Origin of the sequence: Mycobacterium sp. (genome assembly GCF_035633495.1) — a bacterium.
Lineage (GTDB): Bacteria > Actinomycetota > Actinomycetes > Mycobacteriales > Mycobacteriaceae > Mycobacterium.
In genome coordinates, this window is sequence record NZ_DASQEU010000016.1 from 1 (window position 1) to 57,671 (window position 57,671).

Annotated in this window: 49 protein-coding genes and 2 pseudogenes (1 of these 51 running past the window's edge); 20 read left to right on the forward strand and 31 right to left on the reverse strand. The window is 67.7% G+C overall.

Annotated features, from left to right (window positions below; translation table 11 throughout):
- Positions 1–40 precede the first annotated feature (40 nt).
- The 3 genes from VET27_RS02790 to VET27_RS02800 all read left to right on the forward strand — a co-directional run bounded on the left by VET27_RS02790 (position 41) and on the right by VET27_RS02800 (position 2,804).
- Entirely contained in the window at positions 41–1,489 is a 1,449-nt protein-coding gene (locus VET27_RS02790) for an AAA family ATPase (protein WP_526514919.1), read from the forward strand.
- Positions 1,486–1,740 (forward strand): hypothetical protein, encoded by a 255-nt coding sequence (locus VET27_RS02795; protein WP_526514921.1) that lies wholly within the window; start codon positions 1,486–1,488, stop codon positions 1,738–1,740. The genes VET27_RS02790 and VET27_RS02795 overlap by 4 nt, the downstream gene beginning before the upstream one ends.
- 167 nt (positions 1,741–1,907) lie before the next feature.
- Positions 1,908–2,804, forward strand: a complete 897-nt coding sequence (locus VET27_RS02800) for a helix-turn-helix transcriptional regulator (RefSeq protein ID WP_526514923.1) — start codon at positions 1,908–1,910, stop codon at positions 2,802–2,804.
- A gap of 123 nt (positions 2,805–2,927) precedes the next feature.
- Here the strand turns inward: VET27_RS02800 and VET27_RS02805 are convergent, their stop codons facing one another.
- Positions 2,928–6,230 carry a DNA polymerase III subunit alpha gene (locus VET27_RS02805; protein WP_526514925.1) on the reverse strand — a complete coding sequence of 1,101 codons (3,303 nt, stop codon included), beginning with the start codon at positions 6,228–6,230 and terminating at the stop codon, positions 2,928–2,930.
- 456 nt (positions 6,231–6,686) lie between these two features.
- On the opposite strand from VET27_RS02805, the gene VET27_RS02810 reads away from it, so the two are divergent.
- Complete coding sequence (locus tag VET27_RS02810; protein WP_526514927.1) at positions 6,687–7,379, forward strand: DUF899 domain-containing protein; 693 nt, start codon at positions 6,687–6,689, stop codon at positions 7,377–7,379.
- Here VET27_RS02810 and VET27_RS02815 read toward each other — a convergent pair.
- Positions 7,376–7,867 carry a DUF1348 family protein gene (locus tag VET27_RS02815; protein WP_526515137.1) on the reverse strand — a complete coding sequence of 164 codons (492 nt, stop codon included), beginning with the start codon at positions 7,865–7,867 and terminating at the stop codon, positions 7,376–7,378. The two genes, VET27_RS02810 and VET27_RS02815, sit on opposite strands and share 4 nt — an antisense overlap.
- 24 nt (positions 7,868–7,891) lie before the next feature.
- Between VET27_RS02815 and VET27_RS02820 the strand changes: the two genes are divergently transcribed.
- Positions 7,892–8,593, forward strand: coding sequence for a histidine phosphatase family protein (locus VET27_RS02820; RefSeq protein ID WP_526514929.1), 702 nt, complete (start codon positions 7,892–7,894; stop codon positions 8,591–8,593).
- Here the strand turns inward: VET27_RS02820 and VET27_RS02825 are convergent.
- Positions 8,590–9,459: a MaoC family dehydratase gene (locus VET27_RS02825; RefSeq protein WP_526514931.1), complete on the reverse strand. Its 870-nt coding sequence runs from the start codon at positions 9,457–9,459 to the stop codon at positions 8,590–8,592. The two genes, VET27_RS02820 and VET27_RS02825, sit on opposite strands and share 4 nt — an antisense overlap.
- 117 nt (positions 9,460–9,576) lie before the next feature.
- Here VET27_RS02825 and VET27_RS02830 point away from each other — a divergent pair, with 117 nt between their 5' ends.
- On the forward strand, positions 9,577–11,595 hold the full coding sequence (locus VET27_RS02830) for an SDR family oxidoreductase (protein ID WP_526514933.1): 2,019 nt from the start codon (positions 9,577–9,579) through the stop codon (positions 11,593–11,595).
- A gap of 108 nt (positions 11,596–11,703) precedes the next feature.
- Positions 11,704–12,693, forward strand: coding sequence for a nucleoside hydrolase (locus VET27_RS02835; protein ID WP_526515139.1), 990 nt, complete (start codon positions 11,704–11,706; stop codon positions 12,691–12,693).
- 5 nt (positions 12,694–12,698) lie between these two features.
- Here VET27_RS02835 and VET27_RS02840 read toward each other — a convergent pair.
- The 4 genes and pseudogenes from VET27_RS02840 to imuA' form a co-directional block, all read right to left on the reverse strand.
- Positions 12,699–13,118, reverse strand: a pseudogene (locus tag VET27_RS02840) (organic hydroperoxide resistance protein); the annotation flags it as partial.
- On the reverse strand, positions 13,115–13,561 hold the full coding sequence (locus tag VET27_RS02845) for a MarR family winged helix-turn-helix transcriptional regulator (RefSeq protein WP_526514935.1): 447 nt from the start codon (positions 13,559–13,561) through the stop codon (positions 13,115–13,117). The pseudogene VET27_RS02840 and the gene VET27_RS02845, both read right to left, overlap by 4 nt.
- Positions 13,562–13,601: 40 nt before the next feature.
- Positions 13,602–15,191, reverse strand: coding sequence for a DNA polymerase Y family protein (locus tag VET27_RS02850; protein WP_526514937.1), 1,590 nt, complete (start codon positions 15,189–15,191; stop codon positions 13,602–13,604).
- Position 15,192: 1 nt separating this feature from the next.
- Positions 15,193–15,900 (reverse strand): DnaE2-dependent mutagenesis accessory factor ImuA', encoded by a 708-nt coding sequence (gene imuA' / locus VET27_RS02855; RefSeq protein WP_526514939.1) that lies wholly within the window; start codon positions 15,898–15,900, stop codon positions 15,193–15,195.
- A gap of 306 nt (positions 15,901–16,206) precedes the next feature.
- On the opposite strand from imuA', the gene VET27_RS02860 reads away from it, so the two are divergent.
- From VET27_RS02860 to VET27_RS02900, 9 genes and pseudogenes are all read left to right on the forward strand, one after another.
- On the forward strand, positions 16,207–16,455 hold the full coding sequence (locus VET27_RS02860; protein WP_526514941.1) for a hypothetical protein: 249 nt from the start codon (positions 16,207–16,209) through the stop codon (positions 16,453–16,455).
- A 48-nt stretch (positions 16,456–16,503) separates the two neighbouring features.
- On the forward strand, positions 16,504–18,141 hold the full coding sequence (locus tag VET27_RS02865) for a S53 family peptidase (protein ID WP_526514943.1): 1,638 nt from the start codon (positions 16,504–16,506) through the stop codon (positions 18,139–18,141).
- Complete coding sequence (locus tag VET27_RS02870) at positions 18,138–19,367, forward strand: zinc ribbon domain-containing protein (RefSeq protein ID WP_526514945.1); 1,230 nt, start codon at positions 18,138–18,140, stop codon at positions 19,365–19,367. The genes VET27_RS02865 and VET27_RS02870 overlap by 4 nt, the downstream gene beginning before the upstream one ends.
- Positions 19,364–20,083, forward strand: a complete 720-nt coding sequence (locus VET27_RS02875; protein ID WP_526514947.1) for a hypothetical protein — start codon at positions 19,364–19,366, stop codon at positions 20,081–20,083. The genes VET27_RS02870 and VET27_RS02875 overlap by 4 nt, the downstream gene beginning before the upstream one ends.
- A 116-nt stretch (positions 20,084–20,199) precedes the next feature.
- Positions 20,200–21,164: pseudogene (locus tag VET27_RS02880) on the forward strand (alpha/beta hydrolase).
- Entirely contained in the window at positions 21,161–21,994 is an 834-nt protein-coding gene (locus tag VET27_RS02885; protein ID WP_526514949.1) for an SDR family NAD(P)-dependent oxidoreductase, read from the forward strand. Before VET27_RS02880 ends, VET27_RS02885 begins: the two are co-directional and overlap by 4 nt.
- A gap of 9 nt (positions 21,995–22,003) precedes the next feature.
- A complete protein-coding gene (locus VET27_RS02890) occupies positions 22,004–22,936 on the forward strand; it encodes a ferritin-like domain-containing protein (protein WP_526514951.1) in 933 nt (310 codons plus the stop codon).
- A gap of 1 nt (position 22,937) precedes the next feature.
- The gene (locus VET27_RS02895) at positions 22,938–24,437 is read left to right on the forward strand and encodes a flavin-containing monooxygenase (protein WP_526514953.1); all 1,500 of its coding nucleotides are present in this window, start codon (positions 22,938–22,940) and stop codon (positions 24,435–24,437) included.
- 1 nt (position 24,438) lies between these two features.
- A complete protein-coding gene (locus VET27_RS02900; RefSeq protein WP_526514955.1) occupies positions 24,439–25,365 on the forward strand; it encodes a MerR family transcriptional regulator in 927 nt (308 codons plus the stop codon).
- A 1-nt stretch (position 25,366) separates the two neighbouring features.
- Here the strand turns inward: VET27_RS02900 and guaA are convergent, their stop codons facing one another.
- The 5 genes from guaA to guaB form a co-directional block, all read right to left on the reverse strand.
- Complete coding sequence (gene guaA, locus VET27_RS02905) at positions 25,367–26,926, reverse strand: glutamine-hydrolyzing GMP synthase (protein ID WP_526514958.1); 1,560 nt, start codon at positions 26,924–26,926, stop codon at positions 25,367–25,369.
- A 93-nt stretch (positions 26,927–27,019) separates the two neighbouring features.
- Positions 27,020–28,756 carry a GMC oxidoreductase gene (locus VET27_RS02910; RefSeq protein WP_526514960.1) on the reverse strand — a complete coding sequence of 579 codons (1,737 nt, stop codon included), beginning with the start codon at positions 28,754–28,756 and terminating at the stop codon, positions 27,020–27,022.
- A gap of 47 nt (positions 28,757–28,803) precedes the next feature.
- Positions 28,804–31,881, reverse strand: a complete 3,078-nt coding sequence (locus VET27_RS02915; RefSeq protein WP_526514962.1) for a hypothetical protein — start codon at positions 31,879–31,881, stop codon at positions 28,804–28,806.
- A 96-nt stretch (positions 31,882–31,977) separates the two neighbouring features.
- The gene (locus VET27_RS02920) at positions 31,978–33,105 is read right to left on the reverse strand and encodes a GuaB3 family IMP dehydrogenase-related protein (RefSeq protein ID WP_526515141.1); all 1,128 of its coding nucleotides are present in this window, start codon (positions 33,103–33,105) and stop codon (positions 31,978–31,980) included.
- A gap of 23 nt (positions 33,106–33,128) precedes the next feature.
- Positions 33,129–34,670, reverse strand: a complete 1,542-nt coding sequence (guaB, locus tag VET27_RS02925; RefSeq protein WP_526514964.1) for an IMP dehydrogenase — start codon at positions 34,668–34,670, stop codon at positions 33,129–33,131.
- Positions 34,671–34,837: 167 nt separating this feature from the next.
- Here guaB and VET27_RS02930 point away from each other — a divergent pair, with 167 nt between their 5' ends.
- Positions 34,838–35,242: a DUF5319 family protein gene (locus VET27_RS02930; RefSeq protein ID WP_526514966.1), complete on the forward strand. Its 405-nt coding sequence runs from the start codon at positions 34,838–34,840 to the stop codon at positions 35,240–35,242.
- A gap of 149 nt (positions 35,243–35,391) precedes the next feature.
- Here VET27_RS02930 and VET27_RS02935 read toward each other — a convergent pair whose 3' ends face one another.
- From VET27_RS02935 to VET27_RS02945, 3 genes are all read right to left on the reverse strand, one after another.
- Positions 35,392–36,540 (reverse strand): anti-sigma-D factor RsdA, encoded by a 1,149-nt coding sequence (locus tag VET27_RS02935; RefSeq protein WP_526514968.1) that lies wholly within the window; start codon positions 36,538–36,540, stop codon positions 35,392–35,394.
- On the reverse strand, positions 36,533–37,111 hold the full coding sequence (locus tag VET27_RS02940) for an RNA polymerase sigma factor (protein WP_526514970.1): 579 nt from the start codon (positions 37,109–37,111) through the stop codon (positions 36,533–36,535). Before VET27_RS02940 ends, VET27_RS02935 begins: the two co-directional genes overlap by 8 nt.
- A gap of 95 nt (positions 37,112–37,206) precedes the next feature.
- On the reverse strand, positions 37,207–37,986 hold the full coding sequence (locus VET27_RS02945; protein ID WP_526514972.1) for a hypothetical protein: 780 nt from the start codon (positions 37,984–37,986) through the stop codon (positions 37,207–37,209).
- A gap of 439 nt (positions 37,987–38,425) precedes the next feature.
- On the opposite strand from VET27_RS02945, the gene VET27_RS02950 reads away from it, so the two are divergent.
- Positions 38,426–38,716 carry a WhiB family transcriptional regulator gene (locus VET27_RS02950; protein WP_526514974.1) on the forward strand — a complete coding sequence of 97 codons (291 nt, stop codon included), beginning with the start codon at positions 38,426–38,428 and terminating at the stop codon, positions 38,714–38,716.
- Between the two features lie 549 nt (positions 38,717–39,265).
- Here VET27_RS02950 and VET27_RS02955 read toward each other — a convergent pair.
- From VET27_RS02955 to glmS, 13 genes are all read right to left on the reverse strand, one after another.
- The gene (locus VET27_RS02955; protein WP_526514976.1) at positions 39,266–40,423 is read right to left on the reverse strand and encodes a threonine/serine exporter family protein; all 1,158 of its coding nucleotides are present in this window, start codon (positions 40,421–40,423) and stop codon (positions 39,266–39,268) included.
- A 224-nt stretch (positions 40,424–40,647) separates the two neighbouring features.
- Positions 40,648–42,267: a chaperonin GroEL gene (gene groL / locus VET27_RS02960; protein WP_526514978.1), complete on the reverse strand. Its 1,620-nt coding sequence runs from the start codon at positions 42,265–42,267 to the stop codon at positions 40,648–40,650.
- 94 nt (positions 42,268–42,361) lie between these two features.
- The gene (gene groES / locus VET27_RS02965; RefSeq protein WP_029116754.1) at positions 42,362–42,664 is read right to left on the reverse strand and encodes a co-chaperone GroES; all 303 of its coding nucleotides are present in this window, start codon (positions 42,662–42,664) and stop codon (positions 42,362–42,364) included.
- Between the two features lie 245 nt (positions 42,665–42,909).
- On the reverse strand, positions 42,910–43,932 hold the full coding sequence (tsaD, locus tag VET27_RS02970) for a tRNA (adenosine(37)-N6)-threonylcarbamoyltransferase complex transferase subunit TsaD (protein WP_526514980.1): 1,023 nt from the start codon (positions 43,930–43,932) through the stop codon (positions 42,910–42,912).
- Positions 43,929–44,393 carry a ribosomal protein S18-alanine N-acetyltransferase gene (gene rimI / locus VET27_RS02975; RefSeq protein WP_526514982.1) on the reverse strand — a complete coding sequence of 155 codons (465 nt, stop codon included), beginning with the start codon at positions 44,391–44,393 and terminating at the stop codon, positions 43,929–43,931. The genes tsaD and rimI overlap by 4 nt, the downstream gene beginning before the upstream one ends.
- Positions 44,390–45,016: a tRNA (adenosine(37)-N6)-threonylcarbamoyltransferase complex dimerization subunit type 1 TsaB gene (gene tsaB, locus VET27_RS02980; protein WP_526514984.1), complete on the reverse strand. Its 627-nt coding sequence runs from the start codon at positions 45,014–45,016 to the stop codon at positions 44,390–44,392. The genes rimI and tsaB overlap by 4 nt, the downstream gene beginning before the upstream one ends.
- Positions 45,013–45,480 (reverse strand): tRNA (adenosine(37)-N6)-threonylcarbamoyltransferase complex ATPase subunit type 1 TsaE, encoded by a 468-nt coding sequence (gene tsaE, locus VET27_RS02985; protein ID WP_526514986.1) that lies wholly within the window; start codon positions 45,478–45,480, stop codon positions 45,013–45,015. The genes tsaB and tsaE overlap by 4 nt, the downstream gene beginning before the upstream one ends.
- On the reverse strand, positions 45,473–46,594 hold the full coding sequence (locus VET27_RS02990) for an alpha/beta fold hydrolase (protein ID WP_526514988.1): 1,122 nt from the start codon (positions 46,592–46,594) through the stop codon (positions 45,473–45,475). The genes tsaE and VET27_RS02990 overlap by 8 nt, the downstream gene beginning before the upstream one ends.
- Positions 46,591–47,760 carry an alanine racemase gene (gene alr / locus VET27_RS02995; RefSeq protein ID WP_526514990.1) on the reverse strand — a complete coding sequence of 390 codons (1,170 nt, stop codon included), beginning with the start codon at positions 47,758–47,760 and terminating at the stop codon, positions 46,591–46,593. Before alr ends, VET27_RS02990 begins: the two co-directional genes overlap by 4 nt.
- A gap of 48 nt (positions 47,761–47,808) precedes the next feature.
- Positions 47,809–49,191: a glutamate decarboxylase gene (gene gad, locus VET27_RS03000; RefSeq protein ID WP_526514992.1), complete on the reverse strand. Its 1,383-nt coding sequence runs from the start codon at positions 49,189–49,191 to the stop codon at positions 47,809–47,811.
- A 12-nt stretch (positions 49,192–49,203) separates the two neighbouring features.
- Positions 49,204–50,625, reverse strand: coding sequence for an NAD(P)H-hydrate dehydratase (locus VET27_RS03005; RefSeq protein ID WP_526514994.1), 1,422 nt, complete (start codon positions 50,623–50,625; stop codon positions 49,204–49,206).
- 154 nt (positions 50,626–50,779) lie between these two features.
- Positions 50,780–51,010: a CGNR zinc finger domain-containing protein gene (locus tag VET27_RS03010; protein ID WP_526514996.1), complete on the reverse strand. Its 231-nt coding sequence runs from the start codon at positions 51,008–51,010 to the stop codon at positions 50,780–50,782.
- A 131-nt stretch (positions 51,011–51,141) separates the two neighbouring features.
- Positions 51,142–53,010, reverse strand: a complete 1,869-nt coding sequence (glmS, locus tag VET27_RS03015; RefSeq protein WP_526514998.1) for a glutamine--fructose-6-phosphate transaminase (isomerizing) — start codon at positions 53,008–53,010, stop codon at positions 51,142–51,144.
- 56 nt (positions 53,011–53,066) lie between these two features.
- Between glmS and VET27_RS03020 the strand changes: the two genes are divergently transcribed.
- Both VET27_RS03020 and VET27_RS03025 read left to right on the forward strand, forming a co-directional pair.
- Entirely contained in the window at positions 53,067–53,912 is an 846-nt protein-coding gene (locus tag VET27_RS03020) for a dienelactone hydrolase family protein (protein ID WP_526515000.1), read from the forward strand.
- 43 nt (positions 53,913–53,955) lie between these two features.
- Complete coding sequence (locus tag VET27_RS03025; RefSeq protein ID WP_526515002.1) at positions 53,956–54,996, forward strand: LLM class F420-dependent oxidoreductase; 1,041 nt, start codon at positions 53,956–53,958, stop codon at positions 54,994–54,996.
- A gap of 46 nt (positions 54,997–55,042) precedes the next feature.
- Here VET27_RS03025 and VET27_RS03030 read toward each other — a convergent pair whose 3' ends face one another.
- The 3 genes in view from VET27_RS03030 to glpK are tightly spaced (at most 53 nt apart) and all read right to left on the reverse strand, a layout consistent with a single transcriptional unit that may run on beyond the window.
- Entirely contained in the window at positions 55,043–56,443 is a 1,401-nt protein-coding gene (locus VET27_RS03030; RefSeq protein ID WP_526515004.1) for a hypothetical protein, read from the reverse strand.
- A gap of 2 nt (positions 56,444–56,445) precedes the next feature.
- Positions 56,446–56,751, reverse strand: a complete 306-nt coding sequence (locus VET27_RS03035) for a DUF7162 family protein (RefSeq protein WP_526515006.1) — start codon at positions 56,749–56,751, stop codon at positions 56,446–56,448.
- A gap of 53 nt (positions 56,752–56,804) precedes the next feature.
- Positions 56,805–57,671, reverse strand: partial view of a glycerol kinase GlpK gene (gene glpK, locus VET27_RS03040; RefSeq protein WP_526515143.1) — the 3' portion only. Its footprint extends 669 nt past the window's final position; 867 of the gene's 1,536 nt are visible here — the last part of the coding sequence; its start codon lies off the right edge, out of view — the gene reads right to left on this strand; its stop codon occupies positions 56,805–56,807.

A 57,671-nucleotide genomic window follows, 5' to 3' on the forward strand; every position in this document is an offset into this window, starting at 1 on the left:
TGTTGTGGACAGCCTTGCAGAAGGCTGACATCGTTTGCTCATGACGGACGTCGAGGACACATCGGCGGCATCTGGTGCCGTGACGGATTTCCTCGCCTCGGCGGCCATCGACCCGTCGGCGTTGCTGGTGGACGGCGAACCGGGTATCGGGAAGACCAACCTGTGGCTGGCGGCGGTGCAAGAGGCTCGTCGTCGAGGATTTCACGTGATGTCCGCACGCCCAGCCGCCTCGGAATCGGTTCTTGCCTACGCCGCGTTGGCTGACCTACTCGCCGGAGTGGGCCAGGCTGCGGGGACAGACCTTCCGACTCCTCAGCGTTTAGCCCTGGACCGGGTTCTGCTGCGGGCGGATGCCGACCGAGAAGCGACCAACCCCCGTGCCGTCGCGGCGGCCTATCTGTCAGTCCTGGAACGGTTGGCCGAAGACACGCCGGTGCTCATCGCGATCGACGATCTGCAATGGCTGGATGCGTCGAGCAAGATGGCCCTGGCTTTCGCCGCACGCCGACTGTCGGCCCCGGTGAAGATACTGGGTACGATGCGCACCGATCGGCGCGCATCGTCGGCGGTGTCGTGGCTGCAGTTGGCGAGCCCCGCCGCGGTCCGTCGTCTCACGATGGGACCACTGAGCTTGGGCGGCTTGCATGCGGTCGTGGTGCAGCGGCTGGGCCGGTCCTTCTCCCGGCCAGTGATGCTACGGATACACGAGATCTCGGGGGGAAACCCGTTCTACGCGTTGGAATTGGCTCGGGCGATCGTCCCGGGAACGTCACACACAGACGTAGCCTTGCCGAACACGCTGGCCGAAGTAGTCCGCACCCGGATCGGCAACCTCGACCCGGCGGTCAAAGATGCCTTGCTCACCGCTGCCTGCCTGCCCGCACCGACCGTAGAGCTGGTCTCAGCCGCCATCGGAACGGACGCCGATCTGGTCGCGGGGTTGCTGGAGCAGGCCGAAACCGAGGGCATCGTGGTCATCGAGGGGCACCAGCTGCGCTTCGCCCATCCGCTGCTGGCTCGCGGCGTCTATACCGAAGCCCCCCTGGACAGCGCAGGCGAGCGCACCGTGGCCTGGCTGGCGTCGTCGCCGAACCCGAGCTGCGAGCTCGGCATCTGGCGCTGGCGGCCGTCAGCGCCGACCCCGAGACGCTGCAGTCCCTGGATGCGGCCGCCGAATCAGCCCGCCAGCGAGGCGCCCCAGCTGCCGCCGCTGAGCTGCTGGACCTCGCGATCGAGCTCGGCGGTGACACTCCCGAGCGCCGGATCACCGCCGCTCAGCACCATTTCGGCGCCGGCGACCCCGGGCGGGCCCGAGAATTGCTCGAGCAGGTCATCGCCGAGCTGGCCCGCGGCACCTTGCGCGCGACGGCGTTGCGCCTACTCGCGTTCGTCCGGATCTTCGATGACAGCTTCGCCGAGGCAGGCGACCTGTTCGAACGGGCCCTCGGCGAAATCGACGACTGTCTGGCGCTTCGGGTGCAGACGATGATCACGCTGACGTTCGCCCTCTTGAACGCCGGACAGGTCGCCGCCGCCCTCACCCGCATAGGGGAAGCCGTCGCGGACGCGTCACGCTTGGCGCAGCCGCGACTGCTGAGCCAAGCGCTGGGGATGCGCGTCATGGTCCGCTTCATGGCGGGCGACGGGCTTGACGAACCCGGCATCCGGCGTGCTGTCGAGTTGGAGGGCCACGATACCGAGATCCCATTGGCATTCCGGCCGACCATGCGGAGGCCCTGACGTCGGCCTGGACTGGGCAGCTCGATCACACCGCGATCCGGTCGATCCGACGAAGCTGCATTGAACGCGGCGAGGAACACGAACTCACCTTCGTCTCGTTCCACCACGTCCTCATCGAGATCTGACGGGGGGATTTTGCCGCCGCCACCCTGATCGGAGAGGACACCATGGAGCGCGCCGTGCAGCTGGGCGGCGATATGCCACTATTCATCGCCTTGACGCTTCGCGCCACGCTGGGCGCGTACGCCGGCCCGGTCGAGCAGACCCGACTCGATGCGGGTGCCGCGGTCGCGGCCGGTCGGCGGTGCAGCGCGCACACACTCACCGAAGGGCCGATCACGGCGCTGGGGTTCCTCGAGCTGTCCCTGGGTGACCATCGGTCGGCGCTCAAGACACTGCACACGCAGGTTGGCAGGCTCGATGCCGCACCAGACGGTACCGAGATCATCGCCGCCTCGTTCGTGCCCGACGTCGTGGAAGCCATGATCCACCTCAAGCACTTCGCCGACGCCGAGCCGCTCATCGCGCGACTCGAACGCAACGGTCGTCGCCTCGACCGTCCGTGGATGCTGGCCGTCGGCGCCCGCTGCCGTGCCATGCTGCTCGCCGCCCGCGGTGATCACCACGCCGCGAGCACCGCCGTCGAGCAGGCAATGAACGAGCACCGCCGCCTGCCGATGCCCTTCGAGCTGGCCCGCACGCAGCTCCTGCTTGGCCAACTCCAACGCCGCCACGGTCACCAGCAGACGGCCGCGGCGACGCTGCGTGAGGCGTGTGCGACGTTCGCCGACCTCAACACCCCACTGTGGGCCGAGCGCGCCCACCGCGAACTGTCCGCCAACAACAGCGAAGCGCACCGAACCGCCGTGCTCACCCCGGGGGAAGAGCGTGTGACCGAACTCGCCTCGACCGGCCTGACCAACCGCAGAGTTGCCGAAACGCTGTTCATCAGCCCAAAGACGGTCGAAGCAAACCTCGTCCGCATCTACCACAAACTCGGCATCCACTCGCGGGCCGAGCTCGGCCGCCGCATGAGCCAATCCGAAGGATGGACAAACACCTAACGCGTGCGTTCCGGCGATGAGACAACTATGTGTCGCACTGACGGCGTTGTATGTCCGGTGACCGGTGGATGGACCGGAGGAATCCCGTGTCCACCGATCGGGGGAAGCGCGCGACTCCGCTGCTTACTGGAAGTCGCGCGACTTCGACCGCACCCGCAGGTCGATGGGGCTCATCCGGTCGGCCGCCACGGTGACCGCGCCCGTCGCGTTCTGCACGATGCCACGAATCATCAGCGCCGACGCCGTCTGAGCCAGCCTGCGGTGCCGCGCCCACACTCCCCTCGAGCACATCACGTTGACCATGCCCGTCTCGTCCTCGAGGTTCAGGAACGTCACGCCCTGAGCCGTCGCGGGCCGCTGCCGGTGGGTCACCGCGCCCGCGACGAGCACCCGCGTGCCGTCCGGCACCGACAAAAGCCGATTGGCGGGGATGACGCCCACCTCGTCCAGATGGTCACGCAGGAACTGGACGGGATGACTGTCGGGTGACACGCCGGTGGCCCAGACGTCGGCGGCGGCCAGTTCGAGTTCGGTCATGCCGGGTAGCGACGGGACGTGCGACGAGGAGCCGACGCCGGGCAACCGGTCCGGGCGCTCGGAGGCCGCTGCTCCCGCCGCCCACAACCCCTCCCGACGGGTGACCCCGAAGCAGCCGAGCGCCCCCGCGGTGGCCAGCGCCTCGGTCTGCGGCACCGAGAGCTGCACCCTGCCCGCAAGATCGACGAGAGACGTGAACGCGCCGTCGGCCTTTCGCTCCTCGACGATTCGCTCGGCCAACTCGTCACCGATGTTCCTCACGGCGCCAAGCCCCAACCGCACCTCAAGGCCACGGTTCTCCAACGTCGCGTGCGACAGACTGGCGTTCACGTCGGGACCGTGCACCAGCACCCCGTGCCTGCGGGCGTCGGCGACCAGCGACTGCGGCGAGTAGAAACCCATCGGCTGCGCCCGTAGGAGCGCGGCGCAGAACACTGCGGGGTGGTGCAGCTTGAACCACGACGAATAGAACACCAGCGAAGCGAACGACAGCGAATGACTTTCCGGGAAACCGAAGTTGGCGAACGCCTCCAACTTCTCGTAGATCCGGTCGGCGACCTCACCGGTCACCCCGTGCCGCTCCCGCATGCCGTCGTAGAAGCGACCGCGAAGCCGTTGCATCTTCTCCGTCGAGCGCTTGGACCCCATCGCCCGCCGCAGCTGATCGGCCTCAGCCGCGGAGAAGCCCGCGCAGTCGACGGCCAACTGCATCAGTTGTTCCTGAAACAGCGGGATGCCCAACGTCTTCCGCAGCGCCTGCTCCATCGACGGATGGTCGTAGGTCACCGCCTCCTCGCCATTGCGGCGGCGGATGTACGGATGCACCGACCCGCCCTGAATGGGCCCGGGGCGGATCAACGCAACCTCGACCACGAGGTCGTAGAACACCCGCGGCTTCAACCGGGGCAGCGTGGCCATCTGCGCGCGGGACTCCACCTGGAACACCCCGACGGAGTCGGCGCGCTGCAGCATCTCGTACACGGCGGGTTCGGACAGGTCGAGCTTGGACAGATCGACCTCGATGCCCTTGTGCTCGGCGGTCAGGTCGATGGCGTAGTGCAGCGCCGAGAGCATGCCGAGACCGAGCAGGTCGAACTTCACCAAACCGATTGCGGCGCAATCATCTTTATCCCACTGCAGCACGCTGCGGTTCTCCATGCGCGCCCACTCCACCGGGCACACGTCGGCGATCGGCCGGTCACAGATCACCATACCGCCGGAGTGGATGCCCATGTGCCGCGGCAGGTTCTTGATCTGCAGTGCCAGGTCGACCACCTGCTCGGGAACGTCCTCGACGTCGGGCGAGTCGGCAAGCCCGTTCCACCGGCTGATCTGCTTGCTCCAAGCGTCCTGCTGCCCCTGCGAGAAGCCCAGCGCCCTGGCCATGTCGCGTACTGCGCTGCGACCGCGATAGGTGATGACGTTGGCGACCTGGGCGGCGTAGTCGCGGCCATAGCGCTCGTAGACGTACTGAATCGCCTTCTCGCGCAGGTCCGATTCGATGTCGATGTCGATGTCCGGCGGGCCGTCCCGTGCCGGGGACAGGAACCGCTCGAACAACAGCTCATTGGCGACCGGGTCGACGTTGGTGACGCCCAGCGCGTAACAGACCGCTGAGTTGGCCGCCGATCCCCTGCCCTGGCAAAGGATGTCGTTCTCCTTGCAGAACCGGGTGATGTCGTGCACCACCAGGAAGTAACCCGGAAAGTTGAGCTGGGCGATGATCCTCAGTTCGTGCTCGATCTGCGCGTAGGCCAGCGGCGCGCGTTCCGGCGGTCCGTACCTGTTGCGGGCTCCGGTCATCACGAGGTGCCGCAGCCAGCTGTCCTCGGTCTGCCCATCCGGCACGTCGAACGGCGGTAGCTTCGGGGCGATGAGCGCCAGCCCGAACGCACACTGTTCACCGAGCTCGGCAGCGGCCGCCACCGCCCCGGGATGACTGGCGAACAGGTGCGCCATCTCATCCCCCGACCGAAGATGCGAACCACCTAGCGGCGCAAGCCATCCGCTGGCCTCGTCCATCGAGTTGCGCGCCCGGATGGCACCCATCGCCATGGCCAACCTGCCGCGGGCCGGTTCGGCGAAGTGTGCCGCGGTGGTGGCGACGACGCCCAAGCCGAACCGCGGTGCCAACGCCACGAGCTCGGCGTTGCGCTCGTCGTCGAGAGGATGCCCGTGGCGGGTGAGCTCGATGCTCACCCGGTCGGCGCCGAAACGGTCGACCAGGTCGGCGAGCGCCGATTCGGCCGCTGCGGGCCCACCTGTCGACAGAGCTTGGCGCACATGGCCTTTGCGACATCCGGTGAGGACGTGCCAGTGCCCACCGGCGGCCTCGGTCAGCGCGTCGAAGTCGTAGAGGGGCTTGCCCTTCTCGCCGCCCGCCAGGTGGGCCTTGGCGAGCTCGCGTGACAACCGCCGGTAGCCCTCGGGCCCGCGCGCCAGCACCAGCAGGTGCGGCCCCGGCGGATCGGGCACCTCGGTGCGGGCGACGTTTCCCAGCGAGAGCTCGGCGCCGAACACCGTCTGCACGTCGAGCTCCCTGGCCGCCTCGGCGAAACGGACCACCCCGTACAAGCCGTCGTGATCGGTCAGCGCGATGGCCCGAAGATTCAGCCGGGCGGCCTCCTCGACGAGCTCCTCCGGGGTGCTCGCCCCATCGAGGAAGCTGTACGCCGAGTGCGCATGCAGTTCGGCGTACGGCGTCGAGTCGTGAGCCGAGCCGTCCCGCTTCCGATCCGGTGGCTCGTAGCTTCCGCGCTTGCGCGACCAGGCCGGGCTGTCGCCACCGTCACCGGTGGGCTCGGGAAGGCGCGAACCGGCGCGGCGCGGCTTGCTGGTGAGAACGCGCTCCATCTCGGTCCAGCTCGACGGTCCGTCGTTCCATCCCACCCGACAAGAGTAATCGAACGCGTGTTCGAAAGCCATGGTGCCCGGCGCCAGTTCTGCGTGAAGGTCGCGGCGGCGAAGGAATCGCACCCCCCGTGCAGAAGTCGCGGCGGAGATGGGCAAGAAAAGGGGCCCTGGCGCACCGGGACATTCATCGCCGGCGCCGACATCCGTTACCCGATGCCCGGCGCCCGGCCACACGACCTGGCGGGCACCTTCGCCCCCGATCTTGTTCTCGTCGACACCGCGCGGCCCGTCCTACGGGACCTCGCCGACCGTGCCGACATCCGCGAGGCCGCCCGGGGCTGGCACGATCGCCTGGGCCGCAGGAATCGGCAAGCCCGACATGCCGGCCCTGCGGGAAGCGCTCTTCCACTGGTTCGGTGCACCCCGGGCCGATGACTTCGATGCGCGGATCGAGTCAACACACCAGGAGACCCGACGACCGGAGGAATCATCATGACTCAGACGAACTCGACCGCCCTGCCCCCCGTGGCCGACCAAGCCACCTGGCAGGCGGCGCTTGACGAGCTGCGGGCCAGAGAGAAGGCCGCCACCCGCGAGCTCGACGCGATCGCCGCCCAGCGCAGGCGGCTGCCCATGGTCCAGATGCCGGACTACACGCTCATCGGCGCCGACGGACCCCTCCCGCTGGCCGACGTCTTCGACGGCCGCAGCCAGCTCATCGTCTACAACCACATGTGGTCGGACGGCGCGGAGTGGCAGTGCGGCGGCTGCACGGGCTTCACGTCGCAGTTCACCCGACTGGAGTTCCTCGCCAGCTACGACGCCCGGTTCGTCATCGTCACCAACGGGAGCCTCGACGAGGCGCTGGCGTACAAGGAACGGGTCGGCAATCGGATGGACTGGTACTCGTCGTCGGAGAGTTCGTTCGGCGCCGACGTGGGTGCTGCACCCGGAACCGGCTTCGCGGTCAACGTCTTCCTGCGCGACGACGACACCGTCTACCGCACCTGGCACACCAATGGCCGCGGAACTGAACAACTCAGCCACAGCTTCGCCTTGATCGACCTCTTGCCGTGGGGTCGGCAGGAGGAATGGCAGGACTCCCCCGCGGGGTGGCCGCAGGCGCCGACCTACTCCCACTGGCTCGACTCACCCGACATCGCCCGGATGTACGGTGCCGGTTAGCGCACCGGAATGTCTTGACCCCTTTCGGATTCCGGCCGAGGTCCGAAGTACCGACGGTCAGCTTCGCGAACCGCGACGTCGTTCATGCTGGCTTCCCGACGACGCATGAGGCCGCGTTCCTCGAACTCCCACAGCTCGTTTCCGTAGCTGCGCCACCATTGGTCCGCGGTGTCGTGCCACTCGTACTGGAACCGCACCGCGATCCGGTTGCCGTCGAAGCTCCAGAGGCTCTTGCGTAGGACGTAGTCGAGCTCCCGCTTCCACTTGACGGTCAGGAATTCGACGATCTCGGCGCGCCCGGTGATGAACAGGTCGCGGTTGCGCCACACCGAATCCTCGGTGTACGCCAGGCTCACTCGTTGCGCGTCACGGGTGTTCCACGCATCTTCAGCCGCTTGCACCTTGACGATCGCGCTGGCGTGATCGAAGGGCGGAAACGGTGTGCTGTGTCGGTCATGATGGCCATCATCACGGAAGGACTGAACGATTGGTGGCGGTGGCAGGATGCACCCATGACACGACGGATCGCGACCATCGTCCTGGCGGTAGCGACACTCGTCGCCGCGGTGTCCGTGCCCGTGGCCCCGCGATCGTGGGCGACGCCCGATGACGACATCACGTTGACCTTCATCCGCCACGGCCAGTCGGAGGGGAACACGTCGGGCTCTATCGACACGTCGACGCCGGGCCCCGGGCTGACCGACCTCGGGTGGAACCAGGCCCATCAGGTCGCCGCCGACTTCGCCGACGACGGTTTCGACGGCGTCTTCGCCTCGACGATGGTGCGCACCCAGCAGACGGCCGAGTTCCTCGCCGAAGAACTCCACGATCCCGTCGACGTCCTGCCCGGGTTGCGGGAGATCGAGGCGGGCGTCTACGAGGGCCAGCCGGAATCCGCGGGCGCGGGGTTCTACGACGTGCTCAGGCAATGGGCACGAGGGGACCGCAATGCCCGCATTCCCGGGTCGATCGACGGCAACGAGTTCGACGCCAGATTCGACGGCGCCGTCGCCGCGATCCATGCGACGGGCGATCGCCGCCCCGTCGCGTTCTCGCACGGCGGTGCCATCGCCCCATGGACGCTGATGAACGCCGGCAACGCCGATCCCACCCTGCTGGAGGCCGAACCGCTGAGCAACACCGGCTACGTCGTCGTCCACGGAAGCCCTAGTGCGGGTTGGACTCTCGTCGACTGGAACGGCGTCCGCGTCTAGTCCACGTATTCGGCGGTGCCGTCGTCGAGCACCACCCGGGCGTTCGACCCGTCGGCGCCCGCAGCCTCGGTGCGGAACACCGCATGTCCCGGCTCGGTGCGCCACACCGACGTCGTCAGCGTCTCACCCGGGAACACCGGCGACGTGAACCGGGCGCCAACCGCCGTGATCTTGGTGGCGTCATTGCCACCGAGTTCGGCCACCAACACGCGACCGGCCACCCCGTACGTGCAGAGCCCGTGAAGGATCGGCTTGGGGAAGCCCGCGAGGTTCTGCGCAAACCACGGGTCACTGTGCAACGGGTTGCGATCGCCGGAAAGGCGGTAGATCAGGGGTTGGTCCTCGGTGGTCGGCAGAGCGACCTTCGCATCCGGCTCGCGGTCCGGGATCTCCGGAGCGACGGGGCGCTCCCCCGGCTGACCGCCGAAGCCGCCTTCACCGCGGATCACGGCGGTCGACACGGACTCTGCGATCACCTGGCCGGTCTCTGGATCGGTGCCGGTGCCCTTGAGCACCAGGATGGCGTTCTTGCCCTCGCCCTTGTCCTGGATGTCGACGACCTCGGAGGTCACGTTGAGCTTGCCCGACGGAGGCAACGGCGCGTGCAGCCGAATCTGCTGCGAACCGTGCAGCAGCATGGCCCAGTTGAACGACCCCACTTCGGCAGCCCCGCCCCACGCCGGGCAGGCGATGACGGCGTAGGTCGGCAGCACCTGCTGCTCGATGTCGTGGCTGTTCTCGGTCGTGAAGGCCAGATCCTTGGTGCCGGCACCGACGCCGAGCGCATACAACAGGGTGTCGCGCTCAGTCCATTCGAACGGTTGCGGCGCGGTCTTGGCACCGATGGCGTCTGGGTTGATCGGCATGCGTTCTCCCTTGAAGGCGTTGGCGGTCAGTCGGACGATAGCGCGACGACGGCGCGCCCTCCCCGATCGGGTCACACCTGGTTGACCTTTACCGGGACAGGGGTGACCATGACTCGCATGCGCTATGTCGTTACCGGCGGTACCGGGTTCATTGGCCGCCGCGTGGTGTCCTCAATCCTCTCCCGCGACGACGGTTCCGACGTCTGGATCCTGGTGCGACGGGAGTCGCTGTCCCGCTTCGAACGTCTCGCCGAACACTGGGGCGAACGGGCGAAACCCCTGGTCGGGGATCTCACCGCGCCGGACCTCGGGCTCTCCGAGGAGACACTCGCCGAGCTCGGCCCCGTCGACCACGTGGTGCACTGCGGTGCGGTCTACGACATCACGGCGGACGACGACGCTCAGCGCGCCGCCAACGTCGACGGCACCAAGGCGGTCATCGACCTCGCCCTGCGGGTGGACGCCACACTTCACCACGTGTCGTCGATCGCGGTGGCGGGCACGTTCCCCGGTGAATACACCGAGGCGGACTTCGACGTCGCCCAGGACCTGCCGACCCCGTATCACCAGACCAAGTTCGAAGCCGAGATGCTGGTGCGCGCCGCGCCGGGGCTGCGCCACCGCATCTACCGGCCCGCCGTCGTCGTCGGGGACTCCCGCACCGGCGAGATGGACAAGATAGACGGTCCGTACTACTTCTTCGGGCTCCTGGCGAAGCTGGCCGCCCTGCCGAGTTTCACGCCGATGATGCTGCCCGACACCGGCCGCACCAACATCGTCCCGGTGGACTTCGTTGTCGAAGCCGTGGTCGCAATCATGCACGTCCCCGATCGCGACGGGCAGACGTTCCATCTGACAGCGCCGAAATCGATTGGTCTCAAGCACATCTACCGTGGCGTGGCCAAGGAGGCCGGCCTGCCCGAACTCCGCGGCTCGCTGCCCGGGTCGTTGGCGACGCCGTTCCTCAAGGCCTCGGGACGGGCCAAGATCCTGCGCAACATGGCGGCCACTCAACTCGGCATCCCGGCGGAGATTCTCGACGTCGTGGACCTCGCCCCGACGTTCACCTCCCACAACGCGATGGAGGCGTTGCACGGCAGCGGGATACGGGTCCCCGAGTTCTCCGCCTATGCCCCTCGGCTGTGGAGGTACTGGGCCGAGCACCTCGACCCCGACCGGGCGCGCCGTGATGACGCCGCGGGGCCGTTGGTGGGTCGCCACGTCATCATCACCGGCGCATCCAGTGGCATCGGACGTGCATCGGCGATCGCCGTGGCCGAACGCGGTGCGACGGTGTTCGCGCTGGCGCGCAACGCCGAGGCACTCGACGACCTCGTCACCGAGATTCGCGAATCCGGTGGCGACGCCTACGCGTTCACCTGCGACGTCACCGATTCGGCGTCGGTCGATCACACCGTCAAGGACATCCTCGGCCAGTTCGGTCACGTCGACTATCTGGTGAACAACGCGGGCCGTTCGATCCGCCGGTCGGTGTCGGCCTCCACCGACCGACTGCACGACTACGAACGCGTCATGGCCGTCAACTACTTCGGCTCGGTCCGGATGGTGCTCGCATTGCTACCGCACTGGCGCGAGCGCCGATTCGGACACGTGGTCAACGTCTCGAGCGCGGGCGTGCAGGCCAGCAGCCCGAAGTACAGCGCCTACATCCCCAGCAAGGCGGCCCTCGACGCGTTCGCCGAAGTGGTTGGCACCGAAACGCTCTCGGACCACGTCACGTTCACCAGCATCCACATGCCGTTGGTGCAGACGCCGATGATCGCCCCTTCGCGCAGGCTCAACCCGATGCCTGCAATCACCGCCGATCACGCGGCGGCGATGGTGGTGCGCGGCCTGGTGGACAAGCCCGCGCGGATCGACACCCCCGTCGGCACGTTGGCCGACGTCGGCCACTACTTCACCCCGAGACTGTCTCGGCGAATACTTCATCAGCTCTACCTCGGCTACCCGGATTCGGCGGCGGCCAGGGGTGTCACGGCTCCGCACTCCTCTGCACCGTCCGATCGCGATCCGACCAGGCGGCCCAAGCGACCAGCCCGTGCCGCCGTCGCGAAGCTTCGTGCACCGGGACCGCTCAAGCGGGCGGTCCGCCTGGTGCCCGGTGTGCACTGGTAGCGGGCCGGTCCTATCGTTGGCGACGTGACAGGGCTTGAGCGCAGAGGCGAGAGCCCGACGACGCGGCTTCCCGTCTTCGCCGACGTCGACACCGGTGTGGACGATGCGATGGCACTCGCCTACCTGTTGGCCAGTGCGGATGCCGAGATCGTGGGCATCGCCTCCACCGCGGGCAACGTCCCCGTCGATCAGGTCTGCGTCAACAACCTGGGGCTGCTCGCACTCTGCGGGGTGACCGACATCCCGGTGTCCAGGGGCGCCGAACGGCCGTTGACGGCGCCGTTGCGCACCGCCGAGGACACCCACGGTCCAGAGGGGCTCGGATACGCGCGACTGCCCGGCGGGGGCAGACGACTCACCGAATACGACGCGGCCACGGCCTGGGTGCAGGCGGCGCGCGAACACCCCGGCGAACTGGTCGGCTTGGTCACCGGACCGCTGACCAACCTGGCGTTGGCCATGCGCATCGAGCCGAGCCTGCCCCGGCTGTTGCGACGGCTGGTCATCATGGGCGGCGCGTTCGACTACCGCGGCAACACCACCCCCGTCGCGGAGTGGAACATCAGCGTCGACCCCGAGTCGGGCTCCGAGGTGTTCAGCGTGTGGAGTGCGGCATGGGGACTTGACGTACCGACACACCTACCAATCATGTTGGGGCTCAACCTGACTGAGCGTGTCGTCATGACACCTGCGATCCTCAGCAGGTTGGCGGCGGCCGCCGGTTCCGCCACCACCCCGATGAGCGTTCTCGATGACCGCGGCTCGAGGTCGGCGGCATCCAACCCGCTGATTCGCGTACTCGAGGACGCGATGCGCTTCTACTTCGAGTTCCACTTCGACCAGGGCGAAGGCTATCTCGCCCACTTGCACGATCCTCTCGCCGCCGCCGTGGCGCTGGACCCGGAACTGGTCCTCTACCGGCAGGCGACCATCGACGTCGAGCTGACGGGTACCCTCACCCGCGGCATGACCGTGGCCGACTGGCGTGGACACTGGGGCCGATACCCCAACGCGCACATCGGCTTCGAGGTCGACACAGAGGCGTTCTTCGACCGGTTCATCGCGCGGGTGGGCCCCTTCGCCGCAACGCTCGGCTGAGCGCGGTCGACGGTCACCACGAGGGTGACGTCGATGTTGCCCCTCGTGGCATTGGAGTACGGGCAGACCTGATGCGCCTTCTCGGTGAGCTGCTGCGCGGTGGCGCGGTCGACGTTGGGCAGGGTGATCTCCAGTTCCACCGCCAGGCCGAAGCCGCCGTTGTCCAGCTGCCCGATCGAAACCCGAGATCCCACGGCCGAATCCGACACGTCCGCCTTCTCCTGGCGGCCCACGAGTCGCAGCGCCGAATGGAAGCATGCGGCGTAACCGATGGCGAACAGCTGCTCGGGGTTGGTGCCATCGCCGCTGCCGCCCATCTCCTTCGGGATGGCCAGCGCAAGGTCCAGCCGGCCGTCGGCACTGCGGGCATGCCCGTCGCGTCCGTCGCCGGTGGTCAACGCCTCGGCGGTGTACAGGGTCTTCATGGGGTTTCCCTTCCTAGAGATGCGTTGAGCGCATCGGTGAGTTGCCGGACTGCGTCACGCAGGTCGGCGGCCTCTCGTTCGGTCATGCCGGTTGACGAGAAGAGCTGTTCCGGGATGCACTGGGCGCGACGTTCCAATTTGCGTCCGGCGTCGGTGAGGCTGACGTCGACCAAGCGTTCGTCGTCGAGCGATCGCTCGCGCCGGACGAACCCGTTGGCCTCCAACCTCTTCAGCAACGGGGAGAGCGTTCCGGAGTCCAGTTGGAGGCGCTCGCCGAGTTGGCCGACCGTGACGTGCTCCTCTTCCCACAGCACCAGAAGCACCAGGTACTGCGGATAGGTGAGGTTCATCTCGGTCAAGACCGGTCGGTAAGCCGCGGTCATCGCTCGCGACGCCGAGTACAGGGCGAAGCAGAGGTGTTGATCGAGGCTCATCGTGGCCATGCCCAGAACTACAGACCACAATTCAATTGTGTACAACTGATTATTCGTAGACCCCCTCGAGAAACCACTGCCGCTGCCGGTAGCACAGCAGCATCGCCCGATCACCGACGTCGCCTCGACCACCCTGCTCCTCGAGCAGTACCTGCACTCGCGCCGTTCCCCCGGCCTTGCCCGATGCCCCTGGATCCCACCACCTTTCGTCGACGGGCCACGGCCCGGCCCACCACCTCAACCTGCCCGACCTGCCGTCTCCGGTGAGACGGACCGGCTCTGCGGAGAACAACCCCCGGCCCGTCACCCGCACGGCGTTGCCCTCGGCGTCGAGCAGCTCGACCGGATCGTCGAGCAGCACGGTCGGCGCCGGCTCGGGGAGCTGCCCCGGCCAAGGCTGGCCAGGGTCGGCGCGCGGCACCGGTTCGTCTCCCAACGGCGTGAGGGTGATGCGTTCGGCAGGCCCACGACCACCGCTGAGCACCGGCACCTGCACCGAGTCCGGCCCCAGCAGTCCTTGAACCCGCACCAGAGCCCGACGGGCGCGCAACCGGTCGTCGTCACCGGAGGAACCCCACAGCGGCAGCTGCAACGCCGCTGCCGAGACCACCTCCACCGGATGCAGGCGCAACGTGGTGATCGGGGCGGTGGGCCGGTCGTCCGGGTTGCGTCGGTTCAGCCAACCGTCGAGCTGCCAGCGCACCCGGTCGGCCGTGGCATCCTCGGTCAACGGCTCGGCGCACCGCCAGACCCGTTGCATCTCCTCACCGTTGGCAGTGATCGCATGGATCGCCAACCGGGTGCAGCCGACCCCCGCCGCCTCCAGGCTGCGATGCAGTTCACCGGCCAGCGACCGCCCGGCGAAGGCAGCGGCGTCCACTCGATCCACCGGCGGATCGCAGTCCATGACGGCATCGAGATCCGGGGGCGAATCCCGGCCCGACGGCCCGCGAGTGGGCTCCCCGCGAGCGAACCGATGAGCGGTGATCGCATCGGCACCGAAGCGGGATGCCACGTCGGTGCGCGATAGCGCAGCGAACTGACCGATACTACGAATTCCCATGCGCCACAACAGGTCGGACAAATCGTCACGGCCGGGTGCCGCCAGGCTCGGTTCGGTGGCGAGTTGCCGGATCGACAGGCCGGCCAGGAAGGACGCATCCCCGCCGGGCTCCACGATGCAGCCGACGCGGGCGGCGAACACTGCGGTGGACAACTGATCGGCGATGCCGACCTGGCACTCCGCCCCTGCCGCGGCGACCGCGTCGACGAGCCGCTCCGAGGCGGCCTGCTCCGATCCGAAGAAGCGGGCAGCCCCACGCACCGACAACACCAGCAGGCCCGGCCGCAGAACCTCCGCGCGCGGAACGACCTCGTCCACCGCCGCCGTCACGCCTTCGAAGTGTCGGGCATCGCGGCCGGGGTCCGCGGTGACGACGTGCACACGAGGGCAGCGCGCCTGAGCCTCCCTGCGGCGCAACCCCCTTCGCACTCCGGCCGAGCGAGCCGACCCCGAACACGCGACGACGCGATTGGCCAGGGTGACCACTACGGGGTCGGTCGCAGGCAGGTCCGCCGCGGCAGCCGCCGCCACCGCGGGCCAGTCCATGCACCAGATGGCCAGCACCCGGCCGGGCATGTCATCCGCCCACTACCCGAGCATGGCCGACGGACCGACCAGAGGCCCTGGTCGCCAACCGCACCCGACTGATCCGTCCGCACCCCGGCGTGGGTGCACCGGAACCCGCACCCGTTACCTCGTAGCCGCAGACCCTCGACTCCAACCGGGCCGATGCCCCGTGCCAATCCCCGTCGGTGACCAGGAGGGTGCAACCCTTCTGGCGGGCCCTTGCCGTCACCGCACGCGCCCTGCTCGGCGCCACCGATCGACCGCCCAGGCCGAGCACCACCAGATCCAGTCCGTCCATCAACACCGCGGCCACCTCGACCGGATCGGCACCGGGGTCGGGGATCACCGCAAGCCTGCTCAGGTCGGCGCCCATCTCGACGGCGGCAAGCAGACCCACGTCGGGTTGGCCAACTATCGCCGCGTGCCCACCCGCCGCAGTCACCGCTGCCACCAATCTCAATGGCAGCGACCGGGCTCCCGACAACACCGCGACCGCGCCGCGGGGCAACGACTCGGGCAGGAGGTCGGCAAGCGATTCCGGGATGGGCAGCAAAGTTTCCGCGGCGGGAAGCGAGGCGTGTGACGGCATGGATCCACGATGCGTCGAACCCACCGTGCCCGATGCCCTCCCGGATACTTCGGCCATCTTGCGCCGTAGGTGTTCTACCTGTTCAGCGCGATTTAGCGAGTGTTGGTCAACACGCATCACCGCTGTCACATCAGCACCTCTCGCACCATCCGGCTCTCCCGCATCTGATCCCGTATTCGAAAGTATGTTCGATATGACGAGTAAACACTTACCCTCTGACACCGTCAAGCGGGTCACGGGGACCGAGGCGGGGCTGTACGCCACCAGAGAAATGCCTGTGCGGCCGTTTAGTCGATGCATTAGAGTTCGGTCACCGGAACCCGCTTCGGCATGGGGCTGGTGCACGCGTCCAGCACCCTGGAACCGTGCAGAATCGCATGGCGATTCGCCGAAGACCATGCGTTGGCAATTCGGGGATTAGTAAGGAACAGCATCATGAGGTCACATCGTCTGGCTCGCCGTGTCGCGGCCTACGCGGGAGGTGCCGCCATAGTCGCGATGGTCGGTCTGACTGCTGCGTGCGGCGGCGGTTCGGAGAAGGCTCCCGAAACGTCGACCACCACGACCACCACCGCGCCTTCGGTGACGCCCACCGAGAAGTCGATCAACCCCACGGGCGGCAACCTCTTCACGCCTCCGGTCAAGGCGCCGCCCGCGCCGACGGCCATTCCCGGCGACAACTGACATCACGCGTCTCGGCAGTCCATCGCGGGACCGTTTAACGACGACACCATGCCGTCACCGACTGTGACAGCGTCACGGACCAGGCGCACGAGCGTCTGGCCGTGGTTGCTGCCCGTCATCTTGGTTGGCGTACTGGCGCTCGCCTCGGATCTGCGGATCACGCCGAGCGCCGGAACGCCCGACCTCATCGAGGGTCCATTCGCCTCATTGCTGGCTGCCTCAACCGATCTCGGTCCGGCGCGCCGCGATCACGTCCAGCTCACGGCAATGCTGAACGACCACCGTCGTCCCGATGGGTTGATCGGCTGGGCGAGCCAACACGGTCTGTCCGTGCAGTGGCGTGCCAGCGACGGCTGGGCCGTAGTGAAGGGCACGCCCGACCACGTGGCGGATGCCTTCCGCGTCGAGGTACACGACTATCGCGGCCAGCGCGGTCAAGAGTTCTACGCGTCACCGCAACAGCCGGAGGTACCTCCGACACTGCGTGACGAGGTCAATCAGCTGGGCCGAATCCTCAGTTACACACCGCATCACACGTCGCGGCCGGACATCCTGCCGTTGGACGTGCCCGATCGCGGGCTGACGCCCACCGCACTGCTCAACACGTACAACGCGGCGGGCATGGCACGCAGCGGCTTCACGGGCAAGGGCACCACGATCGTGATCTTCGCGTTCAACGGCTTCGCCCAGTCCGACCTCGACGCCTTCGCCACCATGAACGCACTTCCAGCGTTCACTCCGACCGTCGTCGGCGACCAATTGCCCGAACCCTATGGCGAGACCACGATGGATCTCGAAGTCGCACACGCGATTGCGCCGGATGCCCAGAAGGTCGTCGTCAACGCCCGTCCGACCGTCGAGGGCGATGGCGCCTTCCAGAAGATCGGCCAGATGCTGGAGGACACCGACCGTCAGTTCCCCGGCGCAATCTGGAGCCTGTCGATCGGCTGGGGTTGCGACAAGCTGCTCACCGCAGCGGATCTGGCACCGGTTCGCTCCGCGCTTGCCACCGCCCACACCCACGGCACCACGGCTTTCAACGCCAGTGGGGACCTCGCCGGCCTCGAGTGCAAGGGTGGCGACGACTGGGACTCCCCGCCCGGACCGTCCGACGTCGGGCTGGATTCCATTGCCTCCCTTCCCGAGATGACCAGCGTCGGTGGCACCACCCTGTCCACCGATGCCCAGGGCCGGTGGCTGGCCGAGCAGGCGTGGTTCGACGTCCCCCTCTCTCAGGGCACCGGCGGCGGGGTGTCGACACTCTTCGACCTGCCGCCGTGGCAGCGCGTCGCGTCGGGACAGATTCCCGCCGATCGCAATACGGGCAAGCGGCTGACCCCCGACATCTCCGCCGTCGCCGACCCGTTCACCGGGGTGAAGATCGTGCTCAACGGCGACAACGTGGTCGGCGGCGGAACGTCGCAGTCGGCACCCATCTGGGCGGGGCTGGCCGCGGTGATGACTCAGTTCCTGAAGGCCAACGGCGGCAGCGAGATCGGTGACATCAATCCCCTGCTGTACCAAATCGCCGAGGGTGCACCGCTACCCGCGTTCCGCGACGTCACCCTCGGCGGAAATGCGGTCGACATCGCGGGACCGGGCTACGACCTGGTCAGCGGACTCGGCACCCCGGACGTCGACAACCTCGCCCGCAACCTGCTCACTCTCCAGAGGATCACCCAATGAGCACGGAGTCGGAAACAGACGGTGTCACGCCCGGCATGGTCGAGTGCCCGGTGTGCCAGACCGAGGTGCCAGAAGGCGAGTTCTGCGGCCTTTGCGGCCTCACGCTGAAGGAACACGGCATCTCGGGCCCGGGCTGGCTGCGCATCAAGGCCTACAGCGCATCACCCGGTGAACATCTGCTGAGACCGAACATCGTAAGTTCGCTCTTTCCACGCCTGTCCCCCAGTTCGCGCATGCCGTTCCTGCTAGGACTGGGCGTGCTGTTAGCCGCACTGTTGGCCGCCACCCTGTCCCGTCTGCCCGCCGCACTCATCACCGTCGCCGCGCTTGGACTGCCTCTGCTCTTCCTCATCTATCTTCAGGAGTCCGACGTCTTCGACGACGTCCCGACCGGCACCCTGGTGGCGACTGCCGGGTTGGGCATCGGTCTCGGCGTCGGGTGGGTGCTTCTGACTGGAGCGGTGGTCGCGCAGGCCTACGACGTGGGATTGGGCGCAGGCATCGCCGGATCCCGGATTCTTCGTGACGGTCTTGGCATACCCGTAGCCAACTTGCTGCTCATGCTCGCCCCCGCGGTAGTGGTGCGATTGATACGCCCGGGGCAACGGGAATCCCTCGACGGCTTCGCCATCGGCGCACTCGGCGCGCTGATGTTCACGGCCGCAGCGCAAATGACGCGACTGGCCCCGCAATTCGCCGGTGGCATGATCGCCAAGGCCAGGCCGATGAGCGGCTTGATGGTCGAGGCCGGCATCCGCGGTATCGCGGTGCCACTGATGGCGGCCGCGGTGGGCGGCCTCATCGGCACCGCGTTATGGTTCGCAAGACCGGCGAACAAGAAGGAACAGCACCGCAACTACGTGCGCATCGCCTTGACCGTGTTCACGCTCGTGGTCTTGACGATGTACGCCCTACTGGGCCTGGTCGACGTGGCACGATTCCCCCAAATCCTGCAGTTGGCACTGCATCTCGCCGTGTCTGCCGTCGCCGTGCTCGCCTTGCGAATCGGCCTGCAGATGGCGCTGCTGCACGAGGCGCACGACGAGATCCTCTCGGATGAACCCCTCCTGTGTACGCAGTGCGGTCACGTCGTCCCCGACATGGCGTTCTGCGCTGCCTGCGGCGCGGCCACCCGGGCATCCTCCCGATCGTCGCGGAAGGCCCGACGGGACAGCCGGCCGGTGCGCGTCGAGACGGGCCCCGAACCGGGGACGGAAGAGCAGTGACGACGGTTCTCCCCGGCTACTCGACGCAGGCCGGAACCTATACCGCGCCTGCGCTTCCCAAGACCTCGCACCGCAGGCTGCTCATCGTCTGGGTGGCCGCCATCGGCCTCGTCGCGGCAGGCCTGGTCGCACTGTCCGGCGCCATCGAGAAACCGTCGGCAAGGTACGTCTGCCCGCCCGATTGCGGGCGGCCACCGATGGGCCGACCCGTCACCATCAACCCACGCTTCACTGCCCCCGACGGGACGTTCTCGGTCGCCTATCCAGCCGAGGGGTCGGCATACAAGGTCACCCCGGGCGACCGCGGAATCACTGCCGACCTGCTCGCCGGCGACGGCGGCACCATGCGACTCTTCAGCCAGCCCGCCGCCGGTCGCACCCCGCAGCAGATCGCCCACCAACTCGTCAACGAGACCTTCCCCGACAACAAGATGGCCTACGAGATCCCGAATGCCATGGTCGGCTATCAACCGGGGTACGGCCTGGTCGCCGACTGCTGGCCCCAGGGATCCAACGCGAGCTACACCCGGATGCGGGTGGTGGTGATGGTGGCCTTGAAGAACGATCTTGCGCTGGTGGCCGGCGCGGTGGGTCCGTACCACGCCTTTGGGCCGGACTTCGGTTCGGGCAAACCCTCGGCAGCCAACCTCCAACTTGCGCTGGACATGGGCAAGTACGTCAACAGCTTCAGCTGGCGCGGCGACCCGCTGCGCTGAGCCCCCAGGTTCGGCGGCGGTAGTTCGTCGGTGTGAGATGGAACTTGCACGACACAATGTTGACATTGACAAATGTCACCAATTGCTGCTGTACTCCGGTTGTGACGACCGACACGATGCCCACACGAGGATCGAGGCGATCGCGCGGCGCAGCCGCGGTGAGCGGACTGACCCTGCGACAGATCAGCGCGGTGCTGCCGCCCGAGCGGGCGTGGGGATTGTGGACCTCGCGCCGAATCGTCTCGCGGATCATGGACTCCTTCGGCCCTTCCCTGGCGGGTACCGAGGTCGAGAAGGTCGACGTCTGCCTCCGAGACGGCAGGCGCCTCGTCGGTGAATGGGTGCGTGGCGCCGGCGTGACCACCACTGATCAGTGCATCTACTTCCTGCACGGCAGTGGATTCGCCCTGTGCTCACCGCGCACCCACCGCAGGCTGACCGCGTGGTTGTCCCGCCTGACCGGACTTCCCGTGTTCTGCGTCGAGTACCGACTGGCTCCGCGCCACCGATTCCCCACCGCCGCCGTCGACGTCCGCTCGGGTTGGGACTGGCTGTGCCGCGAGAAGGGTTCGCTCCCGACCGAATCGCCATCGCAGGCGACTCGGCGGGCGGACACCTTGCCGTCGACCTGTTGTTGCAGCCCGACGTCGACCACCCGGCTGGACTGACACTGTTGTCCCCGTTGGTCGACCTGACGTTCGGACTCGTGCGCACCCGTGAGGAACTTCGCCGCGGCCCTGCGATCCGCGCCGTCGACGCTGCGAAGATCGTTGGCTTGTACTGCGCGGGAACGGATCTCACGCATCCACGGCTCACCCTCGACGTCGCGGGCGGTCGCAGGCTGCCTCCGACCCTGGTCCAGGCCGGCGGTGGCGAGATGCTGGTCGGGGACGCTCGAAGCCTGGCCGCCGACATTCACGCGGCGGGCGGTGATTGCGAACTGCAGGTCTGGCCCGACCAGGTCCACGTCTTCCAGGCGTTGCCGCGACTCGCACCCGATGCCGCGCCTGCCATGCGACGGGTCGCCGCGTTCATCGCGGAGTCGTTGCAGGCCAATGGAATCGAGCGGGCAGCCGGATGAACCTCTTCAGATCCTCACCCAGGCGCAGCCACGGTGCGGCGGCCGTCATCACTGGCGCAGGCAGCGGCATCGGGGCCGCGTTCGCCACCGAGCTGGCCCGTCGTGGCGGCCGGGTCGTGTGCAGCGACGTCGACGAGGGGTCGTCGCGTGCCACCGCCGATGCCATCGTGGCCGCCGGCGGTCAGGCCACCTCCGTCCGCTGCGACGTCTCGCAGATCGATGACGTCCAACAGCTGGCCAAGGAAGCGCAGTCCCGGCTCGACGGTCCACCGACGCTGATGATCAACAACGCCGGCGTCGGCGCGGGTGGCGCTCCCATCGGCGACATCGACCTCGACGACTGGAACTGGGTTCTCGGCATCAACCTGTGGGGCCCGATCAACGGCTGCCACGTGTTCACGCCGATCCTGCGCGACGCCGGCCGACCGGGCGGGATCATCAACGTCGCGTCGGCCGCGGCGTTCGGCGCCGCACCCGGTATGGCCGCCTACAACGTCAGCAAGGCGGGCGTGCTCTCGCTGTCTGAGACGCTGGCCGCCGAACTGTCCGGCACCGGAATCAACGTCACCGTGCTGTGCCCCACCTTCGTCAAGACGAACATCGTGGAATCCGGACGCATCTCGGCCCGTTCGACGCAGCTTGCCGACCGGCTGATGCGCTGGACCGGATTCTCGCCGGAACGCGTGGCGCGCACCTGCCTGGACACCAACGATCGTGGCGGCCTGTACTGCATGCCCCAACCCGACGCCAGAATCAGCTGGGGCATCAAGCGTTTCACCCCGACGGTCTACACCCGTGCCGCCGGCCTGACCAATCGCGTCACTCAATAGGAGATAGTCATGGCCACCAAGAGAGGTATCGACATGGATGCCATGCTCGCGAAGATCAAGGACCGCCAGTGGGCGCTGGCCGACATCGACTGGGACGCCCCGGGTGCCGAGACCATCAGCGACGAGTTCCGGCCCAAGCTCAAGGCGTTCATGGCGGACCTGTGCTGGATCGAGAACGTCGGTGCCCGCGGGTTCGCCGCGCTGGCCAAGAAGGCGCCGACACCGACGCTCGCCGAGATCTACCGCTACTTCCACGCCGAAGAGCAGCGGCACGCGAACGCCGAACTGGCGCTGATGAAGCGCTGGGCCATGCTCGAGGACGGTGAGATGCCCGAACCGAACATCAACATCCGGCTGGCCATCCAGTGGCTGGACAAGTACTCCGACGACATGTCGCTGTCGATTCTGGGCACCGTCATCCCGATGCTCGAGGTGGCACTCGACGGGGCGCTGCTCAAGTTCTTGCTCGAAGAGGTCCACGACCCGGTGTGCCATCGAGTCTTCGAGAAGATCAACAACGACGAATCACGCCATATCGCAGTCGATTTCGACGTGCTCAACATGATCGGCAATGCGACCCCGCGCCGGTTGGCGATCCAGTTCGTCGGCAATGTCGCCTCCCCCGGGGTGATCCTCGGCGCGCTAATGTACGCGCCCCTGCTCAATCGGATGCGCAACAACATCGTCGAGATGGGCCTCGAGCCCGAGCGCCTCTACAACGCCATGAAGCGCTTCAAGCAACTGGGCGAGCGTGCCGAGTTCACCCGCCGGGTGCCCACGTATCAGCTCCTGAAGTTGCACGCCAGGATGGTGGTCAACCCGAAAAACCCCTACCACTATCTCGCCAACTCGATGGTCTGGCTGTCCGACCGCTACCCGAGCCGGCTGGTCAGCCCGATCCCCAGCTGGTTCAAGGAACTCACCTACGAACCGGCGGCCTGACATGCACGTCTACGACACCCTCATCGTCGGCGCCGGGTTCACCGGCATTGGCGCGGCCATCAAGCTGACCCAGGCCGGGGTCGACGACATCGACATCGTCATCGTCGAACGCGACCAGCGCGTCGGCGGCACCTGGCGAGATAGCACGTATCCCGGCGCGGCATGCGATATCCCGTCGCTGCTGTACTCGTTCTCGTTCGTCGCGAACCCCACCTGGTCGCGTGCCTACTCCCCGGCAGGCGAGATTCGTCAGCACATCGAGGACATGGTGGATCGCTTCGACCTGAGGCGCCATATCCAGTTCGGCGTCGAGGTCAACGGTCTGGAGTTCGACGAGACCGAGGGCGTCTGGAACGTCTCCACCACCGGTCGCGAGCGCTACCGCGCGCGCACCGTCGTGCTGGCCTCCGGTCCACTGCCCGACCACGAGTGGCCCGACGTCCGCGGGCTCGAGACCTACGAGGGTCACAAGATCCACAGCGCACGCTGGGATCACGACTACGACTTCACCGGCAAGCGGATCGCGGTGATCGGCACCGGTGCCAGCGCCGTGCAGATCGTGCCGGAGTTGGTCAAGCAAGCAGCCTTCGTCAAGGTCTTCCAGCGCACGCCGGGATGGGTGATCCCCCGGCTCGACGTGGCCACCCCGGGACGCGCGCAGGAGCTGTTCGCGAAAGTTCCGGCGGCGCAACGGCTTGCCCTCCAGGCATTGTTCTGGGGGCATGAGGCCAGCGCCACGGCACTGGTGTGGAAGTCGCCGCTGAGCTCTCTGGTCGCCCGGTTGGGCAAGGCGCATCTGCGGCGACAGGTGAAGGATCCATGGCTGCGCAGGCAGCTGACGCCGGACTTCACCCCCGGCTGCAAGCGGATGCTGGTGTCCAGCGACTACTACCCGGCGTTGCAACGCGACAACTGCAAACTCATCGACTGGCCGATCGCGACCATGAGCCCGGCCGGCATCCGCACCAGCGACGGCGTCGAGCATCACCTGGACTGCGTCGTGTTCGCCACCGGATACGACGTGCACCTGACCGGTCCGCCGTACTCGGTCACCGGACTCGGGGGCAGGTCACTCGCCGACGAATGGACCCGCGGCGCAAAGGCTTACAAGAGCATCAACGCCAGCGGTTACCCCAATCTGTTCTTCATGACGGGACCCAACTCCGGGCCGGGGCACAACTCGCTGTTGGTGTTCGTGGAGGGCCAGATCGACTACGCCGTCTCGGGCATCACCACGATCCTGCGCGGCGACCTGCGGTACCTCGACGTCCGCGCCGACGTTCAGCGGCGCCACAACGAGCAGCTTCAGAAGCGGCTGACCAAGACCACGTGGATGAGCGGTTGCAACAGTTGGTACCTGACGGCCGACGGTTTCAACGCCTCGATGTACCCGGGGTTCGCGACGCAGTATCTTCGACAGATGCGTGACTTCCGGTTCGGAGACTATGACGCCGTGGCACGCCACGCGCCCGCAGTCGTCGGTATGACGTCGTCGGCCTGAGATGCCGCCGGCCAAGCAGCCACGGCAACAGGCGGGCGCGATCTCGACGATCCTCACCGGGCTGCGTCGTGCGCCGAGGCAGATCCGGCGCGGTTCTCGCGACGTCATCGAGAACGCGGTGTCGCAACTGTTCGACGCGGCCGTGCAACCCCACGGCGTGGAAGCGTCCGGTGAGTATCGGATCGAGGAGCTTGCGCGGCTGGCGGGCACGACCACGCGCAACATCCGCGTCTATCGGGATCGCGGCCTGCTGCATCCGCCGCTGCGGGTCGGCCGCATCGCGCTGTTCAACGACACTCACCTGACTCGGCTGCGTCTGATCACCTCGATGCTCGACCGCGGCTACAACATCGCCCACGTGCACGAAATGCTCAGCGCCTGGGAGCAGGGCAAGAACCTCGGCGACATGCTCGGCCTGGAGTCGGCGATCGCGGGCAGTTGGGCCTCGGAGAAGCCCGACCGGATGCCCGTCGTCGACGCCAAGCGGTTGGTCGACGACGACGCGGGCTTCGATCGGCTGGTCGGCCTCGACGTCGTCACCCTCGACGACGACGAGGCAACGATCCGGCGGCCCAAGCTGATCGAGGCCTTCAACGAGATCCGGCAGTACGGCGTCAGCACCGAGAAGCTCATCGACATCCACGAACAGACCGCGCCGCTCATCGACGAGATCAGCGGCATCCTGGTGCGCGCGGGTGTCGAGCACGTCCTCACCCGCATCAAGCCCGGCGCCGCGCTGCCGCCGGACACCGAGGTGGCCGAGCTGATCACGATGCTGGTGCGGTTCCGCACACAGGCCGTGGCTGCGGTGTCGGCCACGCTCGCGTTCTCGATCGAGTCGACCATCGAGTCCGTGGTCAGTCAGATCCTCGGCGAGTTCATCGATGAGGCCGCCGACTCGGCAGAATCCCCCGAAGCGGAGGGGTGACTCACTCCCACTCGATGGTTCCCGGTGGCTTACTCGTCACGTCGAGCACCACACGGTTCACTTCGGGCACCTCGTTGGTGATCCGGGTCGAGATCCGCTCGAGAACCTCGTACGGGACGCGGGTCCAGTCCGCGGTCATCGCATCCTCGCTGGAGACCGGCCGCAGCACGATTGGGTGACCGTAGGTGCGGCCATCGCCCTGCACACCCACCGACCGCACGTCGGCGAGCAGCACGACGGGGCACTGCCAGATCTGCCTGTCCAGACCAGCGCTGGAGAGCTCCTCGCGGGTGATGGCGTCGGCGCGCCGCAGCGTGTCCAACCGCGCTGCGGTGACCTCGCCGACGATGCGGATGCCCAGCCCCGGGCCCGGGAAGGGTTGGCGGGCAACGATTTCCTCGGGCAGGCCGAGTTCGCGGCCGACCGCGCGGACCTCGTCCTTGAACAGCAGGCGCAACGGCTCGACGAGCTTGAACTTCAGGTCGTCGGGCAGTCCACCGACATTGTGGTGGCTCTTGATGTTGGAAGCGCCCGTGCCACCGCCGGACTCCACGACGTCGGGGTACAGGGTGCCCTGCACCAGGAAGTCGACGTCAGATCCGCTGTCGCCCACCACGTCGCGCACCGCGCCCTCGAACGCGCGGATGAACTCGCGACCGATGATCTTGCGCTTGCCCTCGGGGTTCGTGACACCCGACAGCGCCTCCAGGAACCGCGCCTCGGCGTCCACGGTGACGAGCTTGGCGCCGGTGGCGGCGACGAAGTCGCGTTGCACCTGGCCGCGCTCCCCTGCCCGCAGCAGCCCGTGGTCGACGAAGACACACGTCAACCGGTCACCGATGGCGCGCTGCACGAGGGCCGCGGCGACCGCCGAGTCGACCCCGCCAGACAACCCACAGAGGGCCCGGCCGTCACCGATCTGCCGGCGCACCTGTTCAACCAGCGCGTCGGCGATGTTGGCGGCCGTCCAGGTGGCACCGATCCCGGCGAACTCGTGCAGGAACCGGCTGAGCACCTGCTGGCCGTGCGGTGAGTGCATGACCTCGGGGTGGTACTGCACACCGGCGAGCCTGCGCGCCCGGTTCTCGAACGCCGCCACCGGAGCACCGGCACTTGTCGCCACGACGGCGAAGCCCTCGGGCGCCACCGTCACCGCGTCGCCATGGCTCATCCACACCGGCTGGCTTGCGGGCAGATCCGAATGAAGCTCTCCCCCAGCTACTTTCAGGTCCGTACGGCCGTACTCGCTGGTGCCGGTGTGCGCGACGGTACCGCCGAGCGCCTGCGCCATCGCCTGGAATCCGTAGCAGATGCCGAACACGGGCACGTCGAGGTCGAAGAGCGCCGGATCGAGTTGCGGCGCGCCGTCGGCATACACGCTGGCCGGGCCGCCGGACAGCACGATCGCCGCCGGATCCTTGGCCTTGATCTCGTCGACCGTCGCGGTGTGCGGGATGACCTCCGAGTACACCCGCGCCTCGCGGACGCGGCGCGCGATGAGCTGCGCGTACTGCGCGCCGAAGTCGACTACCAACACGGGTCGGGGTGATGCCGTTTCCACTGGCACAGTCTAGTGGCGACCGAAGGCGGACCAGCGATCACACGACGCAAAGACGCCGACGTAGCGGCCGTCTGGATTAACAATCGGTTTCGATCAGCCGATCGAGCGGACCGGTTCGATCGGGAGCCGGCGCAACGCCGCAGGTGCATCGGCCGGAACCACCGGATGCTCGGGCGGGATCGGCGCCAGCCGCTGATACGGCTGCCCCTGGGCGGGCCGCTGGTCGACCTCCCCCTTGTTGGGCCACAGCGACGCCGCACGCTCGGCCTGCGCCGTGATGGACAGCGACGGGTTGACGCCCATGTTCGCCGAGATCGCGGCACCGTCCACCACCGACAACGTGGGATACCCGTGGACCCGGTGGTACGGGTCGATGACGCCCTGTTCCCGGGTGTCGCCGATCGCCGCGCCGCCGAGGAAGTGCGCGGTGAGCGGGATGTTGAACAGTTCACCCCAGGTGCCGCCTGCGACGCCGTCGATCTTCTTCGCGATCCGCCGCGTGACCTCATTGCCTGCGGGAATCCACGTCGGGTTCGGTTCGCCGTGGCCTTGCTTGCTGGTCATGCGGCGGAAGCCGAGCTTCCCGCGTCGGGTGTAGGTGGTGATCGAGTTGTCCAGATGCTGCATGACCAGTGCGATCATCGTGCGCTCACTCCACCGGCGCGGGTTGAGCAGTCGCATCGTGCCCCTGGGGTCGTTTCGTCCGTTGGTGACGAGCTGCTTCCACCTCGGCACGTCGCTGCCGCCGGGACCCGAGCCGTCGGTCATCAGCGTCTGCAGGAGCCCCATCGCATTGGAGCCCTTGCCGTAGCGGCACGGCTCGATGTGGGTGTCTGCGGTGGGGTGGATCGACGACGTGATCGCCACCCCGTGGGTGAGGTCCAGATCGGACGAGACCTCGTGGCGCCCGGCCCCGACGATCGACTCGGAGTTGGTGCGGGTGAGAACGCCGAGCTTGTCGGACAGTTCGGGCAGCCTGCCCGTGTCGCGCATCTTGAACAGCAGTTGCTGTGTGCCCCACGTGCCCGCCGCGAGGATCACGGTCGACGCGGTGTACGTCCGCTTCTTCTTGCGAAGCCAACGCCCGGTCCGCGCCGTGTGCACATCCCAGGAGCCGTCGGGCCGCGGCTGGAAGCTGGTGACCGTCGTCATCGGAATGACTTCTGCCCCAGCCGTTTCCGCCAGGCCCAGGTAGTTCTTCAGCAAGGTGTTCTTGGCGCCGTATCGGCATCCGGTCATACAGGAGCCGCATTCGATGCAACCGGTCCGCGCTGGACCCACGCCACCGAAGTAGGGGTCGGGCACGGTCTTGCCGGGCGCCTTCTGGCCGTCGGGTCCGAAGAACACCCCGACGGGCGTCGGCACGAAGGTGTCGCCGACGCCCATGTCGTCGGCCACCTCCTTGAGGATGCGGTCGGCGTCGGTGAAGGTCGGGTTCGTGACGACGCCGAGCATGCGGGTCGCCTGGTCGTAGTGCGGCATCAACTCGGCTCGCCAGTCCGTGATGTGGGCCCACTGCTTGTCGACGAAGAAGGGTTCCGGCGGCACGTACAGCGTGTTCGCGTAGTTCAGCGAACCACCGCCGACGCCGGCGCCCGCCAGGATCATGCAGTTGCGCAGCAGGTGGATGCGCTGAATGCCGTACATGCCGAGCTTCGGCATCCAGAGGAACTTGCGCAGGTTCCATGACGTCTTTGCCATGTCCTCGTCCTCGAAGCGTCGGCCCGCCTCGAGCACACCTACGCGGTAGCCCTTCTCGGTGAGCCGCAGTGCGCTGACGCTGCCCCCGAAACCCGAGCCGATGATCAGGACGTCATAGTCAGGATCCATCAGCACATTATGAACTTACCGACGGGTAACGAGCTAGACAGGCGACCCTAAGTTGTAAGGCGCAACTCCTCGAGCAGGCACGATGTTCCATAGTGACCGAGGGCGCGATAGGCCTCGAAATCGAACTCGCTATATAGCTGCCGGCCCGTGCTGGTCCGGGGAAAGTCGATGTGCGCCGACGCGTATGCCTCGATCTCCCATGGCGAGTTCTTGGTGAGGATGGCCTTGACGAGATGAATCGCCCCACCGCTGCCGTCGGCATAGAGGTAGGACCCCGAGCGCCAGGCCACCGCCGACCGGTCGTCCCCGAGTCGACGCAGTGGACGCGGGTCCATCGTGATCTCACAACTGAGGTCCATCTGCGCCGTCGCCATCGCCTGCCCGAGGGCGTGGAACGTGTCCTCGGGGTCGTTGGATGCGTCCAGCACGTAGATGTGGTCGGGCCGCCGACGCAAGGCTTCGATGAGACCCAGATTGTCGTAGTGCCCGCCGTCGGTGACGTAGAGGAACCGGTCGTACACCGACGCGCTGCCAAAGGCCTCCAGGATCAAACTGAAGATCCCGGGCTTCTTGAGCACTCCACGGAATGCCTCCCGCACCGCGTGGAACGTCGACGGCCGACGGGGCGCCTCGTCGGGGGTCTTGAGGACGCCGCGGTCGGCGATCGCGCCGACGGCCTTTGACGTCTTCGCAAGGTAGTCCCGATCCGGCGTCGACAAGGCAGCCCACGCCTTCTGCGCCTCGTCGTACCGCCCCAGTGCGAGCAACCGCGGCACCAGAGTCACCTCGTCCACCCACATCGGGTTGGGCAGCCAGACCCCCAACCTGGCGTTGCCCAGCGCGAGAACGACGCGATAGGGCGCGAGGCGCACGTTCTCTCTGCCCGCGAGCGGAGAGAAGGCCGCCGCGCTCATGGCGACCGCGGCAGGGATGGTGGCGTCGCGATAGTTCTGGTCCGCTGCGAACTCGTAGGTGGCGCTTGACCTTCGCGCGTATCTGCTCGGCAACATGCGCTCCGTTAGTCCCATCTGTGCGTCGTCGAAGACGAATGGGGTGCACCCACGATTGGACGGAATCAGATCGGAGTCGGTCACATTCGCGACGGCACACGCAACCAAGCGTGGCCCCTTGCCGGGGTCGGGGCCTGCGTCGGAGAATCGCAACGGCTGGCGGTAGTCGATCGGGCCGACCTTCGTCGCCGACGACCGGTGCACGAAGAACGCCTCGGATATCCGTTCTCGGAAGAAGTGGTGCATGGACGTTCGGTTGGGTTCCGTGAAGATACGCACCAGGATCAGGGCCAGGGTTAGCAGCAGGCCGGTCTGCCAATCTTCGATCGTCGTTCCATCGGTCACGACCAGACTCACGGTCCGGATTAGAGTGCCCAAGGCGACGACGGCAATGACGGTGACCGCCGTGTAGGGGATCACCGGATCCTTGATCTTTGCCCAGAGCGTGTTGAACAATCGCGAAAGCGTCTTGCCCTCGTCACTTTTCGCCGGTGACTGCCCACTCAGCGAAGCCAGGACGGCGAGCACCGCGCTCACTACGGCGGCGATCGACACCGAGTTCGCCGTCACCGCAGAACTCACCGCACCCGCCGCCAGTGCGTCCTTCTGCCGCGCGCCGCACGCCGCTCCGGTGTCTTGCAACAACGTCGTGCAAATGTCATTGGGCACCAAGCCGGCCTGCTGCACTAGCGAGGCAGCCAGCGAAGCGCTGCTGGCGGCCCACTCGACCACCGTCTCTACGAGCCACGGCAGACCCAGTAGTAGAGCGGACAGCGCCGCCCCGCCGATCAGGGCGTATCGACTGACCCGGCGCATCACCCGCCGCGGCTTCACCCAGACGGTGCCGAAGCGGTCGATCACCTTCTCGACGGCGAACGTGACCACGCCAACGATCAACGGCAGAAGGCACAGCCACGGCACCCAGCGCCAGTCGGCCCCCCAGGGCCCGCCGAACTCGGAGAACGCTGGCGCTGAGCCTCCGCCGGGCACGACGATCCCCCTCGTGAGACGACCAGAGGAGAGGAAGAGCCAGCCAAGTAGCCAGCCGGCGGCACCGATCCCGATGGCGATCAGCAAGATGTTGACCGCGATACCCCAGGCCAGTGAGAGCACTGCCTGGGTGAGGGTGCCCGCGCTGTCCAGCACATAGCGGGTGTGGCGACGTAGCCAGTGCAGTTCAGGACTGGACGCCGCGAACGCAGGCAGGTCGTCGGGTTCGAGCTGCCAATCGCCCCTGACCGATGAATCGACATCGGGACCGTCGACGTCGGGATTGCGCACGTTCCACCGGACCACGTGATGGGCGGCGGCGGTGTATCCGCCACCACTCACCCCGATCACGGCGGAGGCCTTCTGATAGATGTTCGCCTCCTGGAGGACCTGCAGCCCACCCAAGCTGAATGCCGAGGCCCGGATCCCGCCACCGGAACAGCAGATGACGACGTCCTCACCCTTCTCCTTCGCAGTCGAGGCGACGGCCGTTCGCTCTTCCACCGCAACACGCTCGCTCGCAGGCTCTTCGACCTCGACCTGCTCGACAGCTGGCTTCACCCCCCTCATGGGTGCCTCGCCGGTGCTCCCGTCGTACAGCGGGTCGGTCGCTCGCGGCCAGAAAGCCGCGACGAGGACGGAGCACAAGGCGAGCAAGCTCAGCGTGGAGGCGAGCCCGCGGACGACACCGACGACGCCGGTCAATCCCGAGTTACCGTCCGCATCCACCAGCAACCAGAGCGCGACGTCACTGAGGAAGTTGACCAGCGCGAAGACCATGACGAGGTCGACGCTGTACCTGGCCCACGCGAGCACTCCGCGCTTGGCCCGCCGAGAACGCACGAGTCCCCATGCCCGGTACGCGACGAACATTCGCGTCAGGATGCAGCCGAGGTCGATCGCGAGAAGCAACCGGCCGGGCACCACCTGCCCGACCTCGGCCGCCGAGTGCAATCGGCCGGTGGCTACGAGATAGAGCGGTATCTGCAGCAGATGCAGCCCGACCATCAGCGCAAGGGTGCGAAACACCTCCCGGCGTCGGCCCACCTGAACGAACTGTGAGAACGTCGGGATGTCAGCTGCGGTGGCAATCGGTGCGAACCACCCACGCGAAGATGCGGACATGCTCCCCCCTGAATGTTCAAGGGAGCTCAAGATATCGACGAAGGGGCCGATATCCAGGCTGAATGCGAGAAAAACTCGCTCGGTGCGCCGAACCGGTCAGGCGCCGACCGTCAGGCCGACCTTCTGAAATTCCTTCAGATCGCAGTACCCGGCCTTGGCCATGGACCGGCGCAACCCTCCGACGAGGTTCAGCGAGCCGAAGGGGTCGTCGGACGGGCCGCCGAGGACCTGCTCGAGCGACGGCCGCTCGCCGAGCGCCACCTGCAGCAGCGCGCCGCGGGGCAACGACGGATGGGCCGCAGCCGACGGCCAGAACCAGCCGTCACCGAGCGCCTCGGCGGCCGCGGCCAGCGGCGTCCCGAGCACGACCGCGTCGGCGCCGCAGGCGATGGCCTTGGCGAGTTCGCCGGAGGTGTGGATGTCACCGTCGGCGAGCACGTGGACGTACCGGCCGCCCGTCTCGTCGAGGTACTCGCGGCGGGCCGCGGCGGCGTCGGCGATCGCGGTGGCCATCGGCACGCTGATACCCAGAACCTCGTCGCTGGTGGTCACCCCCGACGTGGAGCCGTACCCGACAATCACGCCCGCCGCCCCGGTCCGCATCAGGTGCAGTGCGGTCCGGTGGTCGAGCACGCCGCCTGCGACCACCGGCACGTCGAGCTCGGAGATGAAGGTCTTGAGGTTCAGCGGTTCGACGTCTTGGGCGACACGCTCGGCAGAGATGATGGTGCCCTGGATGACGAGAAGATCGATGCCCGCCGCGACGAGCGCGGGGGTGAGGGCCTGCGCGTTCTGCGGGCTGACCCGCACGGCGGTGGTGACGCCCGCGTCGCGGATGCGCGAGACCGCGCTGCCCAGCAGATCGGGATCCAGAGGCGCCGCGTGCAACTGCTGCAGCAGACGGATCGCCGCCGACGGCTCGGGTTCCTTGGCTGCGGCCTCCACCACCTGGGCGATCTTGGCCTCGACGTCGGCGTGCCTGCCGATCAGTCCTTCGCCGTTGAGCACCCCGAGTCCACCGAGCCGGCCCAACTCGATGGCGAACTCGACCGATACCAGGGCATCGGTGGGGTGTGCCACGACCGGGATCTCGAAGCGGTAGGCGTCGAGTTGCCATGCCGTGGACACGTCCTTCGACGACCGCGTGCGCCGCGAAGGAACGATGTTGATGTCGTCGAGTTCGTAGGTGCGGCGGGCAGTTCTGCCCATGCCGATTTCGACCATGTCACGCATGACGGATCGTCTCCTCAGCGCGCGTAGTAGTTGGGGGCTTCAGTCGTCATCGTGATGTCGTGCGGGTGGCTCTCCTTCAGACCCGCCGCGGTGATCTGGACGAACTGCGCCTGCTGAAGGTGCTCGATGGTGGGGGAACCGGTGTAACCCATCGCCGCCCGCAGACCACCGGTCAGCTGATGGATCACGGTCGACAGTGGCCCCCGGAACGGCACCCGGCCCTCGATGCCCTCGGGCACCAGCTTGTCCTCACTCAAGACGTCGTCCTGGAAGTAGCGGTCCTTGGAGTAGCTCTTCTGCGTGCCGCGACCCTGCATGGCGCCCAGTGACCCCATGCCGCGGTAACTCTTGAATTGCTTGCCGTTGACGAAGATGAGGTCTCCGGGCGCCTCGGCGGTGCCAGCGAGGAGCGACCCGAGCATGGCGGTCGACGCACCGGCCGCCAGCGCCTTGGCGATGTCGCCCGAATACTGCAGACCACCGTCGGCGATCACGGGCACGCCATGGGGTGCGCAGGCGGCGACGGCCTCGAGGATCGCGGTGATCTGAGGTGCACCCACCCCGGCGACGACACGCGTGGTGCAGATGGATCCCGGGCCCACGCCCACCTTGACGGCGTCGGCACCGGCCTCGACCAGCGCGGCGGCCGCAGCACGGGTGGCGACGTTGCCGCCGACCACCTCGACGCGGTCACCGGCGACCGTCTTGACCCAGTGCACCATGTCCAGCACGCCGCGGTTGTGCGCGTGGGCGGTGTCCACGATCACGACGTCGACGCCGGCGTCCACCAGCGTCATGGCCCGCTCCCTGGCGTCGCCACCGACACCGACCGCGGCGCCGACCAGGAGGCGGCCGTCACTGTCCTTGGTGGCCAACGGAAACTGTTCGGTCTTGACGAAGTCCTTGACGGTGATGAGCCCGGTCAGCTTGCCGTGACCGTCGACGATCGGCAGCTTCTCGATCTTGTGGCGCCGCAACAGGCCCAGCGCCGCGTCGGCCGTCACGCCCGCCTGCGCGGTGATCAGCGGCGCCTTGGTCATCACTTCGGAGACCGGCTTGTTCATGTCGACTTCGAAGCGCATGTCGCGGTTGGTGATGATCCCGACCAACGCCCCATTGACGTCGACCACGGGCAGGCCCGAGATGCGGAACCGCGCACACATGGCGTCGACCTCGGCCAGCGTGTTGCCGGGCGAGCACGTGACGGGGTCGGTGACCATGCCCGCCTCCGACCGCTTGACCGTCTCGACCTGCCCGGCCTGTTCGGCCACCGGCAGGTTGCGGTGCAGCACGCCCATTCCGCCGGCGCGGGCCATCGCGATGGCCATCCGCGATTCGGTGACGGTGTCCATCGCCGAGCTGACGAGCGGCACCCGCAGCCGAATCCGCTTGGTGAGCCGGCTGGACGTATTGGCGTTGGCGGGCACCACGTCGGAGGCCGCAGGGAGCAGCAGGACGTCGTCGAAGGTGAGCCCGAGCATCGCGATCTTGGTGGGATCGTCCCCACCGGTTGGCACCGGAACGGCGATGGGCAGGCTGCTTTCAGCGATCGACATTTGTGTGGCCTCCAGATGGCACAGAACTAAGGGTCCATCCTATCGGGGTCGGGCGCGACACTTGGCTTCCCCGCGCCATTGGCAACGTGGTTGGAACACACGACATGCCCTCGATGCACGGTGTGGATCGCTGGCGCGATACCCGCCGTGCTGCGTAGTGTGGAGCCGTGCGTGACCATCTGCCACCGGGTTTGCCGCCCGACCCCTTCGCCGATGATCCGAGCGACCCCACGGCGGCTCTCGACGCACTCGAGCCGGGCCAGCCGCTGGACCCACAGGAACGCGTAGCCGTCGAAGCCGATCTCGCCGATCTCGCGGTCTATGAAGCATTGTTGGCGCACAAGGGAATTCGCGGCCTGGTGGTCTGCTGTGACGAATGCCAACAGGACCACTATCACGACTGGGACATGTTGCGGGCCAACCTTCTGCAACTGCTGGTGGACGGTACGGTTCGGCCGCACGAGCCGGCCTACGACCCCGAGCCCGACGCATATGTGACCTGGGACTACTGCCGCGGCTACGCCGATGCGTCGCTCAACGAGGCGACCACGGAGTCCGACGGATATCGCTGAGGGCGTACTGCGTCTCCCCAGCACGCGCACGGCCGTCAGATCCCGTTCCACCGTTTGCTAGCCACGCGTCCGACGGGGACGTCGCCGAGTTCGTGTCGTGGGCGAAACGGCGTGCCGAAGTTGCTGAGGGCTGGCGCCCAGGCTCCGCCCTACGACGGCGGCAACGTGGTGGTGGTCGAATCGACGCTCGGCCGTTCGGCGGGCGGCGTCGAGGTCGCGGGCCGAGTTGGCTCCACCGGCGCGAGCGCGGGTGGCGCCGAGGATGCGGGCGGTGGGGCGACTGCCGTCGACGTCGACCGAACGACGGGCGGAACGACCGACGTCGACGTCTGTTGTATCGCCTCCGGCTCCCGCGAGACGGTCGTCGTGGTCGTCGTGCTCGGGGGCACCGTAACTGCGCTGGTCGGCGGTGGCGGCACCGCGGTGGGTGGCGCCGCGGTGGGTGGCGTCGACGATCCGGGCGAGGAGGACGGCGACGACGCAGAAGTAGGAGTGGACGAAGTCGAAGATGGCGATGTCGACCCGTCGGACGGCGGCGTCAGCAGAATCTCGGACGGGACGGACGAATCCGTCGTCGAACTCACCGTGGTCTCCGAAGTGGCCGTCGACGCGGAGGTCGTCGTCGCTTCGACGACGGGCACCGGCAGCCAGGTCAACGGCGACGACGGCAGGACGGGCAACGGCTCACCCGGCGATAGCGTCGCCGCGGGATCCTGCTCGACCACCTTGAAGGTCAACGCATTCCACTGCTCGACGAGTTGCTGCTTCTGCTCGACCTGACCCACGTCCTGCACCGTGGTGCTGACGGCGACGAGCTTGTCCTGTGCCTCCTGCCACTGACCGTTGTCGATCAGCTGCTGAACCTGCGCCAGTTGCGCCGACGCCAGTTCGACCCGGTCGTCGCGGGTGACCTGGCTCTGCCCGAACAACGCCGTCCGCACGCCGTACAGCGCGTCGCCCGGACCGGCCCCGTACACCGCGGTGCCGAACCCGCCGATGCACAACATCGCGGCGGCCACGGATCCGACGACCGCGAACGACCTGCGGGAGCCCCGGTTCCTGGCCATGCCACCGTGCAGGGCCTCGACGGCGTCGCGGGCGGTGACGGGGGCGGTGACGGGGGCGTCGCGAACGTCGTCGCGCCAACCGGAGAGCAGAAAGGCCAACTCGGCTTCCGCAGGGTCGGTCGAGTACACCGGCTCCTTGGCGGCGAGGGATTCGAAGAAGCGGTCGGCACGGTTGATCTCGTTGAGTGACGGGTCTCCACCGCTGGACGTCCAACGACCGAAGTCAGGCATCTGCGCGCCCCGTCCCGTTCAGCTCGCCCTTGAGACGCGCCAGGGCACGATGCTGGGCCACGCGTACCGCGCCCGCGGTGCTGCCGACGGCCTCGGCGGTCTCCTCGGCACTCATGCCGACGACCACGCGCAGGACCAGGATCTCGCGCTGTTTCTCGGGCAGGATCGCCAGCAGCTTGTTCATGCGCTGGGCCGATTCGGAGTCGATCGCCATCTGCTCCGGGCCTGCCTCGAGTGAGGGTCGGTCCGGAAGCGTGTCGGTCGCGTCGGCGCGATTGCGCCCCTGAGCGCGATGAGCGTCAGCAACCTTGTGTGCGGCGATGCCATAGACGAAGGCCAGGAACGGTCGTCCCTGATCCTTGTAGCGCGGCAGCGCCGTGATGGCGGCCAAGCACACCTCCTGAGCCACGTCGTCTGCTGAAAGACCACTGCGTTCCGCTGTCCCGACCCTCGCCCGGCAATACCGGAAGACGATCGGCCGGATGGTCTCCAGCACTTCCCGGAGTGCATCTCGATCGCCATTCACCGCTCTGGCAACGACACCATCGAGACTGTCTCCCGAAATTGTCATCGTGGGCAGTATCTCCAGCGTTACGGATGGGGCACGGGGCACCTCTCAGCGGGTGTGTCAGCTAGAGACTAGTGATCGCGAGGTGAGTCGCTGATTCACCGCGCCGTCCACGTCCCGCCTCGGTGACGTACGACGTCGGCCAACCGGTCGCGAAGTGCGGCGATCCGAGAGGGGCCGAGGTCGGCACTGCCGATGTCGGCGAGGAGGCAGGCCAACGCCCAGCTCAGGGGTATTAATCCCAGCCGCTCAGAAGCCTGCAGTGCCGCGTCGGCGACCCGCCGGGAGGCTTCCACGTCCCCGACGCTGCACAGGGCAGCGGCAAGCACGACCTGGGATTTCGTCGAGTGCCGCGCGGAACCCCACCGCGACGCCAACTCGGCCGCGCCCTGCGCATGCTCCACCGCAGTCGTTCCGTCGCCGGTGAACATCGCCAGCTCCGCGCGGACCCAGGCCAGCCGCACTGCGAGACGACCCGAGGTGTCGCGGGCCAGGAGGTCTTCCGCGCGGAGCAGCAACCGGCCCGACAGGGCGAACCGGCCGACGCCCAGCGCATCGGCGGCCAATCCGATCAGCGCGTCGGCACCCGCCGGGACGTCCGAATCGGCAACGGCCCACGCTCGGCCGTCGCACGTCCTGGCGGCGCGGTGCCCGCCGAGTTGACGCAGGAACGACGCCCGCGTGCTGAACGCGAGCGACGCCAAGGCGCCGTGGGGTTGGGTGCGTCCGAGTGATTCGAGGTCGGTCAACGCGCTGCCGTACCGGCCCTGCCCGCCCGACGCCACCGCCCGCAGCCAAAGCTCCACGGGGGTGGTCGCCGCGGGCAGTGGCCATCGGCCGGGGTCGTCCCCAAACGCGGCGTCGACGAATGGACTCATCCGCGGCGACGCTATCAATGCGCGCGAATTGGTGAACCGCGGGAAGCTGAAACCGACGACTGCGCACGGAATCCGTAAGAAATGCGACTTGGTTAACAGTTGATGGTCGTCGTGTTACATCCATGTCAACTGCCTCTCGGGTGCTCGGCAGTGCTGGCGGCACACCTTGGCACGCGAACAGCGCAAACGCGAGTCGAAATCGGACAGTTGGCGCTTCGTGATCACTTTTCTCGTTGCGCACGCGTCGCATTGATGAACGTGATGTAAATTCTCGGCCTGCCGCTATGCGGTTGAGCACATGCGCGGGCTATTGACCCATCTTCACTAGCCCTTCTAGTTTGTGTGCAAGAGTAGTCATCGGCGACACGTGCTCGGATCGGTTACACGACTCACGCTTTCGTTCGTTCGCGAAAGATGCGCGTAGAGAGGGTTTTTCCCAATGCCACAGCCGCAGCAGTTGCCCGGGCCAAATGCCGACATCTGGGATTGGCAGATGTCGGGACTTTGCCGAGGCGTCGATTCCGCGATGTTCTTCCATCCCGACGGTGAGCGGGGCCGTGCCCGGGCTCAGCGTGAAATGCGCGCCAAGGAGATGTGCCGACGTTGCCCGGTGGTTGCTGAGTGCCGGTCCCACGCCCTCGCGGTCGGAGAGCCGTACGGCATCTGGGGTGGCCTCAGCGAGTCCGAACGCGAGCTCCTACTCAAGCGGGGCATTCGCCGCACCGCGTGACCGCAGCAGTCACGTCAGACACCTGGAAGCCCCAGCTCAGCCCCCTCACGAAGAACCCTTACGAATGTAGGGGCCCATCCCTTCGCGGGATGGGCCTCTCCTCGTCGCTGCGTGGTGCGAAACGTTGGTCCCTCGCATAACGCGATCGGCGTATGGGCAGCGCCATACCCGACGGGTCTGAGAAGACGACCACTCCCGGTGACCTCATTGCGAGACAGCCGGTTGGCGCTGACGCAAGATGGAGTGGTGGCAAGAAACCTCAACGCCGACCCTGACTGCGGCGCCCCCGATGCCGCGACGACTTCCACCGCGGTAGCGGGGTCGGTGGCGACCGTGTCCAGCTCCGCTGTCGTCGGTTCGGCAGCCACCGTCGCCAGCAGCGCGGTCGCCGGATCGGTAGCCACCGTCGCCAGTGCCGGTGTGGCCGGATCAATTGCCACGGCAGGCAGTGCCGCCGTCGCCGGAAGTATCGTCACCGCAATGTCACTCGCGGTCGCAGGGAGCGTCGCATGTATGGCGTGCGGGTTCTGCAAGCGTTGTATCGCGTGCCTAGGTTGTGTCGGTTGCACGAACTGTGTCGGGTGTGTGGGGTGCTACAACTGCTCGGGTCTGCGCTTCGCCGTGGGACTCCGCGACGTGCACGTCTGACACCGCGGCCCCCGCATCACAGCAGCCGTTGAAGCGAAGCCGTGCAGGACTACTCTGTGCGAGTGGCGGTGGATTGCAGACGTCCGGGCTAGCGGGCAAGTCGTACGCCCCGGCTGCGGCGGCGAGCCTGGACTCGGCGCCTCCGAACCTTCCACGAGCTCCATTCGCCCAAGTTGACACCGGCCGCAAGCGCGGTGCCGATTGCCAGCGCACCCAACACCGATGCGAATCCGACGGCGTGCTGGTCATTGAGAATCGCGTAGCGCCGACCGAGCCCACCAACGAAAGTCCGGCGAGAAGCACCACCAGGCCGGCGGCGATCGCAACCGTCGGTTCGAAGTGCAACCCCAGCCTGGGGCTGAGCCAGTAGAGCACCAGCGGCGGCGCGGTCGCGATCGCGCCGCCGACCGCGTACTGAAAGAAGAACGTCAGTCCATGCCTGTTGAGTCGCCGATTGACACGGTCGATCGTCATGGCGCTCAAAGCGCTCACCGCACAGGCGAGCAAACTGGCGCCGAGGGTTCCCGCCGTCGCGAAGGCCAGCGCGCCCCAGGCGAGGGTGGCGATCCAGCGCTTGTATGGGTGCGGGGCGGTACTGATGGCGTCGAGCTCGTCGCGAGCGTCCGACGGCGACACCTCGCCCGCGCGGATGCGACCGATCAGACGGTCGACGGCCGCCAGTCGGCTGAAGTCCATCGACCGGGACTGCACGATGTGCAGCGTGCTGGCGGGCGCCAACGTCGGCCCCCGGTAGGCAGAGACGTGGATTGTCGTGTTGATGACGTCAACCTCGCAACGCTCGATGCCGTACGCGCCGGTGATGGCCGTCACCTGGTCCATCGTGGCGGTCGCCGGCATCCCGGACGCCATTAGGATCGCGCCGATCGTCCCGGCTAGATCGAGTACCTCACCCACCCGCGCGCTGTACTCGTCGTCGAGCTCTCTGCTCACGGTTATCCGCGGCAGGCTGCCCGTCGGCGGATCGGTTTCCCGAACGATGCGGTTCAAGATCTCGCGCTGACGTGCCCGCAACGGCTGGCCCGCGTGATTACGGGTCAACTCCACAACACTGCCCTCCTGTTACATGACGAACTCGACTTCGTTCCGCCTGTCGCCCAAAGCTTTTGACTACTTCGCTCTCTGCCCACGGGCCGACCCAAAGTCGAAGGTCTACTTGGAGATCTGCACGCCGGTCTTTGAACTACCTGCCGCGGCCTGACTCCCCACCAAACGAAAGCACCCCCGGCCACCAGGGCCGGGGGTGCCTTTGCGTTCGATCGTGCCTAGTGCGAGTGGCCGTGATGACCGTGGCCACCGTCCTCTGACTCGGCCGGCTTCTCGACAATCGCGGTCTCGGTGGTGAGGATCATCCGCGCCACCGACGCCGCGTTGAGCACCGCGGAGCGGGTCACCTTCACGGGATCGACGACGCCGTCGGCCAGCAGGTCGCCGTACTTCAGCGTCGCGGCGTTGAAGCCCTGTCCCGCGGACAGCTCCGACACCTTGTTCACCACGACCGAGCCGTCCAGTCCGGCGTTGGTGGCGATCCAGTACAGCGGCGACGAAAGCGCCGAGGCAAACACGTCGACGCCGAGCGCCTCGTCACCCTTCAGCGAGTCGCGCAGCGCCGGGAGAACCGACCCGGCCTGTACCAGAGCGCTGCCACCACCGGTGACGATGCCCTCCTCGACGGCGGCCTTGGCCGCCGAGACCGCGTCCTCCACGGCCTCCTTGCGCTTCTTCAGATCGGTCTCGGTGGCCGCGCCGACCTTGATCACCGCGACACCGCCCGACAGCTTGGCCAGACGCTCCTCGAGCTTCTCGCGGTCCCAGTCGGAATCGGTGGCCTCGATCTCGGCGCGCAGCTGCGACTTGCGGCCCTCGATCGCGTCCTTGCTGCCGCCGCCGTCGACGATCACGGTGCTGTCCTTGCTGACGACCACGCGCCGGGCGGTGCCCAGCACTTCGAGGCCGACCTCGCGCAACAGCAGACCGACGTCGGGGTTGACGACCTGGCCACCCGTGACGACTGCGAGGTCATCGAGGAATGCCTTGCGACGGTCACCGAAGAACGGCGCCTTGACGGCGACGGCCTTGAGCGTCTTGCGGATCGCGTTCACGACCAGCGTCGAGAGGGCTTCTCCCTCGACGTCCTCGGCGATGATCAGCAGTGGCTTGCCCGCCTCGGCCACCTTCTCCAGCAGCGGGAGCAGGTCGGGAAGCGAGCTGATCTTCTCCCGGTTGAGCAGCACCAAGGCGTCCTCGAGCACCGCTTCCTGGGCGTCGAAGTCGGTGATGAAGTACGCGGAGGTGAAGCCCTTGTCGAAGCCGACGCCCTCGGTGACCTCGAGCTCGGTGTTCATTGTCGAGGACTCCTCGACGGTGACGACGCCGTCGTGGCCGACCTTGGTCATGGCCTCGCCGACGAGCGCACCGATGACCTCGTCACGCGACGACACGGTCGCCACCTGCGCGATGCCGTTCTGGTCGGTGATCGGGGTGGAGGCGGCCAGCAGCGCCTCGGACACCGCGTCGGCGGCCTTGGCGATGCCCAGACCCAACTCGATGGGGTTGGCGCCGGCGGCCACGTTGCGCAGGCCGGCCTTGATGATCGCCTGAGCCAGCACGGTGGCGGTGGTGGTGCCGTCACCTGCGACGTCGTTGGTCTTGGTCGCCACCGACTTGACAAGCTGGGCACCCAGGTTCTCGAACGGGTCCTCGAGGTCGATCTCGCGGGCGATGGTGACGCCGTCGTTGGTCACGACCGGGCCGCCGAACGCCTTGGCGAGCACGACGTGCCTGCCACGCGGGCCCAGGGTCACGCGGACCGCGTCGGCGAGCTTGTCGACGCCGGCTTCCATGGCCCGGCGCGCAGTTTCGTTGAACTCAATCTGCTTGCTCATGAATGTTCTCTCTGACTACGTAGTTGAGACACAACGCATGCCGCCCCGGACATCACCCGCGTTGACGGGGACCTCCGGGGCGGGATGCTGATGCTTACTTGGAGACGACTGCCAGCACGTCGCGTGCCGACAGGATGAGGTACTCCTCGTTGTTGTACTTGATCTCGGTGCCGCCGTACTTGCTGTAGATGACGGTGTCGCCCTCGGCGACGTCCAGGGGGATGCGCTTTTCGCCATCCTCGTCCCAGCGGCCGGGGCCAACTGCGACGACGGTGCCTTCCTGCGGCTTCTCCTTGGCGGTGTCGGGAATGACCAGACCGGAAGCGGTCGTAGTCTCGGCCTCATTGGCCTGAACGAGGATCTTGTCCTCGAGTGGCTTGATGTTCACGCTCGCCACGATGGAGCCCTCCACATTTGATAGGGGTGCGATCCGGGCTAGTTCCCGGACCCTCACGGATTTTCAGCATTCTCAGGTGTTCGGCACGCGTCCTAGCCCTCACACCGTCGTCGCGGGAGCCGGAGCGGGGTTTGGCCGCCTGCCACTTAGCACTCTATACACGCGAGTGCTAGTTCCTCAAGGCTGGGGCCGTACCGGTTCTCCGCGCTACAGAAATCAAACGTCAGGTGGCTCGCTTTCCACGCTCACGCGACCTGCCCCCTCACCACCGGCAACCCTGGGTCGGTCGCCGCCGCCAACTGCGACGGCGGTGCGCCCGCCGCGATCAGGTGCGCGGCGAACGACGCGATCATCGCGCCATTGTCCGTGCATAGTCTCGGCCGCGGCACCCGCAAGGTCACACCGGCTGCCGAGCAGCGCTCCTCGGCGAGCTCTCGCAAGCGGGAGTTGGCGGCGACGCCGCCCGCGATCAACAGCGTCGACACGCCGAGCGCTTCCGCGGCGCGCACCGCCTTCCTGGTGAGCACGTCGGCGACCGCCTCCTGAAAGCCCGCCGCGACGTCCGCGGTCGCGGCGTCGGGGTGAGACTCCACATACCTGGCGACCGCCGTCTTGAGTCCCGAGAAGCTGAACGCGTAGGGGTCGTCTCGAGGCCCGGTCATCCCGCGCGGGAACACGATCGCCTCCCGGTCACCGGTGCGCGCCAGCTCGTCGAGCACCCGGCCGCCGGGATAGCCGAGGCCGAGCAGCCGGGCGATCTTGTCGTACGCCTCGCCGGCCGCGTCGTCGACGGTGCTGCCGAGCTCCTCGATCGGCTCCCCCAGCGACCGCACGTGCAGCAGGTTGGTGTGCCCGCCCGACACCAGTAATCCGACGCTCTCGGGCAGCGGGCCGTGGTCGTAGACGTCGGCGGCGAGATGCCCGCCGAGGTGGTTGACCGCGTAGAACGGCACCTCCCATGCGGCCGAATATGCCTTGGCCGCAGCGACTCCCACCAGCAGCGCGCCCGCGAGGCCGGGCCCGATGGTGGCCGCCACTACGTCCGGCTTGTCGATGCCTGCCACCGCGAGCGCCCGCCGCATGGTGGGGCCGAGCGCTTCGAGATGCGCGCGCGAGGCGATCTCGGGAACCACGCCGCCGAACCGCGCGTGTTCGTCGACACTGGAGGCGACTTCGTCGGCCAACAACGTCACGGTGCCGTCGTCATCCAGCCTGCAGATCCCGACTCCCGTTTCGTCACAGGAGCTTTCGATGGCCAGGACGATCACTTCGCCACTCCTTCAGTCTGCCGCCGCATCGTGTACGCATCGGCGCCACTGACCCGGTAGTACCTCTTACGCGTTCCCACCACGGTGAAGCCGACGCTTTCGTACAAACCGATCGCCGCCGCGTTGTCGGTCCTTACCTCGAGGAAGACCGTGCCCCCGTCGGCGATGCCCAGCAAGTGGTCCAACAGAGCACGACCGATGCCCTGCCCCTGGAAGCGCTTGTCGACGCCGATGGTGTGAACCTCGAACTCGTAGGGCGGTTTTCGCCCCAATCGACTGACGCCCGCATAGCCGACGAGCTCGCCGTCGAGACGGGCCGCGACGTAGTGGTTGTGCGCGGACTCCAGCTCGCGGATGAACGCCACCGGGGGCCACGGGTCGTCTCCGGGGAACAGCTCGCCCTCCAGCTCGGCGCAGCGATCGGCGTCGCCGATGGCGAGCGATCCGTACTCGACGGTCATGACAGCACCGGCTGAGGCTTGGCATCGGGACGCCGCAGGTACAGCGGGATCAGCGGTTCCGGCTCCGCAACAAACCAGTCGGCGACGCGGACGAGGCCCGACGCGGTCGGCTGGACGGGCGTCAACCGCGGCAGGTCGAAGAGCGCCGCGTGCGCGGGTGATCCGGCCACGGCCGCCGCGTCAGTGGGGACGTCCGCCGGTGCGTTCACCGCTGGCCCGTCATTGCGGACTCCGTCGCGATAGCGCGCCCAGTACACCTCGCGTCGGCGGGCGTCGGTGACCACCAGGACGTCACCGGAGGTGTCCACCCCGATGGCGTCGAGGCTGCACACCCCGAAGACCGGGATGCCGAGGGCGTGGCCGTAGGCGGCGGCGGTCGCCATGCCGACGCGCAGGCCCGTGAACGGACCGGGGCCGCAGCCGACGACGACGGCGTCCAGATCGGCCATCCGCAGTCCCGCATCGGCCAAGGCGCCCAACACGTTCGGGGTGAGCTGCTCAGCGTGCGCGCGGGGATCGACGTTGACTCGCTCGCCCAGGACGTCGACTCCCGTCGTCCCGCGGCGCACCACCCCCGCGGTGACGGCGGGGGTGGCGGTGTCGATCGCCAGGACAACGGTCATTCTCGGTACCACTGCCAGGTGGCGACCCGGACGTCGGTGTCGCGGCTGCGCTCCAACCTGATGTCGAGGTGGCGATCCGACAGTCGTTCGGCGAGCCCTTCACCCCATTCGACGACGACGACGGCGTCGTCGAGATCGGTGTCCAGGTCGAGGGAGTCCAGCTCGGCCAACAGGTCGGCGCCTGCATGGTCCAGCAGCCGGTAGACGTCGACGTGCACCATGGCCGGCGCGCCCGCCCGTCGCGCAGGGTGCACGCGGGCCAGTACGAAGGTCGGCGAGGTCACCGTTCCCGAGACGTCCATGGCCTGCGCGATGCCCTTGGCCAACACCGTCTTTCCCGCACCCAGTGGACCGGACAGTACGACGACGTCGCCGGCCAGGAGGTCCGCTCCCAACCGGGCACCGAGGGCGACGGTGTCGTCCGCGGTCGCCAGCTCGGCGGTTCCCTCGAGCACCTCAGCCATGATTGCGCGCCCGCTCACGGAGCCGACGGGTCATCGCCACGAGCTTCGACGGTGTCGCGCGCTCCACCAATCGCACCAACGCGTCGTCGACGATCTCGGGCTGCTCGAGTTGAACGAGATGGCCTGCGCCGCCGACGATGACGAGCTCGGACTTCGGCAGATGCGCTGCCATGGCTTCGGAGTACTCCATGGGCGTCAGCAGGTCGTGGTCGCCACAGACGATAAGGGTGGGCACCTTCGCCAGCGTCGACAGGGCCGCGGTCTCGTCGTGAACCTCCAGCGCGTGCAGGAACCCGATCATGGTGGCGATCGGCGTGTCGTGCATCATCTTCTCGGAGAATGACACGACGCTGCGGCTGATCTTCTCGTCACCGTAGGACGCTGCCCGCAGCACCGGTCCGATCACCGAACTGGTGGCACCGCGGGTGCGATGGACCGCCTTCGGCGCGTACCGCACTGCGAAGCGAGCCGCCTCGAGAACCGGGTTCTTCAACACCTCGCCCAACGGCGACCGTGAAACCCCCTCGGCAGCAGAAGAAATGAGCGCCGCTCCCACGATCCGGGTGGGATACCGCTGCGGATACTGGCGCGCGTGGGCCAGCACGGTCATACCCCCCATCGAGTGCCCCACCAAGACCACCGGACCGCGGGGAGCAATGACGGACAGCACCGACTCGAGGTCTTGCCCCAGTTGGGGAACGTTGAACGACTCGGTCGGCGCATCGCCGGACTGGCCGTGCCCACGCTGGTCGTAGAAGACCATGCGAACCTGCGATCCCCACTGCTCGGTCAACCTCGCCCGCTGAAAGTGGAAGGCGCCCATGCGCAGACAGAAACCGTGAGCGAAGACCACCGTAAGCGGCGCGTCTTCTGGGCCTACCTCCCTGACCGCGAGGGGAACGCCGTCCGGGGTGGTCACGACGCACCCGCGGTCGGCGTCGAGGAGTTCGAAGTCCTCGTCGCGATGTGGATCGTCCTCGGCGACTCGGCGCGTCAGGGAGCGGGCCACGGTGGTGCCCGCCAGCCCGCCGACCGCGGAGAGCCCGGCGGCGCCTGCCAACCACCGCCCCGTCCGCTTGCGGCGACGCGAGGCGTCGTATCTGGAGTCGCTCAACGGCTTCCGCCCGTCGCGTTCACGTACACGCGGGACACCCGGCCGCGTGGGCTGGTGACGACCTCGTAGTTGATGGTGCCGAGCAATTCGGCCCAGTCCTGCGCCGTGTGTTCACCGGCGTCGCCGGGGCCGAAGAGGATCGCCTCGTCACCCTCGCTGACGTCGACGGGGCCGGGGCCGAGGTCGACCACGAACTGGTCCATGCAGATGCGACCCACGTTCGGTCGGCGCCGCCCGTTGATCAGGACCGCGATGCGACCACTCAGTCCGCGGAAGACACCGTCGGCGTACCCGATGGGAATGAGCGCCACGGTGGTGTCGGCCTTGGCCACCCACGTATGTCCGTAGGAGACCCCGTCGCCCGCCTTGAGCGAACGAATCAGGGTGACGGGGCACGTCAACGTCATCGCCGGCCGTAACCCCATGTCGCCCTTGGCCGGGATCGGCGTCTGCCCGTACACCGCGATACCCGTTCGCACCATGTCGAATGCGAGGTCGGGCCGCGTCAGCACCGCGGGAGAGTTGCACAGGTGCCCCACCTCGAACTCGACACCCGCCTCGCTGGCCTGCGAGCGCATCTCCGAGAAGCGTTGTGCTTGTCGGTCATTGACGGGGCTCGTCGGATCGTCACCGCAGGCGAGGTGCGACATGATGCCGCGGAGCCGGATCGCGTCGTCGGCGGCCGCCCGTCGCAGCGCCACCAAGAGGTCCGCGAAGTCCGCGGAGCCGACGCCGTTGCGGTTCAACCCGGTGTCCACCTTCACGGTGACGGTCGCCGTGTGACCCGTGCGCCCGACCGCGTCAAGCACCTCGGCGAGCTGACGCGTCGACGAGACCCCCAACTGGACGTCGGCCCGCAATGCCGGAGCGAAGTCGGTGCCCGGCGCATGCAGCCAACACAGCACCGGCGCCGTCACGCCGTCGCGGCGCAGGGCCAGTGCCTCGTCGAGGGTCGCGACGCCGAGCTCGGAGGCACCGGCCGCGATGGCGGCCCGGCCGACCTGGGCGGCCCCGTGACCGTAACCGTCGGCCTTGACGACGGCCATCACCTCGGCCGATCCGGCACGTTCGCGCAGCAAGCGCACGTTGTGCTCGATGGCGCCGAGATCCACCACCACCTTCGCGGCGGCGGTCGATGTCGGCAGCTGGGTCGTGTGCATGGTCATGTCACCGTCGTCGATTCTCCCAGAGTGTGCAGAACCAGGTCGTCGGGCCTAGTGCGCGAAGGGCTGCAGCTGGTCGAAATGGCCGTTCGGCTCGAGTTCGTCCAGGCTCTTCAGGACGGTGAGGATGTCGTCCTTCAGCGCCCTGGCGAGGTCGGTGGAGAAGCCCTCGCGGACCACGACCCGAAGCACGGTGACGTCCGTCGCGTCGTCGGGCATCGTGTAGGCGGGCACCTGCCAGCCGAAGGAACGCAACGCGTGCGAGACGTCGAACTCCGTGTAGCGGCGCGTCCCCTTGAGGCGGAAGCTGACCACCGGGATCGCCGACCCGTCGGAGATGAGCTCGAAGTGCTCGCTGTCGCGCAGTTGGTCGCCGAACCAGCGGGCGGTGGTCGACAGACACGACATGACCTGGCCGTAACCGGCTCGGCCGAGCCGCAGGAAGTTGTAGTACTGGCCGACGACCTGATTGCCGCCCCTGGAGAAGTTCAGCGTGAACGTCGGCATGTCGCCGCCGAGGTAGTTGACCCGGAAGACCAGCTCCTCCGGCAGGTACTCGGCGCTGCGCCACACCACGAAGCCGATGCCCGGGTAGGTGAGGCCGTACTTGTGGCCACTGACGTTGATCGACACCACGCGGGGCAGGCGGAAGTCCCACAACACCTGCGGGTGCAGGAACGGCACAACGAAGCCACCGCTGGCCGCGTCGACGTGCACCGGGACGTCGACACCGCCGTCGGCGGCCAACTTGTCCAGGGCCGCGCAGATCTCGGCGATCGGCTCGAGCTCGCCGGTGTAGGTGGTGCCGAGGATGCCCACCACGCCGATGGTGTCCTCGTCGACCGCAGCGAGAACCTGCTCGGGCGTGATGACGTAGCGCCCCTCCTCCATCGGGAGGTAGACGGGCTCGACGTCGAAGTACCGGCAGAACTTCTCCCAGACCACCTGCACGTTGGAACCCATCACGAGATTCGGCCTGCGGCTGCGCCAACCGTCGCCGACCTTCGCCCGCCACCGCCAGCTCATCGCCAGCCCGGCCAGCATCACGGCCTCGCTGGATCCCACCGTGGACACGCCGATCGCGCTGCCCGGGTCGTCCTCGCGCAGATCATCGGCGTGGAAGAGGTCGGCGACCATGCACACGCAGCGCTGCTCGATGGCGGCCGTTGCCGGGTACTCGTCCTTGTCGATCATGTTCTTGTCGAACGTCTCGGCCATCAGTTTCTCGGCCTCGGGATCCATCCACGTCGTGACGAAGGTCGCGAGGTTCAGCCGTGAGCTGCCGTCGAGCATGAGCTCGTCGTGGATGAACCGGTAGGCGGCTTGCGGGTCCATCGATTCGTTCGGCATCCGCAATGTCGGCACGGGCACGGTGGAGAGCCTGCCGGTGTAGGCCGGAGCCATCGACGCTGCCGGAGAGTGCCTGGATGACATCTGTTGTCCCTTCTAGAGATTGGCGATCGACGAACGGATGTGCGCGAGAATTCCCGACGCCGAGGTGGGTGCGGGTCGCGGTCCAGGATCGGCGGCCGACAGCCCTGCGGCGCGGGCATGGACGAATGCCGCCGACGCCGCCGCCTCACCCGGGGACAGACCCGAGGCTAGCAGTGCGCCGATGACGCCGGAGAGCACGTCACCGGAACCCGGGGTGGCGGCCCACGATTGACCCGCCTGGTTCAGGTAGACGGGTCCGCCCGGCTCGGCGACGACGGTGACGTTCCCCTTCAACAGGACGGTGGCGCCGAACGCCTCGGCCAGCCGTCGGGTCGCGCCCACGCGATCGGCACCCGGCGGATGGCCGGCCAGGCGGGCGAACTCGCCCGCGTGCGGAGTGAGGACGGTCGGAGCCCTTCGCCCCTCGAGGACGTCGGGGTGTGCGGCGAGGATGGTGAGCGCGTCGGCGTCGACGATCACGGGCAGGTCGGTGTCGAGGGCGAACCACAGCGCCGCCGCACCCGCTTCGTCGGTGCCGAGCCCCGGCCCGACCACCCAGGCCTGGACCCGGCCTGCCGCGTTGGCCCTAGGTGTGGCGATGACCTCGGGCCAGTGCGAAACCACCTCGGCGGCAGCCGATCCCGCGTACCGCACCATGCCCGAGGTGGCGGCGACTGCGGCACCCGTACACAGGATGGCCGCTCCCGGATAGGTGGACGAGCCTGCCATCACGCCCGTCACGCCCTGGCTGTACTTGTCGTCGCGCGCGCCGGGAAGGGGCCACCGCGCGATGACGTCGGGGCTCTCCAGCGAACGCACGTCGGAGTCGGGCAGGTCGAGGCCGATGTCCATTAGTTCGACCCGCCCGCAATCACCCAGGGCGTGAACCGGTTTGCGGCCGCCGAACGTCACGGTCAGGGCGGCGCGGACGTGGGGCCCGTCGGCCGCCCCGGTCTGAACGTCGACTCCGCTCGGAATGTCGACCGCCACGACGGGGATGCCCAAGGCGTTGACGGCGTCGAACACCTCCGCGGCGGCCGTACGCAGCGGACCGGATCCCGAGATGCCGACGACCCCGTCGATCACCAGATCGGTTGCCTGCGGCACCCTTTGGACGACGCGCCCGCCTGACCGCGTGAACGCGGCGAGCGCCACCCGATGCACCCGCTGCGGGTTGAGCACGATCGCGAACGTGCGCACTCCGCGACGTCGCAGGAACGTCGCCGCCCAGAGCGCGTCGCCGCCGTTGTCACCGGAACCGATCACCGCACAGATCCGACGACCGGCGATCCCCCCGGTACGGGCGCGCAGTTCGCGGGCGATCGCACCCGCCAGGCCGTGGGCGGCCCTCCGCATCAGGACGCCGTCGGGCAGGCTGGCCAACAGCGGCGCCTCCGCCTCACGGATGACGTCCGCGGTGTAGTAGTGCCGCACCCGCCCTAGGTTACGGCGTGATGCCGCGAGTTCGGCCTACTCCGGGTAATGGCGTCGGGCACGGACCCGTCGCATCCGCGAACTCTGAGCGCGGCTTCTCCGGACACGGACCCGTTCCCGAAGTCGATATCACCGGCGATATCGGCTTTCCTGGTCAGTCCCCCGGCTTGCCAACCGTCCGACTGTAGTGGCGCCGCGCCTTCATCCGGTTGCCGCAACCGCTCATCGAGCACCAGCGGCCCGTGCCGCCACGACTGCGGTCGAGCAGGAACAGGTGACATTCGCCGTTCGCGCAGGGCCATAGGCGACCCGGCATGTCACGCTGCAGCTCGCCCCAGGCCAGCACCATCCGCGCGGCCCAGTCGGCGTCGAGGCGCCATGTCACGGCGGCATCGATGATTGCGGGTGTCTGCAAGTCGTCGCGCAACCGCCGCGACCGGCGCCGAAACTGCGGAATATGCGGGCTTTCGCCCGATTTCCCGCATATTTCCGTAGTCTCGCGGTCGCGGGTCGCGCCTACTCGACGGTGACGGACTTCGCCAGGTTGCGGGGCTTGTCGACGTCGTATCCACGCGCCTGCGCCACGCCCGCGGCGAACACCTGCAGCGGAATGGTCGACAGCAGCGGCTGGAAAAGCGTTGACACCGCCGGGATTTCGATGAGGTGATCGGCGTAGGGCCGCACCGTGTCGTCACCCTCCTCGGCTATGACGATGGTGATCGCGCCCCGCGCCTGGATCTCGCGGATGTTGCTCAGCAGCTTGCTGTGCAGCATGGCCGCGTTCTTCGGAGACGGCATGACGACGATGACGGGCAGGTCGTCCTCGATCAGAGCGATCGGCCCGTGCTTGAGCTCGCCGGCCGCGAACCCCTCGGCGTGCATGTAGGCCAGTTCCTTCAGCTTGAGCGCACCCTCGAGGGCCACCGGGAAGCCGACGTGGCGGCCCAGGAAGAGCACCGTCGACGACGAGGCGAACCTATGGGCCAGCTCGGTGACGGGCTCCATGCACGTCAGCACGCGGGCGATCAGGTCGGGCATCGCCTCGAGCTCGTTGAACTCGCGCTCGACCTCGTCGGGGTACTTGGTGCCGCGCGCCTGCGCCAGCGCCAGCCCGACCAGATAGTTGGCGGCGATCTGAGCCAGGAACGTCTTGGTGGAGGCGACGCCGATCTCCGGACCCGCGCGCGTGTACAGCACCGCATCGCACTCGCGCGGGATCTGGCTGCCGTTGGTGTTGCAGATGGCCAGGACCTTGGCCTTCTGCTCCTTGGCGTGCCGAACCGCCTCCAGAGTGTCGGCGGTCTCTCCGGACTGCGAGATGGCGATCACCAGCGTGCTTCGGTCCAGCACGGGGTCGCGGTAGCGGAACTCGCTGGCGACCTCGACCTCGACGGGCAACCGCGTCCAGTGCTCGATGGCGTACTTGGCCAGCAGCCCGGAGTGGTAGGCGGTTCCGCACGCGACGATGAAGACCTTGTCGATCTCGCGGAGCTCCTGGTCACTGAGGCGTTGTTCGTCGAGCACGATGCGGCCGTCGACGAAGTGCCCGAGCAGAGTGTCGGCGACCGCGGCGGGCTGCTCGGCGATCTCCTTGAGCATGAAGTACTCGTAACCGCCCTTCTCGGCGGCGGACAGGTCCCAGTCGATGTGAAAACGTCGAGCACTGGCGGTCTCGTCGTTGCCGTAGAAGTCGGTGACCCGGTACCCGTCGGCGGTGATCACCACGGCCTGGTCCTGGCCCAGCTCGACGGCTTCACGGGTGTGCTCGATGAAGGCCGCTACGTCGGAACCAAGGAACATCTCGCCGTCCCCGACGCCGATCACCAGCGGTGTGGAACGGCGGGCGGCCACGATGGTGTCCGGGTCGTCGGCGCTGGCGAACACCAGCGTGAAGTGGCCCTCCAGACGCGGCAGCACGGCCATCACGGACCCGACGAAGTCGCCCGCGGTGGGGCCGTGGTGGTACTGCCAGGACACCAGGTGGACGGCAACCTCGGTGTCAGTGTCACTCGCGAATTCGACCCCGGTGGTCTCCAGCTCGGCGCGCAGCGCGGTGAAGTTCTCGATGATCCCGTTGTGAACGACGGCGATCTTGCCGGCAGCGTCGCGGTGCGGGTGGGCGTTGCGGTCCGTCGGCCTGCCGTGGGTGGCCCAACGGGTGTGGCCAATGCCGGTATTACCCGTCAAGCCCCCGGGGTCGGCCTCCGCGAGGGCAGCCTCGAGGTTCGCGAGTCGACCGGCGCGTCTGTGCACCGCCATGCCGCCGCGGCCGTCCAGGAGCGCGACCCCCGACGAGTCATAGCCCCGGTACTCCATTCGGCGCAGGGCGTCGACGACGATGTCGCGGGCAGGACGCTGCCCAACGTAGCCGACGATTCCGCACATGACCAACCAGGGTAGTGCAGCCGCCGTCCCAACCTGGTGTGAGCTACGGTCATCGGGTGTCCAAGACGAAGAAACTCTTCGCTGCGTTGACCCGTCGGGGACCTCATCGCGTTCTTCGCGGTGATCTGGCCTTCGCCGGATTGCCGGGCATCGTGTACACCCCCGAATCGGGCATGAACCTGCCCGGTATAGCGTTCGGCCACGACTGGCTGGCAAGCGCCGACCGCTACGCCGGAACGCTGGAACATCTCGCGTCCTGGGGCATCGTCGCCGCCGCCCCGCACACCGAGACGAGCTTCGCGCCCTCGGTGCTGAACTTGGCGTTCGACCTGGGGACGACGCTGGACATCATCTCGGGTGTACGACTGGGCCCCGGAAAGATCAGCGTCCACCCCACCAAGCTCGGTGTCGTCGGTCACGGTTTCGGTGGTTCGGCCGCCGTCTTCGCCGCGGCGGGCATGGCCGACAGGCTCAAGACGGCCGTCGCCCTCTTTCCCACCGTCACCAAACCGCCCGCACAGCAGCCTGCATCGGGTCTGCGCGTGCCGGGCCTCATCCTCGCGGACCCTGGCGACCCCATGTCGTTGCGGTCCAACGCGGTGGAGCTGGCCAGGGCCTGGAAGCCGGCGACGCTGCGCAACGTGAAGAAGGTGACGGCGGGCGGACTGGTCGAAGGCCGCCGCCTCGCCCGCGTGCTCAAGCTGCCCGGAGCCGACAGGGGCACCCAGAAGATCGTGCGCGCCCTCCTCACGGGCTATCTGCTGCACCAACTGACCGGTGACAAGACCTACCGGGACTTCTCCGATCCCGAGGTGGTGTTGCCGAGGGCCGAGGTCCTCGATCCGTTCTCCGACGATCCCGTCGAATTGGAGAACAAGGTCGTGGCGCTCCTCAAGCCCTGACGCGCGCTACCAACCAACTGGTTGATGGTGATATAACTCCAGCATGCGCACCGGAATCTTCCTGAGCTATGCCGGCGGCTTCCGTGAGGCAGCCGACCAGGTCGTCGAACTCGAGAAGTGCGGTATCGACATCGCCCTCGTCGCCGAGGCCTATTCGTACGACGCGATCAGCCAACTGGGCTACCTCGCGGCCAAGACGTCCACCATCGAGCTCGGCTCCGGCGTCGTGCCGATCTACACCCGTACGCCGTCGCTGCTTGCGATGACGGCGGCGGGCGTCGACTACGTCTCCGACGGGCGGTTCCGGCTCGGCATCGGCACGTCAGGCCCGCAGGTGGTGGAGGGCTTCCACGGCGTCCCCTTCGACGGACCGCTGGGCCGCACCCGCGAGGTCGTCGAAATCTGCCGCCAGGTCTGGCGACGCGAGAAGGTCCAGCACGACGGCAAGTACTACCAGATCCCCCTACCGGCCGACCGCGGCACCGGGCTGGGCAAGCCGCTGAAGCTCATCAATCATCCCGTCCGCGAACGCATTCCGATCACCATCGCGGCGCTTGGGCCGCAGAACGTCCAGCTCACGGCGGAGATCGCCGAGGGCTGGCAGCCGGTGTTCTACTACCCCGAGAAGGCCGACGACGTCTGGGGCGACGCGCTGCGCGCGGGCACCGCCAAGCGCGACCCCGCACTCGGTCCGCTCGACGTCATGGTCTCGGCCAGCCTGGCCATCGGCGACGACGTCGACGACCGCCTGGCATGGGCGAAACCCCAACTGGCGCTGTACATCGGCGGCATGGGCGCGCGCGGCAAGAACTTCTACCACAACCTGGCCACGAGGTACGGCTTCGGCGAAGTCGCCGATCACATCCAGGACCTCTACCTCGCGGGCAAGAAGGCCGAGGCGATCGCCGCGGTGCCCGACGAGCTGGTTCGCAACGTATCCCTCGTCGGGCCAAGCGGTTTCGTCAAGGAGCGGTTGGCCGGCTACGCCGAAGCGGGCGTCACCACGCTGCTGGTGCATCCGCTCGCCGGCGACGACCGCGAGTCCGTGAAGTTCTGCGAGGAACTGGTCGCACTGGCGCACTGAGCAGTCCTTGGCACGTACCGCGGCGGAAGGAGCGGCCCACCGGACGCTACTCCCCGACCTGCGGCAACTCGTCGGCGGCAATCTCGCACGGCGTCGGCTCCGCAGCCTCGGGAGGGGCGTCGGCGACGGGCTCGGGTAACCCCGGCGGGGCGGGCGGCGCCTCGGGGGGTGGTGGAGCCGGCGTTGATACCGGTTCTGGGGTCGGCGGCGGTTCGGGCGCCGCCTCGTCGACGATCTCCTCGCCCGGTTCCTCGGGCTCGTCGGTGGCCCCGGCGTCCTCCTCGACACCCGGTTCCTCGGGTTCGTCGGCGTCGTCTTCGGCGTCGGGATCGTCTTCGGCGCCGGTCAGATCGGTGGGCCCATCGGGATCGGCGGCATCGGGTAGTCCGCCATCGGCGGAACCGACCAGACCGCCGATCAGGTCGGCCAACTGCTGCCCGAATCCCGAGACGCCGGAACCGAGCGTGGACGTGCCGGCACCGAGGTCACCCAGCGACGGCGTCGACGGCATGGACGGCGCGGCAGATGGAGGTGCGGCCGGCGCGGACGCAGGCGCCAGCGGGGCAGCTTCGCCGAGAGGTGGAGGCGTCACGGGTGCAGGCCCCGACCACGGCGCAGCGGGAGTCGCTGCGAGGGACGGAGCCGCGGCAGGCGGAGCCGAACCGACGGCCGCCGCGGGCACGGTGTGAACGGGAACGACCACGGACCCACCACCGTCCGTTACTTCTACGTGCTCGGGCGGCTGGGGGCGTGGGCCGAGCTCGCCGGGCACGCCGAACGCCGCGGGCGGTGCGGTGGTCATGCCCGCGATCGCCGAGTCGTAGGCCGCGTTGATCGAAGCGACGGCGGTGCGCATCGCGGCCAGCCAGTCGGAACCGACCTCGTGGTTGACGAATGGCTTGACCTGCAACTCGATCAGTTCGCTGGCAGCCGCGAGGTCTCCCGTACCGGTCGTCACCGTCTTGGCGGCGGCCAGCCACTCGGCGCGCTGCGCCTGCTGCCTGCCGTCGACGGTCTCGGTGGCGAGCACCCTCGCGTCGACGGCGCGCCACAGTGCGTCCCGAAGCGTCGCCACCACGTCCGCGGCCGTGCGCACCGCCGCGCTGACCGTGGACGCAGCTTGCGCACTGCGCCAAACGAATTGGTGTGCGGCGACCGCTCCCCGGCCGGACCACGCCGCCGAGAGTTCCGACGCCAGGTCGGCCTGCATCCGGGCGGCGTCCTCGGCTGCCGACGCGGCTGCGGACAGGGCGGCGTGATCAGCGTCCAAGGCGCGCAGGTCGAGGCCCTCTTCGCCGCCGTACCAATCGCGTATCTGCGTGGCGTGCATCGTCAGATCCCGATGTTGGTAGCCGAGCCGACGACACGCCGCAACGTACTCCTCGACGTCGTCGATGGCGGGCCGCCCCTCGGCGAGTCGTGCCGCGACGTCGTAGGGGTTCGCCACCGTCACCCCAGCCGCGCAGCGCCGCGCGCATCGGCGTCGAGGTAGCGATCACCGGAAGTCCGCAGTGCAGCCGCGATTTCACGCATTGCCCTGACCCACACGTGCATCTGGTCGACGAATTCGTCGACGGCCCGCCGCACCGCGTCCCCGCGGGGGGCGTAGTCGCGACCCGCGACCGCACCGTCGAAGGTCAGCCGGTCCAGGTGGGTGCGGGCCAGCCCGTCGACGACGTCTGCGACCGCGTCGTATCGGCTTGCGACCTCGAGAAGCGCTCCGACGTCGACGTGGGCCGACTCATTTTCTCCCATACCGGGTTACGACGCAGCGGGCGTCCGTCCGGTTCCCTCGGACCACGAGCGCTCTAGTCGACGTCCACCCAGTCGAGCGTGCGCTGCACCGCCTTCTGCCAACCCGCGTAACCGGACGCGCGCTGATCGTCGTTCCAGGAAGGCGTCCAGCGCTTGTCCTCCTGCCAGTTGGCCCGCAAATCGTCTGGGTTGTCCCAGAAGCCGACCGCCAGACCCGCCGCGTAGGCGGCGCCCAGCGCCGTCGTCTCGGCCACGCGGGGCTTGACCACGTCGACACCGAGCACGTCGGACTGGATCTGCATGCACAGGTCGTTCGCGGTGATTCCGCCGTCGACCTTCAACACCTCGAGGTGCACACCGGAATCCGCCTCCATGGCGTCGACGACGTCGCGGCTCTGATAGCAGATGGCCTCCAACGTCGCTCGCGCGACGTGCGCATTGGTGTTGAACCGCGACAGCCCGACGATGGCGCCGCGGGCATCGGACCGCCAGTACGGTGCGAACAAACCGGAGAAGGCGGGGACGAAGTACACCCCGCCGTTGTCGTCGACCTGCCTGGCAAGTGACTCGCTGTGGGCGGCGCCGCTGATGATGCCGAGCTGATCACGCAGCCACTGCACGGCAGATCCGGTGACGGCGATCGAACCTTCAAGTGCGTAAACGGGTTTGGCGTCACCGAACTGGTAGCAGACGGTGGTCACCAGTCCGTTCTTGGAGCGGACGATCTTCTCTCCGGTGTTGAGCAGGAGGAAGTTGCCGGTGCCGTAGGTGTTCTTGGCCTCGCCCGGCGCCAGGCACACCTGACCCACCATCGCCGCCTGCTGATCGCCCAGGATGCCGGTGATCGGCACCGCCCCACCGACCGGACCCGTGTCCTGGCTCGTGCCGTACGGCTCGGGCGACGACGACGGCACGATCCG

Excerpts from the sequence above, each read along its gene's own strand:
- glmS (WP_526514998.1), bottom strand. The coding sequence starts at position 53,010 with ATGTGCGGAATCGTCGGCTACGTTGGGCAGCGTCCTGCCCGCGACATC.
- VET27_RS02850 (WP_526514937.1), bottom strand. The coding sequence starts at position 15,191 with ATGCCCGGCCGGGTGCTGGCCATCTGGTGCATGGACTGGCCCGCGGTG.
- VET27_RS02860 (WP_526514941.1), top strand. The coding sequence starts at position 16,207 with ATGAGGTCACATCGTCTGGCTCGCCGTGTCGCGGCCTACGCGGGAGGT.
- VET27_RS02900 (WP_526514955.1), top strand. The coding sequence starts at position 24,439 with ATGCCGCCGGCCAAGCAGCCACGGCAACAGGCGGGCGCGATCTCGACG.
- VET27_RS02895 (WP_526514953.1), top strand. The coding sequence starts at position 22,938 with ATGCACGTCTACGACACCCTCATCGTCGGCGCCGGGTTCACCGGCATT.
- guaB (WP_526514964.1), bottom strand. The coding sequence starts at position 34,670 with ATGTCGATCGCTGAAAGCAGCCTGCCCATCGCCGTTCCGGTGCCAACC.
- VET27_RS02940 (WP_526514970.1), bottom strand. The coding sequence starts at position 37,111 with ATGACAATTTCGGGAGACAGTCTCGATGGTGTCGTTGCCAGAGCGGTG.
- VET27_RS02885 (WP_526514949.1), top strand. The coding sequence starts at position 21,161 with ATGAACCTCTTCAGATCCTCACCCAGGCGCAGCCACGGTGCGGCGGCC.
- VET27_RS02790 (WP_526514919.1), top strand. The coding sequence starts at position 41 with ATGACGGACGTCGAGGACACATCGGCGGCATCTGGTGCCGTGACGGAT.
- VET27_RS02935 (WP_526514968.1), bottom strand. The coding sequence starts at position 36,540 with ATGCCTGACTTCGGTCGTTGGACGTCCAGCGGTGGAGACCCGTCACTC.
- tsaB (WP_526514984.1), bottom strand. The coding sequence starts at position 45,016 with ATGACCGTTGTCCTGGCGATCGACACCGCCACCCCCGCCGTCACCGCG.
- tsaE (WP_526514986.1), bottom strand. The coding sequence starts at position 45,480 with ATGGCTGAGGTGCTCGAGGGAACCGCCGAGCTGGCGACCGCGGACGAC.
- VET27_RS02865 (WP_526514943.1), top strand. The coding sequence starts at position 16,504 with ATGCCGTCACCGACTGTGACAGCGTCACGGACCAGGCGCACGAGCGTC.
- VET27_RS02820 (WP_526514929.1), top strand. The coding sequence starts at position 7,892 with ATGACACGACGGATCGCGACCATCGTCCTGGCGGTAGCGACACTCGTC.
- VET27_RS02845 (WP_526514935.1), bottom strand. The coding sequence starts at position 13,561 with ATGGCCACGATGAGCCTCGATCAACACCTCTGCTTCGCCCTGTACTCG.
- VET27_RS02830 (WP_526514933.1), top strand. The coding sequence starts at position 9,577 with ATGCGCTATGTCGTTACCGGCGGTACCGGGTTCATTGGCCGCCGCGTG.
- alr (WP_526514990.1), bottom strand. The coding sequence starts at position 47,760 with ATGACCATGCACACGACCCAGCTGCCGACATCGACCGCCGCCGCGAAG.
- VET27_RS02910 (WP_526514960.1), bottom strand. The coding sequence starts at position 28,756 with ATGGATCCTGACTATGACGTCCTGATCATCGGCTCGGGTTTCGGGGGC.
- VET27_RS02825 (WP_526514931.1), bottom strand. The coding sequence starts at position 9,459 with ATGCCGATCAACCCAGACGCCATCGGTGCCAAGACCGCGCCGCAACCG.
- VET27_RS02800 (WP_526514923.1), top strand. The coding sequence starts at position 1,908 with ATGGAGCGCGCCGTGCAGCTGGGCGGCGATATGCCACTATTCATCGCC.
- VET27_RS03025 (WP_526515002.1), top strand. The coding sequence starts at position 53,956 with ATGCGCACCGGAATCTTCCTGAGCTATGCCGGCGGCTTCCGTGAGGCA.
- VET27_RS03035 (WP_526515006.1), bottom strand. The coding sequence starts at position 56,751 with ATGGGAGAAAATGAGTCGGCCCACGTCGACGTCGGAGCGCTTCTCGAG.
- VET27_RS02890 (WP_526514951.1), top strand. The coding sequence starts at position 22,004 with ATGGCCACCAAGAGAGGTATCGACATGGATGCCATGCTCGCGAAGATC.
- gad (WP_526514992.1), bottom strand. The coding sequence starts at position 49,191 with ATGTCATCCAGGCACTCTCCGGCAGCGTCGATGGCTCCGGCCTACACC.
- VET27_RS02795 (WP_526514921.1), top strand. The coding sequence starts at position 1,486 with ATGATCACGCTGACGTTCGCCCTCTTGAACGCCGGACAGGTCGCCGCC.
- VET27_RS02835 (WP_526515139.1), top strand. The coding sequence starts at position 11,704 with ATGGCACTCGCCTACCTGTTGGCCAGTGCGGATGCCGAGATCGTGGGC.
- VET27_RS02950 (WP_526514974.1), top strand. The coding sequence starts at position 38,426 with ATGCCACAGCCGCAGCAGTTGCCCGGGCCAAATGCCGACATCTGGGAT.
- VET27_RS02945 (WP_526514972.1), bottom strand. The coding sequence starts at position 37,986 with ATGAGTCCATTCGTCGACGCCGCGTTTGGGGACGACCCCGGCCGATGG.
- VET27_RS02915 (WP_526514962.1), bottom strand. The coding sequence starts at position 31,881 with ATGTCCGCATCTTCGCGTGGGTGGTTCGCACCGATTGCCACCGCAGCT.
- VET27_RS02810 (WP_526514927.1), top strand. The coding sequence starts at position 6,687 with ATGACTCAGACGAACTCGACCGCCCTGCCCCCCGTGGCCGACCAAGCC.
- rimI (WP_526514982.1), bottom strand. The coding sequence starts at position 44,393 with ATGACCGTCGAGTACGGATCGCTCGCCATCGGCGACGCCGATCGCTGC.
- VET27_RS02920 (WP_526515141.1), bottom strand. The coding sequence starts at position 33,105 with ATGGTCGAAATCGGCATGGGCAGAACTGCCCGCCGCACCTACGAACTC.
- VET27_RS02870 (WP_526514945.1), top strand. The coding sequence starts at position 18,138 with ATGAGCACGGAGTCGGAAACAGACGGTGTCACGCCCGGCATGGTCGAG.
- groL (WP_526514978.1), bottom strand. The coding sequence starts at position 42,267 with ATGAGCAAGCAGATTGAGTTCAACGAAACTGCGCGCCGGGCCATGGAA.